Annotated in this window: 47 protein-coding genes, 3 tRNA genes and 1 pseudogene (2 of these 51 running past the window's edge); 22 read left to right on the top strand and 29 right to left on the bottom strand. The window is 67.7% G+C overall.

All coding sequences use genetic code 11. The annotated features are described in order from the left end of the window. The 5 genes from BO996_RS25675 to BO996_RS25655 all read right to left on the bottom strand — a co-directional run. On the bottom strand, nucleotides 1-931 hold the 5' portion of the coding sequence (locus BO996_RS25675) for a ribose-phosphate pyrophosphokinase (RefSeq protein WP_071956708.1). 29 nt of this gene lie to the left of the window's left edge; 931 of the gene's 960 nt are visible here — the first part of the coding sequence; its start codon is at nucleotides 929-931; its stop codon lies beyond the left edge, outside the window. Between the two features lie 44 nt (nucleotides 932-975). Next, nucleotides 976-1,052 (bottom strand) — tRNA-Gln (locus BO996_RS25670). Between the two features lie 29 nt (nucleotides 1,053-1,081). Further along, nucleotides 1,082-1,945: a 4-(cytidine 5'-diphospho)-2-C-methyl-D-erythritol kinase gene (ispE, locus tag BO996_RS25665; protein ID WP_013800860.1), complete on the bottom strand. Its 864-nt coding sequence runs from the start codon at nucleotides 1,943-1,945 to the stop codon at nucleotides 1,082-1,084. Between the two features lie 70 nt (nucleotides 1,946-2,015). Beyond that, nucleotides 2,016-2,564, bottom strand: a complete 549-nt coding sequence (locus BO996_RS25660; RefSeq protein ID WP_232240423.1) for an outer membrane lipoprotein LolB — start codon at nucleotides 2,562-2,564, stop codon at nucleotides 2,016-2,018. After that, a complete protein-coding gene (locus BO996_RS25655) occupies nucleotides 2,561-4,348 on the bottom strand; it encodes a tetratricopeptide repeat protein (protein WP_198041257.1) in 1,788 nt (595 codons plus the stop codon). The genes BO996_RS25660 and BO996_RS25655 overlap by 4 nt, the downstream gene beginning before the upstream one ends. 61 nt (nucleotides 4,349-4,409) lie before the next feature. On the opposite strand from BO996_RS25655, the gene mutM reads away from it, so the two are divergent. The 3 genes from mutM to mutY all read left to right on the top strand — a co-directional run bounded on the left by mutM (nucleotide 4,410) and on the right by mutY (nucleotide 8,649). Continuing rightward, nucleotides 4,410-5,240 carry a bifunctional DNA-formamidopyrimidine glycosylase/DNA-(apurinic or apyrimidinic site) lyase gene (mutM, locus tag BO996_RS25650; protein ID WP_012207227.1) on the top strand — a complete coding sequence of 277 codons (831 nt, stop codon included), beginning with the start codon at nucleotides 4,410-4,412 and terminating at the stop codon, nucleotides 5,238-5,240. Nucleotides 5,241-5,576: 336 nt separating this feature from the next. Beyond that, the gene (locus BO996_RS25645) at nucleotides 5,577-7,574 is read left to right on the top strand and encodes a dynamin family protein (protein WP_013800863.1); all 1,998 of its coding nucleotides are present in this window, start codon (nucleotides 5,577-5,579) and stop codon (nucleotides 7,572-7,574) included. Nucleotides 7,575-7,578: 4 nt separating this feature from the next. Next, nucleotides 7,579-8,649, top strand: coding sequence for an A/G-specific adenine glycosylase (gene mutY / locus BO996_RS25640; protein ID WP_071956705.1), 1,071 nt, complete (start codon nucleotides 7,579-7,581; stop codon nucleotides 8,647-8,649). Between the two features lie 21 nt (nucleotides 8,650-8,670). On the opposite strand, the gene BO996_RS25635 is transcribed toward mutY, so the two are convergent. The 7 genes from BO996_RS25635 to BO996_RS25605 form a co-directional block, all read right to left on the bottom strand. Continuing rightward, nucleotides 8,671-8,913, bottom strand: coding sequence for a hypothetical protein (locus tag BO996_RS25635; protein ID WP_012207224.1), 243 nt, complete (start codon nucleotides 8,911-8,913; stop codon nucleotides 8,671-8,673). Beyond that, nucleotides 8,910-10,343 carry a cell envelope integrity protein CreD gene (gene creD, locus BO996_RS25630; protein ID WP_071956704.1) on the bottom strand — a complete coding sequence of 478 codons (1,434 nt, stop codon included), beginning with the start codon at nucleotides 10,341-10,343 and terminating at the stop codon, nucleotides 8,910-8,912. Before creD ends, BO996_RS25635 begins: the two co-directional genes overlap by 4 nt. 111 nt (nucleotides 10,344-10,454) lie before the next feature. Beyond that, nucleotides 10,455-11,915 (bottom strand): two-component system sensor histidine kinase CreC, encoded by a 1,461-nt coding sequence (gene creC, locus BO996_RS25625; protein ID WP_071956703.1) that lies wholly within the window; start codon nucleotides 11,913-11,915, stop codon nucleotides 10,455-10,457. 16 nt (nucleotides 11,916-11,931) lie between these two features. Next, complete coding sequence (creB, locus tag BO996_RS25620; RefSeq protein ID WP_083571196.1) at nucleotides 11,932-12,651, bottom strand: two-component system response regulator CreB; 720 nt, start codon at nucleotides 12,649-12,651, stop codon at nucleotides 11,932-11,934. A gap of 29 nt (nucleotides 12,652-12,680) precedes the next feature. Then, entirely contained in the window at nucleotides 12,681-13,583 is a 903-nt protein-coding gene (rapZ, locus tag BO996_RS25615) for an RNase adapter RapZ (protein ID WP_012207220.1), read from the bottom strand. Between the two features lie 4 nt (nucleotides 13,584-13,587). Continuing rightward, the gene (gene recN, locus BO996_RS25610; RefSeq protein WP_013800868.1) at nucleotides 13,588-15,363 is read right to left on the bottom strand and encodes a DNA repair protein RecN; all 1,776 of its coding nucleotides are present in this window, start codon (nucleotides 15,361-15,363) and stop codon (nucleotides 13,588-13,590) included. 2 nt (nucleotides 15,364-15,365) lie between these two features. After that, nucleotides 15,366-16,262, bottom strand: a complete 897-nt coding sequence (locus BO996_RS25605; RefSeq protein ID WP_012207218.1) for an NAD kinase — start codon at nucleotides 16,260-16,262, stop codon at nucleotides 15,366-15,368. Between the two features lie 30 nt (nucleotides 16,263-16,292). On the opposite strand from BO996_RS25605, the gene hrcA reads away from it, so the two are divergent. The 3 genes from hrcA (at nucleotide 16,293) to BO996_RS25590 (ending at nucleotide 17,698) form a co-directional block, all read left to right on the top strand. After that, complete coding sequence (gene hrcA, locus BO996_RS25600; RefSeq protein WP_034396851.1) at nucleotides 16,293-17,297, top strand: heat-inducible transcriptional repressor HrcA; 1,005 nt, start codon at nucleotides 16,293-16,295, stop codon at nucleotides 17,295-17,297. 67 nt (nucleotides 17,298-17,364) lie between these two features. After that, nucleotides 17,365-17,443, top strand: a tRNA-Ile gene (locus BO996_RS25595). Between the two features lie 178 nt (nucleotides 17,444-17,621). Then, nucleotides 17,622-17,698: transfer RNA gene (locus BO996_RS25590), tRNA-Arg, on the top strand. Between the two features lie 86 nt (nucleotides 17,699-17,784). Here the strand turns inward: BO996_RS25590 and BO996_RS25585 are convergent. The 5 genes from BO996_RS25585 to BO996_RS25565 form a co-directional block, all read right to left on the bottom strand. Beyond that, nucleotides 17,785-20,154: a CHASE2 domain-containing protein gene (locus BO996_RS25585; RefSeq protein ID WP_071956701.1), complete on the bottom strand. Its 2,370-nt coding sequence runs from the start codon at nucleotides 20,152-20,154 to the stop codon at nucleotides 17,785-17,787. A gap of 27 nt (nucleotides 20,155-20,181) precedes the next feature. After that, complete coding sequence (locus BO996_RS25580) at nucleotides 20,182-21,969, bottom strand: FecR family protein (RefSeq protein ID WP_071956700.1); 1,788 nt, start codon at nucleotides 21,967-21,969, stop codon at nucleotides 20,182-20,184. Further along, complete coding sequence (locus tag BO996_RS25575) at nucleotides 21,966-22,679, bottom strand: response regulator transcription factor (protein WP_012207214.1); 714 nt, start codon at nucleotides 22,677-22,679, stop codon at nucleotides 21,966-21,968. Before BO996_RS25575 ends, BO996_RS25580 begins: the two co-directional genes overlap by 4 nt. A 94-nt stretch (nucleotides 22,680-22,773) precedes the next feature. Next, the gene (locus BO996_RS25570; RefSeq protein WP_071956699.1) at nucleotides 22,774-24,066 is read right to left on the bottom strand and encodes a tryptophan--tRNA ligase; all 1,293 of its coding nucleotides are present in this window, start codon (nucleotides 24,064-24,066) and stop codon (nucleotides 22,774-22,776) included. A gap of 75 nt (nucleotides 24,067-24,141) precedes the next feature. Continuing rightward, nucleotides 24,142-24,819 (bottom strand): site-2 protease family protein, encoded by a 678-nt coding sequence (locus BO996_RS25565; protein WP_013800873.1) that lies wholly within the window; start codon nucleotides 24,817-24,819, stop codon nucleotides 24,142-24,144. Nucleotides 24,820-24,995: 176 nt separating this feature from the next. Between BO996_RS25565 and BO996_RS25560 the strand changes: the two genes are divergently transcribed. Further along, nucleotides 24,996-26,357 carry a methyl-accepting chemotaxis protein gene (locus BO996_RS25560; protein WP_071956698.1) on the top strand — a complete coding sequence of 454 codons (1,362 nt, stop codon included), beginning with the start codon at nucleotides 24,996-24,998 and terminating at the stop codon, nucleotides 26,355-26,357. Between the two features lie 105 nt (nucleotides 26,358-26,462). Here the strand turns inward: BO996_RS25560 and BO996_RS25555 are convergent, their stop codons facing one another. Continuing rightward, nucleotides 26,463-27,107 (bottom strand): L-threonylcarbamoyladenylate synthase, encoded by a 645-nt coding sequence (locus BO996_RS25555; RefSeq protein ID WP_012207210.1) that lies wholly within the window; start codon nucleotides 27,105-27,107, stop codon nucleotides 26,463-26,465. Between the two features lie 25 nt (nucleotides 27,108-27,132). Next, the gene (locus BO996_RS25550) at nucleotides 27,133-27,996 is read right to left on the bottom strand and encodes a 3',5'-nucleoside bisphosphate phosphatase (RefSeq protein WP_013800875.1); all 864 of its coding nucleotides are present in this window, start codon (nucleotides 27,994-27,996) and stop codon (nucleotides 27,133-27,135) included. A 212-nt stretch (nucleotides 27,997-28,208) separates the two neighbouring features. On the opposite strand from BO996_RS25550, the gene BO996_RS25545 reads away from it, so the two are divergent. Further along, entirely contained in the window at nucleotides 28,209-29,996 is a 1,788-nt protein-coding gene (locus BO996_RS25545) for a methyl-accepting chemotaxis protein (RefSeq protein ID WP_071956697.1), read from the top strand. A 58-nt stretch (nucleotides 29,997-30,054) separates the two neighbouring features. Here the strand turns inward: BO996_RS25545 and BO996_RS25540 are convergent, their stop codons facing one another. The 7 genes from BO996_RS25540 to BO996_RS25510 form a co-directional block, all read right to left on the bottom strand. After that, nucleotides 30,055-30,717, bottom strand: coding sequence for a DUF799 domain-containing protein (locus BO996_RS25540; RefSeq protein WP_013800877.1), 663 nt, complete (start codon nucleotides 30,715-30,717; stop codon nucleotides 30,055-30,057). Between the two features lies 1 nt (nucleotide 30,718). Next, nucleotides 30,719-31,093 (bottom strand): DUF4810 domain-containing protein, encoded by a 375-nt coding sequence (locus tag BO996_RS25535; protein WP_013800878.1) that lies wholly within the window; start codon nucleotides 31,091-31,093, stop codon nucleotides 30,719-30,721. Next, the gene (locus tag BO996_RS25530; protein WP_065345781.1) at nucleotides 31,090-31,770 is read right to left on the bottom strand and encodes a CsgG/HfaB family protein; all 681 of its coding nucleotides are present in this window, start codon (nucleotides 31,768-31,770) and stop codon (nucleotides 31,090-31,092) included. Before BO996_RS25530 ends, BO996_RS25535 begins: the two co-directional genes overlap by 4 nt. A gap of 97 nt (nucleotides 31,771-31,867) precedes the next feature. After that, nucleotides 31,868-33,586, bottom strand: coding sequence for a single-stranded-DNA-specific exonuclease RecJ (gene recJ, locus BO996_RS25525; RefSeq protein WP_071956696.1), 1,719 nt, complete (start codon nucleotides 33,584-33,586; stop codon nucleotides 31,868-31,870). Between the two features lie 10 nt (nucleotides 33,587-33,596). Then, on the bottom strand, nucleotides 33,597-34,595 hold the full coding sequence (locus tag BO996_RS25520; RefSeq protein WP_071956695.1) for a phosphoglycerate mutase: 999 nt from the start codon (nucleotides 34,593-34,595) through the stop codon (nucleotides 33,597-33,599). 66 nt (nucleotides 34,596-34,661) lie between these two features. Next, on the bottom strand, nucleotides 34,662-35,987 hold the full coding sequence (locus tag BO996_RS25515; protein ID WP_071957215.1) for a sulfatase family protein: 1,326 nt from the start codon (nucleotides 35,985-35,987) through the stop codon (nucleotides 34,662-34,664). A gap of 44 nt (nucleotides 35,988-36,031) precedes the next feature. Beyond that, nucleotides 36,032-37,054, bottom strand: coding sequence for a tripartite tricarboxylate transporter substrate binding protein (locus BO996_RS25510; protein ID WP_071956694.1), 1,023 nt, complete (start codon nucleotides 37,052-37,054; stop codon nucleotides 36,032-36,034). 179 nt (nucleotides 37,055-37,233) lie between these two features. Between BO996_RS25510 and BO996_RS25505 the strand changes: the two genes are divergently transcribed. The 3 genes from BO996_RS25505 (at nucleotide 37,234) to lolD (ending at nucleotide 39,728) form a co-directional block, all read left to right on the top strand. Then, entirely contained in the window at nucleotides 37,234-37,704 is a 471-nt protein-coding gene (locus BO996_RS25505) for a MarR family winged helix-turn-helix transcriptional regulator (RefSeq protein WP_034396824.1), read from the top strand. Between the two features lie 61 nt (nucleotides 37,705-37,765). Beyond that, nucleotides 37,766-39,019, top strand: a complete 1,254-nt coding sequence (locus tag BO996_RS25500) for a lipoprotein-releasing ABC transporter permease subunit (RefSeq protein WP_063328596.1) — start codon at nucleotides 37,766-37,768, stop codon at nucleotides 39,017-39,019. After that, a complete protein-coding gene (gene lolD / locus BO996_RS25495) occupies nucleotides 39,012-39,728 on the top strand; it encodes a lipoprotein-releasing ABC transporter ATP-binding protein LolD (protein WP_013800885.1) in 717 nt (238 codons plus the stop codon). The genes BO996_RS25500 and lolD overlap by 8 nt, the downstream gene beginning before the upstream one ends. A 21-nt stretch (nucleotides 39,729-39,749) precedes the next feature. On the opposite strand, the gene BO996_RS25490 is transcribed toward lolD, so the two are convergent. Further along, nucleotides 39,750-41,216, bottom strand: coding sequence for a methyl-accepting chemotaxis protein (locus BO996_RS25490; RefSeq protein ID WP_071956693.1), 1,467 nt, complete (start codon nucleotides 41,214-41,216; stop codon nucleotides 39,750-39,752). Between the two features lie 214 nt (nucleotides 41,217-41,430). Here BO996_RS25490 and BO996_RS25485 point away from each other — a divergent pair, with 214 nt between their 5' ends. The 9 genes and pseudogenes from BO996_RS25485 to BO996_RS30090 all read left to right on the top strand — a co-directional run bounded on the left by BO996_RS25485 (nucleotide 41,431) and on the right by BO996_RS30090 (nucleotide 53,172). After that, nucleotides 41,431-42,252, top strand: a complete 822-nt coding sequence (locus tag BO996_RS25485; RefSeq protein ID WP_013800887.1) for a TatD family hydrolase — start codon at nucleotides 41,431-41,433, stop codon at nucleotides 42,250-42,252. A 146-nt stretch (nucleotides 42,253-42,398) separates the two neighbouring features. Then, entirely contained in the window at nucleotides 42,399-42,872 is a 474-nt protein-coding gene (locus BO996_RS25480) for a DNA-deoxyinosine glycosylase (protein WP_442856935.1), read from the top strand. A gap of 19 nt (nucleotides 42,873-42,891) precedes the next feature. Next, nucleotides 42,892-43,701 carry a hypothetical protein gene (locus BO996_RS25475; protein WP_063328195.1) on the top strand — a complete coding sequence of 270 codons (810 nt, stop codon included), beginning with the start codon at nucleotides 42,892-42,894 and terminating at the stop codon, nucleotides 43,699-43,701. 84 nt (nucleotides 43,702-43,785) lie between these two features. Continuing rightward, nucleotides 43,786-45,588 carry a GspE/PulE family protein gene (locus BO996_RS25470; RefSeq protein WP_071956691.1) on the top strand — a complete coding sequence of 601 codons (1,803 nt, stop codon included), beginning with the start codon at nucleotides 43,786-43,788 and terminating at the stop codon, nucleotides 45,586-45,588. A 207-nt stretch (nucleotides 45,589-45,795) separates the two neighbouring features. Further along, a complete protein-coding gene (locus BO996_RS25465) occupies nucleotides 45,796-46,284 on the top strand; it encodes a tripartite tricarboxylate transporter TctB family protein (protein ID WP_013800891.1) in 489 nt (162 codons plus the stop codon). A gap of 15 nt (nucleotides 46,285-46,299) precedes the next feature. Further along, complete coding sequence (locus BO996_RS25460) at nucleotides 46,300-47,811, top strand: tripartite tricarboxylate transporter permease (protein ID WP_012207191.1); 1,512 nt, start codon at nucleotides 46,300-46,302, stop codon at nucleotides 47,809-47,811. A 153-nt stretch (nucleotides 47,812-47,964) separates the two neighbouring features. Beyond that, nucleotides 47,965-49,281, top strand: a complete 1,317-nt coding sequence (locus BO996_RS25455; RefSeq protein WP_071956690.1) for a DUF3422 family protein — start codon at nucleotides 47,965-47,967, stop codon at nucleotides 49,279-49,281. Nucleotides 49,282-49,438: 157 nt separating this feature from the next. Beyond that, on the top strand, nucleotides 49,439-50,236 hold the full coding sequence (locus BO996_RS25450; RefSeq protein WP_013800893.1) for an SDR family oxidoreductase: 798 nt from the start codon (nucleotides 49,439-49,441) through the stop codon (nucleotides 50,234-50,236). A gap of 186 nt (nucleotides 50,237-50,422) precedes the next feature. Beyond that, nucleotides 50,423-53,172: pseudogene (locus BO996_RS30090) on the top strand (bifunctional diguanylate cyclase/phosphodiesterase). Here BO996_RS30090 and BO996_RS25440 read toward each other — a convergent pair. Continuing rightward, entirely contained in the window at nucleotides 53,147-54,049 is a 903-nt protein-coding gene (locus BO996_RS25440) for a DMT family transporter (protein WP_071956689.1), read from the bottom strand. The pseudogene BO996_RS30090 and the gene BO996_RS25440 overlap by 26 nt on opposite strands. Before the next feature lie 136 nt (nucleotides 54,050-54,185). On the opposite strand from BO996_RS25440, the gene BO996_RS25435 reads away from it, so the two are divergent. Together BO996_RS25435 and BO996_RS25430 are read left to right on the top strand one after the other, a co-directional pair. After that, nucleotides 54,186-55,166, top strand: a complete 981-nt coding sequence (locus BO996_RS25435) for a quinone oxidoreductase family protein (RefSeq protein ID WP_034396808.1) — start codon at nucleotides 54,186-54,188, stop codon at nucleotides 55,164-55,166. Continuing rightward, on the top strand, nucleotides 55,163-55,987 hold the full coding sequence (locus BO996_RS25430) for an NUDIX hydrolase (RefSeq protein ID WP_071956688.1): 825 nt from the start codon (nucleotides 55,163-55,165) through the stop codon (nucleotides 55,985-55,987). The genes BO996_RS25435 and BO996_RS25430 overlap by 4 nt, the downstream gene beginning before the upstream one ends. Nucleotides 55,988-55,993: 6 nt before the next feature. Here the strand turns inward: BO996_RS25430 and BO996_RS25425 are convergent, their stop codons facing one another. Continuing rightward, nucleotides 55,994-56,286, bottom strand: partial view of a Na/Pi cotransporter family protein gene (locus tag BO996_RS25425; RefSeq protein ID WP_013800898.1) — the 3' end only. The gene runs 1,372 nt beyond the window's last position; only the last 293 of its 1,665 coding nucleotides appear in the window; the start codon falls outside the window, past its right edge; the stop codon is at nucleotides 55,994-55,996.

Below are 56,286 nucleotides of genomic sequence, written 5' to 3'. Positions count from 1 at the left end.
CACCGGTGGAAATCCGCTGGATCGTCTGGGCAATCAGGGGTGCCACGGACAGTTGGCGGATCTTGCCGCAGGCCTGTGCCTCGGTGCTCAGGGGGATGGTGTTGGTCACCACGACCTCGTCCAGGGCGTTGCCGTTGCCGATGCGCTCGATGGCCGGACCCGAGAAGATCGGGTGCGTGCAGTAGGCATAGACACTCTTGGCGCCGCGCTGCTTGAGCACTTCGGCCGCCTTCACCAGCGTGCCGGCGGTGTCGATCATGTCATCCATGATCACGCAGTTGCGGCCGTCGATGTCGCCGATGACATGCATGACTTCGGAGACATTCGCCTTGGGGCGGCGCTTGTCGATGATGGCCAGATCGCAGCCGAGCTGCTTGGCCAGCGCACGTGCGCGGACCACGCCGCCGACGTCAGGGGAGACGACGATCAGGTCTTCGTAGTTCTTCTGACGCAGATCGCCCAGCAGCACCGGCGTGGCATAGATGTTGTCCACGGGGATGTCGAAGAAGCCCTGGATCTGGTCTGCGTGCAGGTCCATGGTCAGGACGCGCTCGACGCCTACGGCCTGCAGCATGTTGGCCACGACCTTGGCCGTGATCGGCACGCGGGTGGAGCGCGGGCGGCGGTCCTGGCGGGCGTAGCCGAAGTAGGGAATCACCGCGCAGATGCGCTCGGCCGATGCACGCTTGAGCGCGTCCACCATGACCAGCAGTTCCATCAGGTTGTCGTTGGTCGGTGCGCAGGTGGATTGCACGACGAAGACGTCGCGCGTACGCACGTTCTGCTTGATCTCGACGGCGACTTCTCCATCGGAGAAACGACCCACGTCGGCTGCGCCCAGCGTGGTGCCGAGGTGCTGAACGATTTCAGTGGCCATGCCAGGATTGGCATTGCCGGTGAAGACCATGATGTCAGGATGATGTGAATGCATTGAGCGCCCCAGTACGATGGGTTTGCCTTGACGCGAAAGACGTTTGGCAGGGGAGGAAGGACTCGAACCCTCGCATGCCGGAATCAAAATCCGGTGCCTTTACCAACTTGGCGACTCCCCTACACAGGCCTTCTGCCGCAGGCAGACAGCCTATAAACTTTCATCTTTCAGCCAATCCTTGAGAGGATGGGCCTGCAGATTGCTGCAAACTCTGACATTCCAGGCGCCAGGAGCATCCTTTAAGTCAATCGTTTGCGTCAGTGGTGCAAATACTGCACTTCCTGAGCCCGTCATTCTAGCATGCAGTTTTAGTGAGTTTAGCCAATCGATGGCTTTTTTCACTTCAGGCTGCAGCCTTTCGGCGACAGGCTGCAAGTCGTTTTGGCCAAAGCCATAGTGATCTGCAGCAAAGTCTTCGATTGTAGCATGGGCATGATCGCGCTTGAGGGTTGCGTCGCGGAAGATGGACAGGGTCTCCAGCCCCGCCTCGGGCTTGACCACCACGAACCGCTGGGGCGGCAGGGCATTGGCCTGTTCCAGCGGCGTGATGCGCTCGCCTATGCCTTCCACCCAGGCGGAGTTGCCGCACAGAAAGAAGGGCACATCGGCGCCCAGGTCCAGTGCAATGCGCTGCAGCTCGCGCCGCGTCAGGTTCAACTGCCACAGGCGGTTCAGTGCGATCAGGGTCGATGCCGCATCCGACGAGCCCCCGCCCATCCCGGCCTGCGCCGGCAGGCGCTTTTCCACGCCGATGTGCACGCCCGCGCTGCAGCCGGTGGCCTGCTGCAGGGCCCGTGCGGCCCGCACGATGAGATCGTCGGCAGGAAGTGCCATGCCCGACAGGTCCTCGCGGCTGATCTGGCCGTCGCCACGCCTGTCGAAATGCAGCGTGTCATGCCAGTCCAACAGCATGAAGACCGATTGCAGCAGGTGATAGCCATCGGCGCGGCGGCCGGTGATGTGGAGGAACAGGTTGAGCTTGGCCGGAGCCGGCACGTCGTGGAGCGAGCGCATGGGCTGGAGAGGGTGAGGAAAAAGAGGCAGGGGCGGCAGGTGGGGATGGAGCAGGCGCGCCCGGCGGAAATCAGGGCGTGTCGAGCACGATGCGCAGCGCGGCCGGCGGCTGCGGGTCATTGCGCCGGGCGGACAGGCGGCCCTGCTCCATGCGGGAGAGGTCGACCTGCCAGCCTGCGGCTGCGGTGGCCCGGCCCTGCAGCCAGTCGAACAGGGCGGCAATGGGCAGATCGCTGCCGGTCAGCCCCTGCACCAGTGCGGGCAGCGAGTCCGAGGTCTTGCGCTCCTCGCCTTGTTGCAGGCTTGCCTGTCCCGGTTCCCAGAGCAGGCGCGCCAGTGTCGAGCCCAGGGGCGTGAACAGCAGCAGCTCGCCGCGCTGGGGGGTGCCCAGCAGCTCGAAGCCTGCGCTGAAGGATTGGTTTTGCGCATCTTCCACCTGCAGCGCCAGTCGGCCCGCCCAGTGGCCGGCAGCGGTGGGGGCGGTTGCGTCGGCCTGCAGCTGGCGGGGTGGCAGGGCGCAGCCGGCCAGGGCCAGCAGTGCGGCGGCGGCCGCCGTGGCGCACAGCTGCCGGCGTGCAAGGGCGGGATGCGGCAACCCGGGCACGGCGCGGTAGCTCAAAGCGAGACGCCCAGGCGGCGCAGGGTTTCGCGCAGGGTCGTGTTGTCGGGACTGGTGGCCAGGCCCTGGCGCCAGATCTTCTGCGCGCGTTCGCGATCACCCTTGGCCCAGAGCACTTCGCCCAGGTGTGCGGCGATCTCCACGTCGGGGCGTGATGCGTAGGCGCTTTCGAGCAGCCTGAGGGCTTCGTCCAGGTCGCCCCGGCGGAATTTCACCCAGGCAAGGCTGTCGGTGATGAAGGGGTCGCCAGGCGACATTTCCAGCGCCTTGCCGACGAGCTTTTCGGCTTCATCCAGATGGATGCCGCGTTCGGCGAAGGAGTAGCCCAGCGCGTTGTAGGCGTGCTGGAAATCAGGCTGGCGCGCGATGATGCCGCGCAGCAACCGCTCCATTTCGTCATGCTTGCCAATGCGCTCCGCCAGCAGGGCGGTGTCATAGGCGAGCTCGGCGTCTTCAGGGTCCTGCTTTTGCAACTCGGCCTGCAGCGCGTAGGCCTGGGCATTCTGATTGGCATCGCGCAGCAGCTGCACTTCGGCCAGGCGCTTGAGCCGCTGCTGGCTGGGGCCGCTGGCGGGCACGGCCTCGATGAGGGCGCGGGCTTCCTTGAGCTTGCCCTGGCGCGCGAGCAGGGCGGCACGGCGCGCCTGCACGCTCAGCAGGTTGGGCGCGTCGTCGATGCGGCGCAGCAGGGCGTCGGCCTCGGCGAACTTGCCCTGCTTTTCTGCAATCTGGGACTGCAGCAGGTAGTACTGGGACTGGGCCGCACTGCGCGCCACACCGGCGGGAATCTGCGGCACGAGCTTGCCGAAGCGCTCGGTGGACGCCTGGGCTGCATCCACGTCGTTGGACTGCAGCTGCAGCGCGGCCAGGGTGGCCCAGGCTTCGGCGTAGTCGGGGGAATCCACGGTGATGGAGACCAGCTGCTGGCGGGCCTCGTCCAGGCGCTGCTGGCCCAGCAGCACGCGGGCATAGGCCATGCGCATCTGGGCTGAAGGATTCTTGGCCAGGTAGCGTTTGACGATGGGCTCCGCCTCGGGCATGCCGGCTTCCAGCAGTTCCATGGACAGCAGGGCCACAGGGCCGGTATCGGGTGTCAGCGCCTGTGCCTTTTGCACGGCCTGCATGGCGGCAGCCTTCTGCCCGGCGCCCAGGCGCATGTGGCCGATGGTGGCCCAGGCCAGGGGGCCGCTGGCGGGGTTGTCGGTCTCGCCCGCCATGGCCTGCTCGACCACATCGGCCGCCAGGGCCTTGTCGCTGGCGTTGTTGTAGAGCTGGGTGATGCCCAGGTAGGTGGCGGGCTTGGAGGGCGCAGGCGTGGCCTCGATCTCGCGCTTGAGATAGCTGCCGGTATCGGCGATGCGGTTCAGTGCCACCAGGATCTGAAGCACGAAGCGGTTGGCGTCGCGGGACTGGGGAAAGGCGTCAAGCCAGGCGCGGGCATTGGCCAGTGCGCGCTCGCCGGAGCGCGACTGCAGCGCCAGCTCGGTGCCACGCCGGTACAGCTGCTCGCTGCCGCTGGTGCGAGCGGCCTCCATCATCATGGCCTGGGCGTCGCCCAGCGCACCTTGGCTGGCGGCGATCTCGCCGACCAGGATCTCGTAGAACAGCTCGGCGTTGAGGGCGGCGCGATCGTCCTCCGCAGAGGCGGCGGCGGACGAGGGAGGTTCGGGGGATTCCGTCTCGATGGTGGCTGCGGTCTTGCCCGGGAGTGCCCAGGCAGTGGCGGAACCCATGGCCAGGGCTGCTGCCACGGCAAGTCCCTGAAGGCGAAGGCGATGATCCATCGAACCATAATAATCGAAGCCCAGACCACATTTCGCACAACTACAGCACAACCCGGATCGCATGCCTGAATTGCCAGAAGTAGAAGTCACGCGGCGCGCTTTTGCCGCGCAGATCGCCGGAGCGCGCATTGAATCCGTGGCCTTGGGCAAGCCCTTGCGCTGGCCGTTGGGCATTGCCCCCGAGCTGCTGGCCGGGCGCGATGTGCACGGCGTGCGCCGGCGCGGCAAGTATCTGCTGATGGAGCTGAGCGAGGGCCTGCTGATGCTGCACCTGGGCATGTCGGGCAGCCTGCGTTTCGTGGCCCCCCATGAAGCACCGCTGGGACCTGCAGGGACGCATGACCATTTCGACCTGCAGACCAGCAAGGGCCTGCTGCGGCTGCACGATCCGCGGCGCTTTGGTGCGGTGATGTATGTGGCGGCCGAGAGCGATCCCTGGGCGCGCAGGCTGCTGGATCATCTGGGGATGGAGCCGCTGGATGACAGTTTCTCGTTCGAGACCTTCCGGGCCGGCCTGAAGGCCAGCCGCACGCCCATCAAGCAATTGCTGCTGAACGGCAGCGTGGTCGTGGGCGTGGGCAATATCTATGCGTCCGAGGTGCTGTTCATGGCGCGCATCGCGCCCACGCAGCCGGCCTGCGAGGTCGGGCCGCGCAAGGTGCGCCGGTTGTTCGAGGAGATCCGCCGCGTGCTGGCCCTGGCGGTGGAGCAGGGCGGCACGACACTGCGCGATTTCTCCGCGCCCGACGGCATGGCCGGCCACTTCCAGCTGCAGGCCAAGGTCTATGGCCGCGAAGGCCTGCCCTGCACGCACTGCGGCTCGCCCGTGCAAATGCTGCGCCAGGGGCAGCGCAGCACCTACTTCTGCGCGCGGTGCCAGAAGGCGGGATGATCGCTTCAAAAAACGGAGCGAATTCTCAACGTCTCGTAACGCCTGTTGCGGCTGCATTGCGGCAGGTCCCGCGAAGCATTTGCAAAAAGCGCCTGTTTCTTCAAATTTCAGGCACCAGCCGCCGCAGATTGATGGTGAAATATTGTTTCATTTGTAAATAAACGATATTTTTTCCTTAATCCCCCCGCTCCAGGGGCCGGCCTTGGGGCGCCGCAGCAGGCAAAACGGGGCGACGGTGCTATATTTTGAAGAGAACAGGCATCACGCTTGCGGCGCAATGTCGAGGCGATCACTAGGCATCGGCAGACATTGGCGATGCAATGGCGGGGGAAACACGTGGGACCATCATTCAACGAGCAATTCGACCAGCACGGCGCATGGCGCCGCGGCTTTGCGCAGCAATTGCATGCGCTGCGCGAATGGCTGCAGTCCCAGGAGCTGCTGGATGTCGCGGTGCAGGAGCGGCTGCAGCGGCTGGAAGCCCAGGTGCGTGGCGACAAGGTCATGGTGGCCTTCGTGGCCGAGTTCTCGCGCGGCAAGTCCGAATTGATCAATGCGGTCTTCTTCGCCCACTATGGCCGCCGCCTCATGCCGGCCAGCGCAGGGCGCACGACCATGTGCCCCGCCGAGCTGGGCTGGGAAGCCGAGCTGCAGCCCAGCCTGCGCCTGCTGCCCATCGATACGCGCGAATCGCTGGAAAGCCTGGGCCAGTGGCGCGCCCGTCCCGAGGCCTGGCTGCAACTGCCGCTCGACGTGAACAATGCCCAGCAGATCGCCGACACGCTGGCCAAGGTGGCCGAAGTGCGCAAGGTTTCCGTGGAACTGGCGCGGACCTGGGGCTTCTGGCATGACGAGGACCAGGGCGGCAATCCCTTCGTGGATGAGCAGGGCCTGGTCGAGGTGCCCATGTGGCGCCATGCGCTGATCAACATGCCCCATCCCCTGCTCAAGCAGGGGCTGGTGATTCTGGATACGCCCGGCCTGAATGCCGTGGGCGCCGAGCCCGAGCTGACCGTCAACCTGATCCCCCAGGCCCATGCCGTGGTCTTCGTGCTGGCGGCCGATACCGGCGTGACCAAGTCCGATCTGGCCATCTGGCGCGACCATGTGCTGCCGCCCGATGTGGCTTCGGGCCAGCATGCGCTGGCCGACTCCCGCCTCGTGGTGCTCAACAAGATAGACACGCTCTGGGACAGCCTGAGTTCCGCGTCGCAGGTGCAGGCCCAACTGCAGCGCCAGCGCCAGGAGTCGGCACAGATGCTGGGCCTGCCCATGGAGCGGGTGCTGCCCGTGTCGGCGCAAAAGGGCCTGGTGGCCAAGGTCTCCAGCAACGATGCGCTGCTGCAGGCCAGCGGACTGCCCGTTTTCGAGAACATGCTGGCCGAGGGCATCATGGGCCAGCGCCAGAAGGTGCTGCAGACGGCCGTCAGGGCCAATGTGCAGCAGTTGCAGGTCGAGGTGGAGCGCGTGCTCAACATCCGCCGCCGCGACCTGGACGACCAGATGGCCGAGCTGCGCAGCCTGCGCGGCAAGAATGCCAGCGTCATCGCCTCCATGCGCCACCGCATCGAGAGCGAGCAGCAGGATTTCGATGCCAGCGCCGCCAGGATCCAGGCTGTTCGGCTGGTGCACATGCGCATGCTGCGCGACATCTTCCGGCAGCTGGGCTCCAGCGCGCTCAAGCAGGAACTGGTCGATCTCAAGGATGCGCTGGAGCAGCGCGGCCTGAAGCTGGGCGCCCGCAAGGTCTATGCCGAAACCTTCGAGCGCCTGCGTACCGTGGCGACCCGGGCGCAGGCGCAGGCCGGAGAGATCCAGTCCATGCTGGGCGCGACCTTCAAGGAACTCAATGCCGAGTTCGGCTTCTCGCTGCAGGCTCCGGCCCAGCTGGAACTGGCCGAGTTCGGCGGCGACCTGCAGCGCATCGAGGCCAGCTACACCCAGTACCTGGGCCTGGGCCACGCGCTCAGGCGCAGCAATCCTGCGTTTGCGCAGCGCCTGATCAAGGCGCTGGCGATGCGGTTGCGCACGGTGTTCGAGTCTGCGGCCAACGACGTGGACATGTGGAGCAAATCCGCCACAGCCCAGCTCGATGCCCAATTGAAGGAGCGCAAGCGCAGCTTTGCCCGCCGCATCGAGGCGGTGGACCGCATCCAGAATGCGGCCTCGGGCCTGGTGGAACGCATCGCCGAGATCGAGACCGCCGACGAACAGCTCACGGCCTTGCAGCTGCAGCTGGGGCAGGCCACCATGGAACTGCTGCAACCCCTGTCGCCCACGCCCGCCTTCCCCGGCCTGGCAAAGGCTGCACAGGAAACCTCACTGACTGCTTGATATCTTGACCTTTCCCTCGATTGCCACGCCCGTCGTGCAGTGGCAGGCGTCGCATGGACGCAATCACCTGCCCTGGCAGCAGACGCGCGATCCCTACCGCGTCTGGCTCTCCGAAATCATGCTGCAGCAGACCCAGGTGAGTACCGTGCTGGGCTACTACCAGCGCTTTCTCGATGCCTTCCCCGATGTCGCCAGCCTGGCGGCCGCACCGCAGGACGCGGTGCTGGCGCTGTGGAGCGGCCTGGGCTACTACAGCCGCGCGCGCAACCTGCACCGCTGTGCCCAGGCCGTGGTCGAGGACTGGGGTGGTGCCTTTCCCGGCAGGGCCGAGGATCTGGCCACGCTGCCCGGCATAGGCCGGTCCACGGCGGGTGCCATCGCCTCCTTTTGCTTTTCCGAGCGTGTGCCCATCCTCGATGCCAACGTGCGGCGCGTGCTCACGCGCGTGCTGGCTTTCGATGCGGATCTGGCCGTTGCCAGGAACGAGCGCGAACTGTGGGACCTGGCCCAGCAGCTGTGCCCCACCGAGGACCTGCAGCAGGCCATGCCCCGCTATACCCAGGGCCTGATGGACCTGGGTGCCACCATCTGCACGCCGCGCAAGCCCAGCTGCCTGGTCTGTCCGCTGCAGCCGCAGTGCCGGGCAGCCCGCTTTGGCAATCCCGAAAACTATCCCGTGCGAACGCGCAAGCTCAAGCGCAGTTCCGAGGCCTGGTGGCTGCTGATCGCCGTGGACGGGCAGGGCCGCGTCTGGCTGGAGCGCCGTCCGCAGCAGGGCATCTGGGCGGGGCTTTATGCGCCACCTGTGTTCAACGGGCGCGAGGCACTGGAGCAGGCGGTGGCACAGCATTGGCCAGGAACGGCGCCCCTGGACTGGACCGATCTGCCCGCCTTCCTGCATGTGCTCACCCACCGCGATCTGCACCTGCATCCGGTGCGCGTGCGCGTGCAGGGCGGCGGCATCGATGCCGCCACGCCGGACGGCCAGGGCTGCTGGGCCGATGCCGGAGCCTGGGCCGACATGGGCCTGCCAGCCCCCGTGCGCAAGCTGCTGGATGCGCAATTCGCGGGCTGAGGCCACGGTCGGCCCGGCTGGCTAGAACCTGCGGCGCGGCAGCAGCAGGGCGCAGCGCAGCAGCATCCAGGCCAGCCACTGTTCCCGTGCGCCGGGCGTGCGCCTGGCGCGTGCGGTGGCGTCGGCAATGTGCAGGCGCAGGGAGCCAAGGGCATGGCGGTCCCCGCTTTGCACGGCCTGTTGCCAGGCCTGTTCGCAGCGCTGGCGCTCCAGCGCCTGATTGTCCGGGCTGCGGATATCGCTGATGGCGGTGATGGTGCTCATGGCTGCAGCGCTCCCACGGTGGGTGGGGTGCCCGCGTCTTCACTGGAGCGGTCGCCATCCTGCCGGCCGAAGGCATACCAGTCCACATGCCGCGTGCAGACCATGATCAGGGCCAGCACCGCGAACAGCGCGATCGATCCCACGATGAGCGCGCTTTGCTCCAGTTGCAGCAGCACGTACAGCAGGCCGTAGAGTGCGGCGATGCCCGCCGCAAACGGCAGGCCGCGGCGCAGGCTGCCCAGGATGTGGCTGGCGTAGTAGGCCAGCAGCAGCACGCAGGCCGAGGCGGCAATGCCGTAGGCGCTGGCAAATCCCATGTGCTCCGACAGGCTGATCAGCAGCAGGAAGAAGCTGCACAGCGCCGATCCCACCAGCAGGTACTGGATGGGATGCACGCGCAGCTGCTTGAGCACCTCGAACAGGCCGACGGCCACGAAGGTCAGCACTACGAAGAGCAGGCCGTACTTGGTGGCGCGGTCGCTCAACGAGTAGGCGTTGATGGGGTCCACGAAGTCCGTATCCAGCGATTCCAGGCAAGGGCCGCTGTTGGGGGCATGGGCGGTGGCCGCGTATTCCTCCATGTCGCGGCGGCCGGGCTGGCACAGCGGCTGCTGGTCGGTGAAGGCCTGGCGTGCGGACGAGGCCAGGGCCGAGAGGTTCCAGCTGGCTTCGAAGCCCTTGTCGCTGATCTCCCGCCGGTTGGGCAGAAAGCTGCCACCGAACGAGGGATGGGGCCAGTCGGCCGACAACTGGACCTGGCTGTGGCTGCCCAGCGGCACGAAGGCCAGCTTTTCGGTGCCCACCAGTTCCAGGGCAATCTTCAGTTCAAGGGGCCCGTCCTTCTTGAGCAGGGCCGGCGCCAGTTCCGCCTGCAGGCCCTGCGAGTAGCGCTCCAGTGATGTGCCAGGGCCGACGTCCAGGCTCTTGCCATCGGCTTCGATGGTGGCCGAGCGTATGCCGCGCGGATCGGTGAGCGACAGCGCCACCCGAAGTGCGCCGCAGCGCACGGTCTGGTTGGCCGCCGTGTCGATGGAGGGCTTTTCCAGGTACTGGGCGGCGTTCGTGAAGCTGGCGCTGATGCTGTCCTGCATGGCATAGGTGCTGACCTGGTGCAGGCCGCGCGAGCGCTCCTCCATGCGCGCCGTGGCCTGGTGGCGCAGTTGGTCGGGCAGCAGCATGCGCTGGAACTGGCGCGTGGTCCATTCGGTCTTGCTGCCTTTTTCCACGCCCGTGGTCTCGGTGCAGTTTTGCACCAGCACCGGGCCCATCAGCGTCTGGCGGCCAGCCAGGCTGGCGACCACGCCCTGCACGGCGTTGTCGCGGTTGCGTATGCGGTCCCGCACCACGTCGTGTATCAGGCCCAGGCCCAGCATCAAAAGGCCCAGCATGACCAGCAGGGCCACGCCTTTGGCAAGCAGTCGGTTCTTCATTCCACATCCCGTTCGTTGATCGTGGACGCAGTCTGGGCGGGGGCTGTGTGGCCGGAATGAAGTGTGTGAAGCGGGTGTGAAGTCGGATTCGCAGGGCCGATAGGGGGGGCGTCAGTGTGCCCGCAGTGGCCAGTTCAGCGTGACACGCAGCCCGGGCTGGGCGTTGGCGGCCTGCATGCTGCCGCCGTGCAGCAGCATGATGCGCAGCACGATGGACAGGCCCAGTCCCGTGCCGCTGCGCTCCCCGTTGGGGCGGGGGGTGGTGAAAAAGCGTTCGCCCAGCCGGCCGAGTAGCGCCTCGGGCACGCCGGGGCCGTGGTCGCGCACGCTGACGCGGCCGGGCTCCAGGTCCACGTGGATGCTGCTGCCCTCTGGGGCGAAGTCGATGGCGTTGCTCAGCAGGTTGCTCAGGGCCAGCACCACCAGGTCCTGCTCCCAGGGGCCGCTGCTGTCCTGACCTTGCAGTACCAGCTGGATGCGGCGCTGGTGCGCTGCGCTGTTGACTTGCGCCATGGCCTGTTCGGCACAGGCCTGCAGGCTGCAGGCCGTGTGCGGGTGCAGGGCGCGGCGCTGCTCCAGCTGGCTCAGGCGCAGCAACTGGTCCACGAGGTTTTGCAGGCGCTGGCACTGGTCCACCACCTGGCGCGCGAACAGTTCGCGGTCGGCCGGGGGCAGGTCTTCCTGCAGCAGCTCGCCTGCGCCACGGATGGCAGCCACGGGGCTCTTGAGTTCGTGCGTGAGGGCGCGCACATAGCCTTCGATGTAGTCGCGCCCTTCCAGGCGGCTGCGCATGTTCTCCATGGCGCGAGCCAGCTCGCCCAGCTCGCCGGGCATGCGCGGGGCCTCGGGCATGGGAGGGGCGGTGGTGGGGGAGGCGGCCTCGTTGAGCGTGGGCGCCTGTACCTGCTGGGCATAGCTGCGCAGGCGCCGCACATGGATGACCAGCCACCAGGTCACGGCAAAGCCCACGCCGGCCGACAGCAGCAGGAACAGCAGGCCGCCGCGCAGCATCTTGCTTTCCGCGCTGTCCACGATCTTCTGCACCGAGTGGGCGGGCTTGGAGGCGGTGAGCACGCCCGCCACGCGGCCATCGACCATGATGGGTGCCGAGACATACATGACGCTGCTGGCCTCGTCGTTCTGCACCTCGCGCGTGGTGCGTGCGCCGTATTCGCCGCGCAGCGTGCGGTACACGTCGCGCCAGCGCGAGTAGTCGGCGCCCTGGTCCAGGCCAGCCGAGTCGAACAGCACCAGGCCCTTCTGGTCCGTGACGGTGACGCGCATGTCCAGGCTGGTCTTGCGCGTGTCCCAGATCCAGACCTTGACGGTCTGGTTGGCATAGGCCTGCATGTGGTGCGCGAAGCGGCTGTCCGCGGGGCTTTGCTGCAGCACGCCGCTGGCCATGTCGTCGCTGGCCAGCGCGGCCAGGGCGTAGGCGGTCTCGACCAGCGTGTCCTCGGTCACCTTGCGCACGCTGGGCTTGACCTCGACCATGAAGACGCGCAGCACGAAGAATGCGGCCAGGCCGTTGATGACGAAAAAGGCGAAGAACAGCCGCAGTCCGAGGCGCATGGCGTGCTGCGGTGGCTCAGCCCGGCAGCGTCAGGCTGTAGCCCATGCCGCGGTGGGTGGTGATGAAGTCCTGCTGCGGCGCCTGGGCGCGCAGCTTGGCGCGCAGGGTCTTGACGTGCGTATCCACGGTGCGGTCCGTGCTGTCGCTGTCCTGGCCCCAGATGCTGTCGAGGAGGAACTCGCGGCTGAGGATGCGCCCGGGGCGCTCCAGCAGGCAGCGCAGCAACTGGTACTCGCGCCGCGTCAGCTCCAGGGCCACACCCTGCATGCGCACGCGCTGGCCTTGCGTATCGATGCTGAACAGGGCATCGGCCGGCGCTGCGCTGGCCGTTGGCGCGGGCTGCAGGCGCTGCGCACGGCGCAGCAGGGCGCGGGTGCGGGCCACCAGCTCGCGCGGGCTGAAGGGCTTGGTCAGGTAGTCATCGGCGCCCAGCTCCAGGCCCAGCACGCGGTCCATTTCCTCGCCGCGTGCGCTGAGCACCAGCAGCGGCACGGCGGCGCCGGCCTGGCGCAGCTCGCGGCACCAGTCCAGGCCGTTGCCATCGGGCAGGCCCACGTCCAGCAGCAGGGCATCGGGCGGCTGTGCCTGCCATTGCGCGCGTGCATCGGCCAGCTGCAGGCAGTGGCGCACGGCAATGCCGTCACGCTCCAGCGCATAGCAGACGGTGCGCGCGATGGCGGGGTCGTCCTCCACCAGCAACACGCGCGGGGCGTTCGTCATCGGCAAGCCTTGCATCGCAGTGTTCCGGAGGCGGGGCCTGGCGCTCAGACGTCGTGCGCAAGCAGGTCGGCAGGCTTGAGTGTGGGCCGGCTGTCCAGCGATCGGTGCCGGCACAGCGTGGGCCAGCGCGGGGCAAAGTGCCGCGCCAGTTCCTCGACCAGGAAGACCGAGCGGTGCTGGCCCCCCGTGCAGCCGATGGCCACGGTGACATAGCTGCGGTGGTTGCTGGCCATCATGTCCAGCCAGGACTCCAGGAACTGCTGGATGTCTCGGCGCATCTGGTCCACGCCGGGCTGCTGGCGCAGGAACTCGGCCACGGGTGCGTCCATGCCGGTCAGCGGGCGCAGCTGGGGTTCGTAGTGCGGGTTGGGCAGCATGCGCACATCGAACACATAGTCGGAATCCGAGGGCAGGCCGTGCTTGAAGCCGAAGGACTGGAAGACCAGCGTCATCTGGCCCACCGGGGCCGCAATCAGCTCCTTGATATAGCTTTGCAGCTGGGACGAGCGCAGGTGGCTGGTGTCGATGACATGCGACTTCTCGCGCAGGTCGCCCAGCAGTTCGCGCTCGGTTTCTATGTCCTGCACCAGGGCGCGGCGGCCTTCGGCGACCGGCCCCTGCGACAGCGGATGGCGGCGCCGGGTTTCGGAGAAGCGCCGCACCAGGGTGCCCGTGGTGGCGTCCAGAAAGACCAGGTGGGGCACGACGCCCTGGCGCTGCAGCCGTTCCAGCTGGCCGGGCAGGTGGGGCAGTCCGCCGGCGCTGCGCGCATCCATGGCAATGGCCACCTTGTTGCTGTGGCGGCCGTGCTCCAGTTCGACGAAGGCGGACAGCAGCTCGGGGGGCAGGTTGTCCACGCAGTAGTAGCCGGCATCCTCCAGCGCATGCAGGGCGACGGATTTGCCCGATCCGGACATCCCGGTGATCAGCACGATCTCAAGCGACATGGCATCAGCCTCCATTGGTATTGCGCGCGCCGTTGGCCGCGCGTCCCGGCTTGGACCGTGTGCGGTCGGCATCGGCCTGTGGCCGCTGCCGGCCGGCCCGTCGCGGGGGTGGGCGGGGTGCAGGTGCCTGGCGCGCCATGGCCAGCATTTCGCGGGCATGGGCCATCGTGGTTTCGGATTGGCGCTCGCCACCGAGCATACGCGCCAGCTCGGCCTCGCGTGCGGCGCTGTCCAGCGGCTGCACGGTGCTGAGCGTGCCTTGCCTTGCGCGCTGCTTGGCCACCAGGTAGTGCTGGTCGGCGCAGGCGGCAACCTGCGGCAGGTGGGTGACGGACAGCACCTGCCGCGATCGGCCCAGTGCGTGCATGAGGCGGCCCACGGTCTCGGCGACGGCGCCGCCCACGCCCGAGTCCACCTCGTCGAAGATCAGCGTGCCGGCCTCGCCCAGCTCGCTGGTGGTCACGGCAATCGCCAGCGAAATGCGCGACAGCTCGCCGCCCGACGCCACCTTGGCAATCGGCTTGGGACTGGCCCCAGGATGGCCGGCAACCAGAAAGGCCACGCTGTCCACGCCAAAGGCACCGGGGGAGTCGGCCGTGGACAGGGCGGCCTCGAACAGGCCGCCTTCCATGCCCAGGCCCTGCATGGCCTGGGTGATGGCGCGCGACAGGCGCGGCGCAGCCAGTGCGCGCTGCTGCGACAGCACCCGGGCGCTGGCCTGGTAGTGCTGCTGCGCCGATTGCTCGGCCGCATGCAGGGCCTCGATGTCCACGGCGGCGTCCAGCTGCTGCAGCTCCTGGCGCCAGCCGGCCAGCAGTGCCGGCAGTTCATCGGGCGTGCGGCGGTAGCGGCGCGCCAGCTGCATCCACAGCGACAGGCGCTCATCGAGCTCGGCCAGGCGCTCGGGGTCCAAGTCGGCGCGGCGCAGATAGCTTTGCAGCGAATGGCGCGCATCCTGCGCCTGGGCCATGCATGAGGCCAGCACGTCGGCAATGTTCTGGAAGTCGGGCTCCAGGTGCTCCTGGTTCTGGATCAGGTGGCTGGCGCGGCCCAGCGGAGTGATCACGCCGGCCTCGTCGTCCTCCAGCATCTGCAGCGTGGTCTGGGCGGTGTCGATCAGGGTCTGGGCATGGGACAGGCGCGTGTGCTGGGCATTGAGCTCGTCCCACTCGTCGGCCTGCGGGGCCAGCTTGTCGAGTTCGGTGATCTGCCACTGCAGCCGCTCGCGCTCGCGCTGCAGGCTGTCCTGGGCGGATTGCGCATGCTGCAGCGCCTGCCGGGCCTGGGACCAACGGCTCCAGCAGCCCTGGACCTCGCGGCTGTCGATGCCGGCATAGGCATCGAGCAGGGCGCGCGCCGCATCGGGCCGCGTGAGGCTTTGCCAGGCATGCTGGCCGTGGATGTCGATCAATTGCTCACCCAGGGCGCGCAGCTGCGTGGCCGTGGCCGGCGTGCCGTTGATCCAGGCGCGGCTGCGGCCCTGGGTGTCCACCGTGCGCCGCAGCAGCAGGCTGCTGTCCTCGCAGGCCAGGCCTGCGGCCTCCAGCCAGGGGCGCAGCCGCGCGCAGCCGTCGAACTCCACGCAGATGTCGGCCTGGGTGCAGCCTTCGCGCACCACGTCCGCGTCGGCGCGGGCGCCCAGGGCCAGCTGCAATGCGTCGATCAGTATGGATTTGCCGGCGCCGGTCTCCCCAGTCAGCACGGTGAAGCCCGCATGCCAGTCCAGATCCAGGGCCTGCACGATCACGAAGTCGCGCAGAACGATGCGCTTGAGCGCCATGGTCAGGCGCCTCCCTCGTTCCAGCCCAGTTTCTTGCGCAGCGTGGCGAAGTAGTTCCAGCCCTTGGGATGCAGAAAGCGCACGCTGTGGTGGGCGCGGCTTACGAGGATGCGATCGCCGTGCTGCAGCGAGGCCAGGGACTGCATGTCGAAATTGGCGCTGACATCGCGCCCGGCCACGACCTCGATCGTGACCTCGTTGGCATCGGACAGCACGATGGGGCGGTTGGACAGGTTGTGCGGCGCAATGGGTGCCATCACCCAGGCAGGGATGGAAGGGTGCATCATCGGCCCGCCGGCGGACAGCGCATAGGCCGTGGAGCCCGTGGGCGTGGCCACGATCAGGCCGTCGGCGCGCTGGTTGGAGACAAAGCGGCCGCCCACCTCGATGCGCAGCTCCACCATGCCCGATGTGCCGCCGCGGTTGACCACCACGTCGTTCATGGCCAGGGCCTCGAACACGCACTGGCCGTCGCGGATCACGCGGGCGCACATCAGGGGGCGCAGGTCCTCCTCGTATTCGCCCTGCAGCATGGGCGTGAGCGTGGCCTCGAAGTCCTCCAGCGCGATGTCGGTGACAAAGCCCAGGCGGCCCTGGTTCACCCCGATCAGGGGCGTTCCGTATTGCGCCAGGTGCCGGCTCACGCCGAGCATGGTGCCGTCGCCGCCGACGACCAGGCCCAGGTCGCAATGCCTGCCCAGGCCATCGACATCGAGGGTGGGGTAGTCTGTGAGCCCTGCGTGCAGGGCCGATTGGGTATCAAGCACGACTTCGCAGCCCTGGCGCCTGAGGAAGTCCGCAATGCGCTCAAGCGCGTTGCTGGCATTCTCGGACGGGGCGCTTGCGCTGGGAGCGTGGTACTTCCCGATCAAGGCAACGTGGCGAAACGTGGACGTCATTTCTGGAAATTACATCATTAAAATCATCACATGCTCGACGAACGTGCCAAGTTGTTGCTCAAAGCGCTGATCGAGCGTTATATCGCTGACGGCCAGCCTGTGGGCTCGCGAACCCTGTCGCGTGCGTCGGGGCTTGAATTGTCGCCTGCCACGATACGCAATGTGATGGCTGACCTCGAAGACCTGGGGTTGATCATCAGCCCGCACACCTCGGCGGGCCGCATTCCGACCGCCCGGGGCTACCGGCTGTTCGTGGACACCATGCTCACTGCAGACCGTGCCGATATCGTGACGCCCGAGCTCGCGCCCGAGCAGCCGCAGAAAGTCATCGCCAACGCCGCCAACCTGCTGTCCAGCCTTTCCCAGTTCGTGGGCGTGGTGCTGGTGCCGCGCCGCACCTCGGTGTTCAAGCACATCGAATTCGTGCGGCTGTCGGAGCGGCGTTTTCTGGTCATCATCGTATCGCCCGACGGTGACGTGCAAAACCGCGTCATCTTCACCGACGTGGACTACTCGTCCTCGCAGCTGATCGAAGCCTCCAACTTCCTCAACAGCCACTACGCGGGCCTGGCCATGGAAGAGGTGCGCGAGCGCCTCAAGGGCGAGGTGGAGCTGCTGCGCGGCGAGGTGGCCACGCTCATGCAGGCGGCCGTCAACATCGGCACGGAGGCCATGACCAGCGCCCAGGAGGACGTGGTCATCGCGGGCGAGCGCAACCTGCTGTCGGTCAGCGATTTCTCCAGCGACATGGGCAATCTGCGCCGCGCCTTCGACCTGTTCGAGCAAAAGACCCAGATCCTCAGGCTGCTGGATTTTTCCAGCCAGGCGGAAGGCGTGCGCATCTACATCGGCGGTGAAAGCCAGGTCGTGCCTTTCGAGGAGCTGTCCGTGGTCAGCGCGCCCTACGAGCTCGACGGCAAGGTGGTGGGCACGCTGGGCGTGATCGGGCCCACCCGCATGCACTACGACCGCATGATCCAGATCGTGGACATCACCTCCAAGCTCGTCAGCAATGCGCTGAGTCACAAGCGCTGAGTCCTGCGGGTTAGGCTCTACAATAGTTGTTTGCCATGGCCTGCATCCGTGCTGCCTTGGTGAATCAGGGGCCTTAGCTCATGCTTGGTTAGAGCAGCGGACTCATAATCCGTTGGTGCCCAGTTCGACTCTGGGAGGCCCTACCATCCATTGGTATGAAAAGCCTGCCGCCTTTCCGGGCGGCAGGCTTTTTTGCTGGGTGCAAGGCATGCCGCATGGCATGCCATCGCCCGGTTGCCGGGGAATGCGGGCGCCGGGTTTTTTGCAGAAATATGGCGCTTTTGTCCGGGGGCCCCAAAACCCGCTGCTACAATGCGAAGCGTTGCGGCTGTAGCTCAGCTGGATAGAGTACTTGGCTACGAACCAAGGGGTCGTGGGTTCGATTCCTGCCAGCCGCACCAAAAAACGCAAAGCCCTGAAGTTGAAAGACTTCAGGGCTTTTTCGTTTTCTGCATCCGCATCCGCATCCGCGTCCCTGAGATGCCAGTCAGGCCTTTTCCGCTTTCGGCAGCACGATGCTGAAGGCGCTGCCCTGGCCGGGCGTGCTTTCTATCTCAAGCTGCCCGCCATGTCGGGCGGCCACGGTGCGCACGAAGGCCAGGCCCAGGCCCACGCCGTCGAGGTGCTGGTGGTGGTCCAGGCGCTCGAACGGCTGGCTCAGCCGGGCGACGGCCTTCCCATCCATGCCGGGCCCGTGGTCTCGGATGGTGATGCGGCAATGGCCTGCGTCCTGCTGCAGCAGGCATTGCACCGTGGCGGGGTTTGCCTGATCTGCGCGCGCTCCGTACTTGATGGCGTTGCCGATCAGGTTGACGGCCGCGCGGTGGAGCATGCCCGCATCGCCCAGCACGGGGCATTCCTGTTCGGGCAGGAGGAACTCCAGCTGCACGTGGGCCGCAGAGGCCTGGGCCCAGCAGCTTTCCACGGCCTGGTCCAGCACCAGGCCCAGGTCCAGCCGTTCCCGGCGCAGCGCCTGCTGCTGGGCGCGTGCCAGGTGCACGAAATCGTCGGCCAGCTGCAGGGAGGCCTGGGCATAGCCTTCGATGCGCGGCAGCAGGAGGCCCAGGTCGGGGGCCTGTACGGCGCCGCGCTGCATCTCCAGCAAGGTGATGATGGATGCCACGGGCGCACGGATGTCGTGCGAGATGAACTGCATGGCCTGGTCGCGCTGGGCCTGGGCGCTGCGCAGATCGCTGATATCGACCAGGGTGATCAGCCAGCCCGTGGTCGGCGGTGCCTCGAAGGTCTGGGTCAGCAGCATCAGGCTGCGTCCCATGGGGTCGCGCCCCTCGCTGCTGGGGGGCAGGCCGTGGGCGGCAAGTACCTCGGGCGTGAGCAAGGGCTGGCCGGCGGATGCGCCGGCTGCCGTCTCCAGTGCCCGCAGACCATCGAGCAGCCGGGGCAGGGCATCGCCGGCCCTGAGGTCATGCCCCAGGCTGCGTGCATAGGCGTGGGCTGCGGCATTGGCCAGCAGCACATGGCCCTGCCGGTCGCAGACAAAGGTGGGCGAGGGCAGCTGGCGCAGACTTTCGCTGACGAAATGGTGCAGGGCGCGCAGTTGGCGCGAAGCCTGCTCCACGGCCGCGATGCGCTGGTCCAGCAGGTCGCCGCCCAGGCGCAGCGCGGTGGGCAGGCCCTGCCCCTGCAGGTCGCGCAGCTCCAGCGCCAGAAAGCGCGCGGCGGCGCGCAGGCGCAGCCAGCTCCATAGCGGATAGGCCAGGGCCAGGCCCAGCAGGCCGGCTGCAGGCGCCGTCTGCACCTGCCACAGGCGCGGTGCAAGCCCGGCCAGCGAAAGGCAGGCCAGGGCCAGCAGCGCGCAGGCCAGCATGCCGCCCGACGGGCCCAGCCAGGCCAGGGCCAGCAGGGCCAGCAGCACGGCTGCCGCATTGAGCGCGCAGTTGAGCGTGGCCGACGCGGGATGCACATGCGAGCCCTGCAGGCTGCCATTGAGCACATGGCCCAGCATCTCCACGCTGGAGATGGGCCGCGCGCTGGTGCCCAGCGGTGCGGTGAAGCGGCTGCCCAGGCCGGTGGCCGTCGTGCCGATGAGCACGTATTTGCCGCGGAATGCCGCTGCAGGAATGCGGCCACGCAGCACGTCGATGTAGGAATAGGTGGTGAAGGGCGAGCGGTCCCTGGCGCCTTGCTCCGGCCTGGCCTGTGCAAAGGCAATGATCTCCTGCTGGCGGCGTTGCCAGGAGGGTGCGTCGGGGTCCATGGGCGGCACGGGCTCCGGGCGGGCGCATGCGCGGCCGTTCTCGCCCACGCAGTGCAGGGCCAGCGCCATGTGCCACCAGGGCTGCTGCGCACTGCCTTCTATGGCATGGAAGCCGCGTACCGCGCCATCGGCGTCCACGGGCAGCTGGGTATGGCCCAGCGCCGCTGCGGCCTGTGCGAAGGCCGGCAGCGGGCCGCTGCCTGGCGCGACGGGCAAGACGGTGCGGCCGCTGCGCTGCAGAACGCGCGCCAGCAGCAGGTCGTCGCCGGGGTAGTCCAGGTCTTCCTCGCTGAGCATCACGTCCAGGCCTATGGCGCGCGGCGGTGCCTGGCTGATGCGTTCCAGCAGGCCGGCGTGCAGTGCGCGGCGCCAGGGCCAGCGGCCAATGGCGTCGATGCTGGCATCGTCGATGGCGACGATGACGATGTCCTGCGATGCCTTGGGCCGGTGCAGCCAGCTGGCCGTGTCCTGGACGAATCCGTTGATGCGGTCGAGCTGCCCGTCGCCGCTGAGCCAGAACACCAGGGACAGCAGGCCCGCCGCCAGCAGCAGCCAGTCCCGCCGCAGTCCACGGCCACGCGCAGGCGCTGGCTGCGCCGGCGTGGCGGGGCTGTCAGGCGGGGGCGGCTGGGTGGACAAGCGCGGTCAGGGAATGAACGGGCACGGCTACTGGCGCTGCAGGCGCTCTCCGTTGCCCGAATGCATCATCTCGCCGCTGGCATCGACGATCCAGCTGCCGGTGCGGAACTGGCGCGCGGCCGAGAAGTCGCTGCGCAGGCCGTTGGCATCCTCGATCTGCAGGCGCAGGTAGTAGCTGCCTGCGGGCAGCTCCTCGGTGCTCCATTGCGGCTGGTCGGTCCAGAGGTCCACCAGCGGCGCGGTGAACTCCTGGTCGCGAGCCACCATGACGTGGTAGCGCTGGCCGGGCTCGCCGCTCCAGCGGATCTGGCGGCTGCCTTCGGCCGGGCCGTCGCCCATCTGCAGCGCGCTGGCCGAGGGCTGGGGAGGAACGGCAGCCAGTTGCATGGCCTGGGCTGCGGCAAACGGGCCCTGGTCGGGCTGTCCATCGGCCAGCGTGCGAATGCTGGCGGCACGCCAGAGATAGCGTCCGGCCGGCAGGCGGGCCAGCGTGGTGGCGGGCAGTGTGCAGTCGCTCAGGTCGCGTGCATCGATGGCGGGTTCGGCAAAGCCGGCCTGCACATCGGCAGAGACGACCTGGATGCGGTAGCGCGCGGCGCCCACGACCTGAGTGCATTGCAGGCTGGCGCGGCCCAGGCCCACGGTGGCGTCGGCCTGCGGTGATTCATACAGCGGCGGCACGGGATGGGCCTTGACGCGCAGGGCGCGGCGGCTGGCGGCGCCCGGAATGCCCTGGGCATCGATGCCGCGCAGGGACAGCACGTAATCGCCGTCCTCCACGCCCGCCAGGCGAAGCGGCGATGCCGTGGCCTGGAAGCTGGCGCTGCGCAGCACCTGGGTCATGTCGGCATCGCGCGACAGCTGTAGTTGGTAGCGCACGGCGCCCGGCAAGCCGGGCAGGGGCAGGCTGATCCAGTTGGCGTCTTCCGCCAGCGCGGGCCACGCCGTGATGTCGGGCGCGCCCAGCATGGGGCGGGGCTCGCCCACGCGGCCATTGGCGGCCACGGCCACGCCCTGGCCCGGGCGCAGCAGCGCATCGCCAGTGTTCGCGCTTGAGGCGTCGGAGCCCACGGCGACGGTGCCTTCATCGACGGCGGCCGCCGTGCTGCCGGCGGCATCGGCCTGGACCAGGAAGCGGGTGCCGCGCACGCTGGTCGATGCAGCGGGCGTGCGGATCTCGAAGCGGCGCTGTGCGTTGCCGGGTTCGGGCGGCACCGAGGCCTCGACGCCGCCCTCGCGCAGGTCCAGTACGGACTGCAGGCTGCCGGCACGGCCCTTGCGGCGCATCTGGCGCAGCACCACATCGGACTGCGACTGCACGCGCACCAGGGAGCCATCGGCCAGGCGCACGGCGACGAATGCGTCCGGGGCCAGCTGCAGGCGCTCGCCTTCCTGCAGCGTCTGTCCCTTGCGCAGGGGCTGGCCCCCATCGTCTCCAGCGGCGCCCTGCGTATCGGCCAGGTGGTCCAGCGGGCGCGTGCTGCGCGCATCGCCCTGCACGAATTCCACGGAGGCGACAGCTGCCCGCAGCAGGCGCACGGGAATCTCCAGCACGGAGCCGGGCCGCAGGCGGTAGGGATTGGCCACGCCGTTGTGCTGCTGCAGGGCGGTCCACTGGCGGGCATCGCCCAGGTAGCGGGCCGCCAACTGCTCCAGCGTGTCGCCGGCGACGACCCGGTGTGCCATCGTGTCGCCGTTGCGGCCCACGGGTTTGATCTGGGCCTGTGCGCCGCCCAGGCCGAGCAGGCCGAGAGCGGCCAGCATGCAGGCCCGCGATACGGGCCTGCCCAGGGCGGCAGGCATGTGTACGGTCATGATGCCTGCTGCAGCGCCTGCAGCGCTGCGTCGGGCACATCGAGGCGATAGCCATAGCCGTACACGGCACTGATGGCGTAGGGCTGTCCAGCGCGCAGGTTCAGCAGGGCGCGCAGGCGCGAGATATGTGTGTCCAGCGAGCGCGACTGCACTTCGGCGTTGTGTCCCCACACGGCTTCGCGCAGGTGCTCGCGCGACAGCAGCCGGCCCTGGTTCTGGAACAGGGTCAGGGCCAGCGTGTACTCGCGGTGCGTCACCTCGATGGGCTGGCCGTGCATTTCCAGGCTGTTGGTGGTGGTGAGGAAACGGTAGGGGCCGAACTCCAGCACGCTTTGCGTGTTCACCGGATAGGCGCGGCGCAACAGGGCGGCCATGCGCGCGCGCAGCTCGGCATGGCGCACGGGCTTGACCATGAAGTCGTCGGCGCCGCAGGACAGGCCCTCGACGATGTCGGCCTCTTCGCTGCGGTGGGTGATGATGAGGATGGGCAGCTCGCGGCTGACATGGCCACGCGCCCATCGCACCAGGTCCGTTCCTTCCATGTCCGGGAGGTGCCAGTCCACGATCAGCAGGTCGAAGCTCTCGCGGCGAAGCTCCAGTTGCAGGGCCGAGCCCGTCTGGTAGGTGTGGCAGCTGTGGCCCGTCTCCAGCGCGACCTGACGCAGCATCTCCAGTTGCAGCGGATCATCGTCCAGAGCAGCTATACGCATCCAAATGTCCTTTCACGCACGCGCCGCAATCCCGGCGCCGAGCCCGCGGGCAGGACTGCCCGCAAATAGGCGGTTTCTAAAGCGAAGCTTACCCTTACTCTGCGGCATCGCGCAGTTGCTGCAGGGCGGCCAGCACCAACTGGGGGTCTGCGGGCTGCAGCCGGGGCTGCAGTGCGGACAGGGCCGCCTCGCCTTCCCTTTGCAGCTGGCCAATGGCCTGGCCGGCTTCCTTGGGGGCGTCGAAGCCCAGGCTTTGCAGCAGCAGCTGGCCGTCGGCGGCGACGAGTTTGAAGTAGAACTTGCCGTCGGCTTCGCGGTATTGCTTGAACTGGGGCAGGGCTTGCCTGGCGGCCTTGGCCTTGGCGGCCACGGGCGCCTGTGCCAGGCTGCGCAGGCCGACGGCCGAGCGCAGTTCGCGGATCAGGGGCAGGGTCTCGCGGCGGGCCTTGGCGGCGCCGGCCTGCAGGATGTCCTCCAGCTCGGCAGGGTGGGCCACCAGGTGCTCGTAGCGCTCGCGCATGGGCGCCAGCTCGCGGTCGATGCGCTCGAACAGTTGCTGCTTGGCGTCGCCCCAGGCAATGCCTTCGGCGTACTGGCGGCGCAGCGCCTCGGTTTCCTCTTCGCTGGCAAAGCCCTGGTAGATCTGGAACAGGGCAGAGCCCTCGACTTCCTTGGGCTCGCCGGGCGTGCGCGAGTCGGTGGTGATGCTGCCGATGAGCTTGCGCAGCTGCTCGCGCGAGGAGAACAGCGGGATGGTGTTGTTGTAGCTCTTGCTCATCTTGCGGCCATCCAGGCCGGGCAGCGTGGCCACGTTCTCCTCGACCTGCGCCTCAGGCAGCGTGAAGAACTCGCCGCCGTAGATGTGGTTGAAGCTGGAGGCCATGTCGCGAGTCATCTCGATGTGCTGGACCTGGTCGCGGCCCACAGGCACCTTGTGCGCATTGAAGGCCAGGATGTCGGCCGCCATGAGCACGGGGTACATGAACAGGCCGGCGGTCACGCCGTCATCGGTCTCGGTGCCGTCCGCGTGGTTCTTGTCCACGGCCGCCTTGTAGGCGTGGGCACGGTTGAGCAGGCCCTTGCCGGTCACGCAGGTCAGCAGCCAGCACAGCTCGGGGATCTCGGGAATGTCGGACTGGCGGTAGAAGGTCACATGCTCGGGGTCCAGCCCGGCTGCCAGCCAGCTGGCCGCGATCTCGATGGTGGAGCGCTGCACGCGTGCCGGGTCCTGGCATTTGATCAGGGCGTGGTAGTCGGCCAGGAAGTAGAAGTTCTCGACCTCGCGCGAGCGGCTGGCCGCGATGGCCGGGCGCAGCATGCCGGCATAGTTGCCGAGGTGCGGGGTTCCGCTGGGAGTGATGCCGGTGAGGAAACGGATGGTGCTCATGACGGGAGGCTTCGACAGGCAAGAAAGAAAAACAGGGAGCCGCAGAGACAGCCGGTGGACCGTTCTGCAGCGCGTTCAGCGCAGCAGCGCGATCAGCGGGGTCAGCGCGAAGTCGATCACGGCGTAGCCCAGGTCCATCAGCGGACGCAGCCACAGGCTGCCGACCACGCCGGCGATGACCAGGCCCATGACGATGAAAAAGCCCCAGGGCTCGATGCGCGCCACCCACTGCGCCTGACGCCAGGGCAGCAGGCCGACCAGGATGCGGCCACCGTCCAGCGGCGGCAGCGGAAACAGGTTGAAGGCCCACATCACCAGATTGACCAGGATGCCGGCGCGGCACATTTCTATGAAGAAGCGCTCGCCCACGCCCGATCCCACCAGAACCACCAGCAGCACGCCCCACAGCAGGGCCTGCACGAAATTGGAGGCCGGGCCTGCCAGGGCCACCCAGATCATGTCGCGCTTTGGGTTGCGCAACTGGTCGAAGCGCACGGGCACGGGCTTGGCGTAGCCGAACAGAAAGGCGCCCGAGGTGGCGAAGTACAGCAGCAGCGGCATCAGGATGGTGCCGATGGGATCGATGTGCTTGATGGGGTTGAGCGTGATGCGTCCCATCATGGCGGCCGTGTTGTCGCCGAAGTGGCGCGCGGCATAGCCATGGGCTGCCTCGTGCACCGTGATCGCGAAGAGCACGGGCAGGGCATAGATGAGTACGGTCTGGATGAGGTTGGATATGTCCACGGCGGGCATTGTCTCAGACGCTGGCCACCCTTGCCGCTGGCAGCCGCCAGAGCCCGTGCGCTGCGCTCTGGCCGCGTGGATATGGTGGTTTCCCGCAGATTGGCAATGCCCCATTCTGTGTTGCAAAATGAAACACCGATGAGATGATTCCCTCAACAGGTTTTTCACCAAGGCCCTCGGGCCATATGTACAAGAGGTGGCACGTGGGCGTACTGGGCTTGGGCAGGCTGCCGATAGGCTGGCGGCTGGTGATTGCGTTCGGCGGTATCAATCTGCTGGTCTTCACGATGATGGCGGTCACGGTGTTTTCACTGGGGCAGGCCGAACAGGCGCTGGCGGCCGGGGGAGCGACCACGGTGGCCGAGCAGGCGCTGGTGCATACGCGCTGGTGGGTGCTGGGGCTGGGGGCTGCCGTTTGCGTGCTGGCCCTGGTGGCCTGGTTCAGCCTGCGGCGGGGAATCGTGCAGCCGCTGGGCCAGGCCATCCTGATTGCCGAGACCGTGGCGGCCGGTGATTTGAGCCAGGAGTTTTCGACCGAGCTGCAGGGCGACTTCGGCCGCCTGCTGGGCGCGCTGGGCACCATGGAGGACACGCTGACCGAGCTGGTCGGCCGCATCAAGCAGTCCACGGATTCCATCGGCCTGTCGGCCGGCGAGATCGACGCCGGCAACTCCGACCTGTCGCGCCGCACCGAGGCCCAGGTCTCGGCGCTGGCCCAGACGGCGGCCAGCATGGAGCAGCTCACCGCCACCGTGCGCCAGAACGCCGACCGCGCGCATTCGGCCAGCGGGCTGGCCGTCGATGCCTCGTCCACCGCCAAGCGCGGCGGGGCCGTGGTGAGCGAGGTGGTGCAGACCATGGAGGCCATCAGCGGCAGCTCGCGCAAGATCGTGGACATCATCCAGGTCATCGAAGGCATCGCCTTCCAGACCAATATCCTGGCGCTCAATGCGGCCGTGGAGGCGGCGCGTGCGGGCGAGCAGGGCCGGGGCTTTGCCGTCGTGGCCAGCGAGGTGCGCAGCCTGGCCGGGCGCTCGGCCGAGGCCGCCAAGCAGATCAAGGAACTGATCACCACCAGCGTGCGCCAGGTGGAAAGCGGAGCCGGCCTGGTCAACCAGGCGGGCGCCACCATGCAGGAAATCGTGGGCGCCGTGGGCCAGGTCTCGGGCCTGCTGGGCGAAATGTCGCAGGCGCTGCGCGAGCAAAGCGAGGGCATTGCCCAGGTCAACGCCGCCGTGGGCCACATGGACAGCGCGACCCAGGAGAACGCAGCCCTGGTGCAGCAGGCCTCGCGCGCGGCCTCGGCGTTGAGCGAGCGCGCCCAGGATCTGGAGCAGGCGGTGGGCGCCTTCAAGCTCGATGACGAGCCCGAGTCTGCGGCGGGCGCGGGGTTCTCGGCAGCGCAGGCCAGGCCCGCGCTGGCCCCGTCCGTTGCCGTGGCGCCCACAGTAAGTTCGCCAAGGTCGCCAAGTTCGCCAAGGCTGCCGCAGCGTGCGCCGACTCCTGCGGCCCGGTCGCTGCAGTCGCTGGAATTGGCGCAGCACTGATCTGCATCTTTCTCGTCAGCGACCCTTCACAACACAAACGCCGGGCTTGCCCGGCGTTTGTCTTTCATGCGGTGCGGAGCATGGCCCCTGCTCGGGCCATCTTCGTCAGGCCATCTCAAGGCCCAGTGCGTCCAGGCTGCCCCGTCCCTGGCGCACCACGGTCGGCGGATTGCCCAGGGCCATGGGAACCAGGTCGATCACGGTGGTCGGCTCCGAAGGGCAGGCGCCTGCATCGACGATGGCGTCAAGCTCGTGGGGAAAGCGCTCCAGGATGGCGTCCGCGTCGTGCAGGGCCTCGGTCTCGCCCGGCGGGATCAGCGTGGTGGCGATCAGCGGCTCGCCCAGTTGCTCCAGCAGCAGCTGCGTGCCCTTGCGGTCCGGCACGCGCAGGCCGATGGTCTTGCGCGACGGATGGCTCAGGCGCTTGGGCACTTCCTTGGAGGCTTCCAGGATGAAGGTATACGGCCCCGGCGTGGCCAGCTTGAGCAGGCGGTACTGGCGGTTGTCCACGCGCGCATAGCTGGACAGCTCCGACAGGTCGCGGCACAGCAGCGTGAGGTGGTGCTTGTCGTTGATCTGCCGGATGCGGCGAAGCCGCTCCACCGCAGGGCGGTCGTCCAGATGGCAGACCAGCGCGTAGCTGGAATCCGTGGGAATGGCCAGGATGGCGCCCTGGCGCAGCATGTCGGCGGCCTGCTTGATGAGACGGGGCTGGGGATTGTCGGGGTGGGCTTCGAAGCGTAGGACCATGGTGTGCGTTGTTGGCGGGAGGAGCTCAGGCCAGCTGTATGCGCTCGCTCAGCAGTTCCCATACCGGCGTCAGCTGGCCCGGCAGGTAGGGCAGGTCGCCCAGATCGGTGTGCGATTCCTCAGGGCTGTGGAAGTCGCTGCCGCGCGATGCGGCCAGGCCGAATTCGCGCGCCATGTCGGCATAGATGGTGTATTCGCTGGGCCGGTGGCTGCCGGTGACGACCTCGACGCCTTGGCCGCCATGGGCCTTGAACTCGGAAAACAGCGCGTATTCCTCGTTGGCGGTGAGCGCGTAGCGGGCCGGATGGGCGATCACCGCCACACCGCCGGCCTGCGTGATCCAGCGCACGGCATCGGCCAGGCGGGCCCAGGTGTGGGGCACGTAGCCGGGATGGCCTTCGGTCAGGTAATGGCGGAACACCTCGCCCGTGTCGCGGCAGCGGCCGGATTCCACGAGAAAGCGTGCGAAATGGGTGCGTGAGATCAGGCCGGGATTGCCGGCGAAGCGCAGCGCGCCTTCGTAGCTGCCTTCGATGCCGGCCAGCTCCAGCTGGCGGGCCATCTCGCGGGCGCGTGGGCCGCGCCCGTCGCGCGTGGCGTGCAGCCCTTCGAGCAGGGCGGGGTCGTCCGCGTCAAAGCCCAGTCCCACGATGTGCACGGTGGCACCTGCAAAGCTCACCGAGATCTCGGCGCCCGTCAGGTAGTCCATGCCGCAGGCGCGCGCGGCGGCGGCGGCGCGGTGCTGGCCGCCGACTTCGTCATGGTCGGTCAGCGCCCACAGCTGCACGCCCCGGGAGGCGGCGCGTTCGGCCAGTTGCTCCGGCGTCAGCGTTCCATCCGAGACCACGGAGTGGCTATGCAGATCGGCGTTCAGATAGGACTTGGGCACCGGTCCATTGTAGGTGTCGGTGCTTTTCCGAGCCGGGCAGTGCGGCTGGGGGACTTCCCTGAGTGCGGGTTAACAGGGCTCAATAGTGACGGATGCATGACGATGATCAGCCAGGCGCCGTCAAGGGTGGACAAGAATGGTTTCCGGAGCGATGGGCGGCAGGGGCGCCATGGCCTGGCTCCGGCATTGTTATAAAAAAGATCGGTTTTTCCATGAATCTGAATCAAATCACGGTCGCCCAGAAGCTGTGGGCCCTGGTGCTGGGACTGCTGGTGAGCATGCTGGTGGTCAACGGCGGCATCCTGGTCTATCTGCATGGGGTCAACGAGAAGATCAACACCGATGTGATGACCGCACAAAGCGGCGCCACGCTGGCGCGCGAGTGGCGGCATCTGACGCAGATGAGCGTGGAGCGCTCCATCGTCGCGGCCATGTCGCCCGACGAGACGCTGGCAGCGCAGCAGCGCGCGTTGATGAGCAAGGGCATAGAGCGCATCAACGTGCTGCAAAAGCAGGTGGGCGACCTGCAGCTGGGCACGCAGTCCAAGCAGGCGCTGGACGCCGTGGCGGCCGAGCGCCGCGAGACGCTCAAGGCCAACTCGGCGGCACAGGAGGCGCGCAAGGCCAACGATTTCGCCACCACGTTCGACATCGTCGAAAAGCAGCTGCGCCCGGCCGCCGAGCGCTACAACAGCGCGCAGGAAGCCTTCGTGCAGCAACTGGAGCGCCAAAGCGAACTGGGGCGCGAGGAAGGCGTGGCCCATCGGCGCCAGGCGTACTGGATCGGTGCGCTGGCCAGTGCGGTCATCGTGGCCCTGGGCCTGTTCATGGGGGTGGCCATCATGCGGTCGATCACGCGGCCGCTGGACCAGGCCGTGGCCCTGGCCGACGGCATTGCCGCAGGCGACCTCACGGGCTCGGTGCAAAGCAACCGGGGCGATGAGCTGGGCCATCTGCTGGGCGCACTCAACGGCATGGCGCAGCGGCTGCGCGGCGTGGTGGGCGAAGTGCGCTCTGGCGTGGAGTCCGTGTCCACGGCCTCCAACCAGATCGCCAGCGGCAACCAGGATCTGTCCTCGCGCACCGAGCAGACAGCGGCCAACCTGGAGGAGACTGCGGCCAGCATGGAAGAGCTGACGGCCACCGTCACCCAGTCGGCCGACACGGCGCGCCAGGCCAACCAGCTGGCGGCCACGGCCGCGCAGGCGGCCGAGCAGGGCGGTGCCGTGGTGGCCCAGGTGGTCACCAGCATGCAGCAGATCACGGACAGCAGCCGCAAGATCGCCGACATCATCGGCGTGATCGACGGCATTGCCTTCCAGACCAACATTCTTGCGCTGAACGCGGCCGTGGAAGCGGCCCGCGCAGGCGAGCAGGGCCGGGGCTTTGCCGTGGTGGCGGGCGAGGTGCGCTCACTGGCCCAGCGCAGCGCCGAGGCCGCCAAGGAAATCAAGCTGCTGATCACCACCAGCGTGGACAACGTGCAGTCGGGCTCCAAGCAGGTGGAGCAGGCGGGGCGTTCCATGGAGGAAATCGTCTCCAGCGTGCGCCGAGTCAGCGACCTCATCGGCGAGATCACGGCCTCGTCCACCGAGCAGCGCGACGGCATCGGCCAGGTCAACCAGGCCGTGACCCAGCTCGACCAGATGACCCAGCAGAACGCGGCCCTGGTCGAGGAATCCAGCGCGGCTGCGCTGGCCATGCAGGACCAGGCGCGGCGCCTGTCCGAGGTGGTGGCGGTGTTCAAGCTGGGGCAGGAGGGCAGCGCACTGGCGCCGGCCAGGGCACACGTGCCGGCCACCGCAGCGGCACGCCGGCCGGCATCTATCGGTGCAACCGGTGCAACTGCTGCGGCGCGCCCTGCGCCTGCGGCACCCGTCCGTCCAGCGACGGCCGTGCGCAATGCACCGGCGCCCCAGAAGATCCAGCAGCCCGTGGCGAAGGCCCCCGCCAGGACAGCGGCCAAGGCCGGGGCGGACGACGACTGGGAGACCTTCTGAGCGGGAGGAGCGGGGATGCAGGCCGGCGTGCAAGTCAGCGCCGGCCTGCAGGCCTTCGTCAGTTGCGCGGCTTGCCGTAGTCGGGCGAGCGCGGGCCTGGCAGCAGTCCGCGCTGCGCCATGGGCGACAGCAGGCGCTGGTTGGCGATGGAGGCGATCTGCACGCTGCGGTCGTTCATGGTGTCCAGGATCTGGTTGAGCAGTGCCGTCACCAGGATGCCGACCAGTCCGCCGCCTGAGCTTTGTCCTTCGGCGCTGGAGGCCGTGGCACTGCCATCCCACAGCTGGGTGCCGGTGCGCAGGTCCACCAGCCTGGCCTCCAGCGTGACCACCGAGGCGCTGCTGATCACCGCATAGCTGGTGCCGTAGTTGCGGATGTTCAGGTACAGGGCCGCATCGGCGCCAAAGATTTCACGGAGCTTGGCCACGGGCAGTTCCTGGGCGTCGTCGGCGCTGACGATGCCGTTCTGGCGGAACATTTCCTCGGTGACCGCCACGGGCAGAACGTAGTAGCCGGCCTCGGCCAGCGGCAGCGTGATCTGGGACAGCACGCCCGCCGGTGCATTCACTTCCGGGGACTGGTTCAGCGCAGGCATGACCAGGATGGAGGCAGGCTTGGATGCCCGCAGCGCCGAATAGTCATAGGGCGCGGTGGTGGCGCACCCGGTCAGCGCCACGGTCATGGCAAGAGCCAGGGTCTTGATGTGATCGGTCAGGCGCATGTCAATTCTTGCGGGCCGTGAAGGTTTGCAGCAGCGTGTCCATGAAGGTGGCGGACTCGGGGAAATGCTGTTTTTCCTCGGCCAATTGCTCCACCGTCTTTTCGTTGTTGCCGGTCCGGGAATAGAGCATGGCCATATGGGCGCGGTAGCCGGGCGGCAGCGCCTTTCCCTCGGCCTGGACCTTCATGCGGGCTTCTTCCAGCTTGAGCAATTGGTCCTCTGCGCCGGTACTGCCGTCATCCTTGAGGTATTGGTAGACCTGGGGCTGGTAGTCATTCCAGGCATACAGCGGCTGGCGCGGCGCAGCGCAGCCGGCCAAAGTGGCGCAGATGGCCAGCGCGGCCAGGGCCGCTGCCGAATGGATGGGGCGCTTCATTGCGCGGGCTTCCATGCGCCGCTGTCAATGCCGGCCGCCAGCTTGTCCACGGCTTCGCGGATGGCCAGATCCAGTACCTTGCCGTTGAGCGTGGAGTCATAGCCGGCCGTGCTGCCGAATCCCACGATTTCGCGGTTCGACAGGCTGTATTCGCCGGCACCCTGCACCGAATAGACGACTTCGGAGGTCTGCACCCGGACGATGTTCAGGCTGACCTTGGCATAGGCCACCTGCTCCTTGCCACGGCCGAGCACGCCGAAGAACTGGCGGTCCCCGACCACCTTGCGGCCGAACTCGCTCACGTCGCCGGTCACGACATAGGTGGCGCCCTTGATCGCTTGCTCCTGCCTGTTGAAACCTGCCTCCTGGCGGGTCTCGGACATGTTGTCGCGGTCCAGCACGCTGAATCGGCCGCTTTGCTGCAGGTGGGTTACCAAGATGGTTCTGGCCTGGCCACCGAGACGATCGACGCCGTCCGAGAAAATACCGCGCTGAAAGCTGGAGCGGTTGTCGAATTTGCCCACGGAAATGGGGCTGCGCGGGCCTTGATAGGCGCTGGATGCAGAAGCGGGCTTCGCCGTTTCAAGCGTGCGCGATTGCTCGGTGGTGGAGCAGCCGGAAAGGCCGGCGGCCAGGGTAATGGCAATGGCCGTGCAAGGCCACAGGCGAGAGGTCATGAGTATTTCCCCGGTTTTCTTGGAATGAATTTGCAATAATTTGTTGCAAAAACCGGGGATATTAACCGAGGGGCACCGTGAATGGCGCCTCGGGTCTCTAGGACGCGTCCGAATGCACTCCCTCGATCAGGAATTGCACCTTGCGCTCTCCGCGCCATTCATTGATGTCCATGCGAAAGGCAATGCAGGCCGATGGCGGCAGCGGGTCGGTATGGCCGAACCAGATTCCGTCCACGGTTTCGCCCTGATGGCGCAATTGCAGTTTCAGGTGCTTTTCACCGACCAGGCGCTGTGACAGCACTTCCAGCTGTTCGCTGAAGGTGGGCGGGGCAAAGCCCTGGCCCCAGACCGCGAGATTGAGCTGCTCGACCATTTCGGGCTTGCGGAAATCCGGGTCCAGCGGTCCGTCGGTCTCTATGCGGCGCGTCAGCGTGGCCGCGTCCAGCCATTCCTGTGCCACCTGGGCCAGGGCCTTTTCGAACACCGCGAAACCGGCCTCGGCAATGGTGCAGCCGGCCGCCATGGCGTGGCCGCCAAAGCGCAGCAGCAGGCCGGGGTGGCGCTTGGATACGAGGTCCAGCGCGTCGCGCAGGTGAAAGCCGGGAATGGAGCGGCCCGAGCCCTTGAGTTCATGCTCGTGCCCCGGCGCGCCGCTGGCGGCGAAGACGAAGCTGGGCCGGTGCATGCGGTCCTTGATGCGCGAGGCCACGATGCCGACCACGCCCTCGTGGAAGTCCGGGTCGAACACGCTGATGGCGGCCGGCGGCGTCATGCCGTCCTCGCACAGGCCTTCGGCCATGAGCAGGGCCTGTTCGCGCATGCCGCCTTCCAGTTCGCGGCGTTCGCGGTTGATGGCGTCCAGCATCTGCGCCAGGTTGGCGGCGCGGCCCGCATCGTCCGTGGTCAGGCACTCGATGCCGATGGTCATGTCGGACAGCCGGCCTGCGGCATTGATGCGCGGGCCCAGGGCAAAGCCGAAGTCGAACGTGGTGGCCGCAAAGGCCTTGCGGCCAGCGGCTTCGAACAGGGCCAGCAGGCCCGGCTGCATCTGGCCACGGCGGATCTGCTTCAGGCCCAGGGCGACCAGGCGGCGGTTGTTGGCGTCCAGCCGCACCACGTCGGCCACCGTGCCCAGGGCGACCAGGGGCAGCAGGGCCTCCAGCCGGGGCTGGCTGGCCTTGTCGAAGCGGCCGCGCGCGCGCAGCTCGGCGCGCAGGGCCAGCAGCACGTAGAACATCACGCCGACGCCGGCCATGGACTTGCTCTCGAAGCTGCAGCCGGGCTGGTTGGGGTTGACGATGGCATCGGCCAGCGGCAGGTGGTTGCCGGGCAGGTGGTGGTCGGTGACGACCACCTGCAGGCCCAGGGTCTTGGCCTCGGCCACGCCTTCGACGCTGGCAATGCCGTTGTCCACGGTGACCATCACCTCGGCGCCGGTTTCCTTGACGCGGCGTGCGATGGGCGGCGTCAGGCCGTAGCCGTCCACCACGCGGTCGGGCACCAGGTAGCTGACCTCGGTCGCGCCCAGCATGCGCAGGCCGCGCCAGCCCACGGCGCAGGCGGTGGCGCCGTCGCAGTCGTAGTCGGCCACGATGCACAGGCGCAGGCCGCGCTCTATGGCATCGGCCAGGAGCCGCACGGCGGCCTCCATGCCCAGCAGGCCGGAGGGGGCCAGCAGGCGTGCAGGCGTGTCGTCCAGTTCGTCGGCGGAGCACACGCCGCGTGCGGCGTAGAGCTGGGCCAGCAGCGGGTGGACGCCGGCCTGGCGCAGTGCCGAGGCCTGCTGCGCAGGGATCTCGCGGGGGATGATTTTCATGGGCAATGTGTCAGAGCATGCGGCCCAGGTCGGGCAGGGCGCGGGGGCCGAAAAGGCCCGTCAGCCTGTCCAGCCAGCGCGGCGGGCGGCTGCTCCATGCGATGGCATGGCGTTCGCCGCACAGCGTCAGCGTGAGCGGGTGGCCTGCGCGCACGCGCTCCAGCAGGCGGGCGATGAGCCCGGCGTCCAGCGCCTTCCACGCCTCGCGCCACGCAGCGGGGTTGCCCTGCAGGGCTGCGGCGTGAAGGTCGTCCAGGCATTGCACGGCGGCCTTGGCGCCGGTGGCCGTGCCGGGCTGCAGGCGCCCGGCGCCGTGGACCCAGAAGGCGTTGATGGGCACTTGGCCGCGCGCGGCGCGGGCATCGTTGAAGACATGGGTGTAGAGCAGCATCTGCACCTCGCTTTGCAGGCGGTGCAGGGCGCGCGCCTGCTGCGCATCGGGCAGCCAGGGCCGCACGTCGCGGCCGATGACGCGGTCCATGGAGGCCGTGGCCAGGTCATCGAACAGCGCACCGCGCGCCAGCCAGCGCTGCGGCTGCTGGTACTCCAGCACGATGCCGTCGTCAGCGAACCAGGGCGCCAGCAGGGCCAGCAGCTGGCGGGATTCCTCATCGCTGAGAGGTGTGGTGGCGGGATCGCTCTGGTGGACCTGGTCTGCGCCTATGTGCCAGTGGCAGGGCGTGATATAGGCGCAGGCCTGCGCCGTCTCACCGGCCTGCCAGGCGGCCCAGGCAATCCGGCCCGGCGCATCGGGCAGGCCCAGCGAGCGCGCCAGGGCGCGTTCGTGGGGGGGAGAAAAATCCATCTCCGTGCCGGTCTGTGCGGGCGCGGGCTGCGTCAGCGCCAGCAGGGATTGGAGATGGGGCAGCTCCAGTCCGCCCCAGACAGCCGCGACGGCAGCGTCATCCGCTGCATCCGAGGACGGACCGCCGGCATAGGGAATGATCCATTCGGTCATTTCCTCCAGCGGGGCTTGGGTGGAGGACACCAGGGGCGCGGTCAAAAGCATGGCCGCTATTGTCGGGCATGGGGTGCCGCAGTGCCGGCGCCTTCGTTTTTCCCCTTGGAGCGCGGTTCAGCGCTGGGGCATGTCGCGGGCCGAAGAGATCAGGCTGACCGTGGCGTCCTCGGGGATGGGCGGCATGCCCTGGTTCCAGTCTTCCCAGGCGCTGCGCATGGCGGCCAGACGCTCGGGCGCGCGCACTGCCTGGTTGGCGCGCTCGCGCTCGTCGGCGGCAAGGTCGAACAGGTAGTCGATGCCGTCCACGCGCAGGTACTTCCAGTCGCCATCGCGCAGGGCACGTTGGCCGCGGTGCTTCATGCGCCAGTGCAGGGTGCGTGGGAATTCGGCATCTTCGGCCCGCAGCACGGGCAGCAGGGAGACGCCGTCCAGCGCATGGCCGGCCGGCGCCTGCACGCCGGCGGCATCCAGCACCGTGGCCGACCAGTCCATGCTCATGCAGTGCTGGGGGCTGCTGCGGCCCGGCGCTATGACGGCCGGCCAGTGCGCAATCCAGGGCACGCGTATGCCGCCCTCGGTCAGGTCCATCTTGCCGCCGACCAGGGGCCAGTTGTCGGAGAAGCGTTCGCCGCCGTTGTCGCTGGTGAAGACGATGAGGGTGTTGTCCAGCTGCCCGTTGGCGCGCAACGCCTCGACGATCCAGCCTATGCCTTCGTCCATGTGGTGGATCATGCGGCGGTACTGGTGGATGTTGCCGCCGTCCAGGTGGGCAATGCCTGCGCCCAGCGCCTCGGCCGTGCTGCGGTCCTCGCGCGTTTCCCAGGGCCAGTGCGGCGCCGTGTAGTGCAGGCTCAGGAAGAAGGGCGCATCGCCTTGGGCCATGCGGTGGACGAAGTCCACGCTGCGCTGCGACAGCAGGTCGGTCAGGTAGCCCTCGTCATGGTGCTCCTCCTCGCCCACCCACAGGTCGTGCTGGCCCGAGCTGCTCAGGTGGGTGAAGTAGTCCACGCCGCCCGACATGGGGCCGAAGTATTCCTCGTAGCCCGAGCGCAGCGGGCCGAAGTGCGGCGGGTAGCCCAGGTGCCATTTGCCGATCAGCGCCGTGCGGTAGCCCGCATCCCTGAGCATGGAGGCGACGGTGGGCATGTCCGGCGGCAGGCCCAGCTTCTCGCCCAGCGGCGTGCCGCGTGTCTTGCTGTTGATGGGCTCCTCGGCCGCACCGCGCAGGCGGTACTGGTAGCGCGCCGTGGCCAGGGCAAAGCGCGTGGGAGAGCACACGGGCGAGTTGGCATAGCCCTGGGTGAGCCTGAGGCCGCCGGCGGCCAGGCGGTCAAGCACCGGGGACACCGCTCCGAAGTCGGCCGCGCGGCCGCCGTAGCAGCCGAGGTCGGCATAGCCGAGGTCGTCGGCCACGATGAAGAGGATATTGGGACGGGACATGGAAATGCGCTCTGTGCAGGGTCGTGGGCGGGAAGCGGCGGCGCTCATTCCATCTTCATTCCGGTGGACTGGATCACGGTCCGGTAGCGGTCGGCCAGCGCCTGTATGCGTTCGGCGGCGGCCGGGCCGGTCAGGCCTTCGTAGAACAGGTCGTTGGCGCGCATGCGCTCGCGCAGGGCCGGATCCTTCATGGCCTTTTCCAGCGCGGACTGGATTCTTGCGACCAGGGGCTCGGGCGTGGCGGCAGGCACCCACAGGGCGAACAGCACTTCCTGCTCCAGGTCCTTGTGGCCCAGCTTGCCCACGGTGGGCACGCCGGGCACCAGCGGGTTGCGCTGGCGCGTGGTCACGGCCAGCGGCACGACCTTGCCGGCCGCCACCTGGCCCAGCATGGCCGAGGAGCTGATGATGCCGCCGTCCACCTCGCCCGCCAGCACGGCCGTGCTGGCCGGGGCGTTGCCCTTGTAGGGCACGTGACTGACCTTGGCGCCCGTGGCATGGGTGAGGATGGCCGAGGCCAGATGGCCCGGCGTGCCGTAGCCGGCCGAGCCCAGCGTCAGGCCGCTTCTCTTGCCCTGGGCGATGAACTGGTCCAGGGTCCTGAGGCCTGTGCGTGGGTTGACGGCCACCATCATTCCCTGCGAGGCGATCATCATCACGGGACGCAGGTCCGTGCCCTTGAACGGCATGCTCTTGTAGATGAAGGGATTGACGGTGAAGGTCGTGTCGATGCCGACCAGCAGCGTGTAGCCGTCGCCGGGCGCCTTGGCCGCGTTGTCGGTGCCGATGTTGCCGCCCGCGCCGGGCCGGTTGTCCACGACGAAGGGCTGTTTGAGTTCACGCTGCAGTACCTCGCCCAGGCTGCGCGCAAGAATGTCGGCAGCGCCAGCGGGCGCGAAGGCGACGACGATGCGCACGGGTTTGGCGGGCCAGGCCGCGGCATCGGCGGCCGCATCGGCCCGGGCGCCAGCGCCGGAGCCCAGGCCCAGCAGAAGGGCCAGGCCGGCCCGCAGCAGCGGGCTGCGCAAGGCATGGGTGGCATGGGTGGCTTGGAACAGGGAAAACATGGTGGCGAACTTTCTGCGCTGCGGGGGCGCCGGGCTTTGCGAGAATCCCCAGGCCGGCTCCGGACGGTGGCTCCCGTTGTCTCCTTTCCGGACGGGGCCACTGTAGAAGTCCCCGCAGCAATTGATCTAATCAACTGTTCCCCGTGAATACCCGTCCCGCTCCCACCTCCATCCAGCAGATGCTGCTGTTTCGCATCAACCGCTACTTCGGTGCAGCGGGCGGCGTGGCCATGCGCATGTGCGAGGCGCATTTCGGCATCACGCGCCGCGAGTGGGGCGTGATGGCCACGGTGGCTGCCAACGAGGGCCTGCTGTCGTCGGAGCTGGCCGAACGCGCGCAGCTGGACCGCGCACGCACCTCGCGCGCCCTCAGCGGGCTGGAGGAAAAGGGCTGGGTGCAGCGCAGCCCCATGCCCGGCGACCGCCGCCGCGTGGCCGTGTCGCTGACGGCCGAGGGGCGGCGCATGTATGGCCTGATCCTGCCGCGTATGGCCCAGATCCATCTGGACCTGGTGTCCGTGCTCAGCGACGAGGAACTCGCACAATTCGATACCTTGCTGGCCAGGCTGCAGCGCCATGCGCTGACGCTGGAAGCAGAGGGCCGCTACGACGCCCTGCCGCGTGTGGACCGCGGACGGCACCGGCGCTGACACGCCGACGGCAAAGCCTGCCGCCATGCAGGGCCTGTGGGCGATGACACAATGCATGCCCATGCAATTTCCCTACGAACTGGCCGTCGGCTGGCGCTACACCCGGGCGGGGCGCGCCACGCGCCGCAACGGCTTCATCTCGTTCATCTCCGGCGTCTCCATGCTGGGCATCGCCCTCGGTGTGGCGGCGCTGATCATCGTGCTCAGCGTGATGAACGGCTTCCAGAAGGAAGTGCGCGACCGCATGCTCAGCGTGGTCTCGCACATCGAGATCTTCGCGCCCCAGGGCGCGGCGCTGCCCGATCTGGAGCGCACCATGCGCGAGGCGCGCGCCAACCCCGACGTGCTGGGCGCCGCCCCCTTCGTCGCGGCCCAGGCGCTGCTGGCGCGTGGCGAGGACATGAAGGGCACCCTGGTGCGCGGCATCGATCCGGCGCGCGAGGGCGAGGTCACCGACGTGGCCGCCACCAATGCCGAGGTGCTCAAGCGCCTGGTGCCCGGCGAATTCAACGTGGTGCTGGGTGTGGAGCTGGCGCGCTCGCTGGGCGTGCGCCAGGGCGACATGGTCACGCTGATCGCCCCGGGCGGCCAGGTCACGCCGGCCGGCGTGGTGCCGCGCCTCAAGCAGATGCATGTGGTCGGCACCTTCGACTCCGGCCACTACGAATACGACTCGGCCCTGGTGATGATGCATTACGAGGACGCGCAGCGCCTGTTCCGCCTGGAAGGGCCGACTGGCATCCGCCTGAAGCTCAAGGACCTGCACGAGGCGCCGCGCGTGGCCATGGAACTGGCCCACACCATCACCGACCGCCTGCTGATCCGCGACTGGACCCAGCAGAACCGCACCTGGTTCGCGGCCGTGCAGCTGGAAAAACGCATGATGTTCATCATCCTCACGCTCATCGTCGCCGTGGCTGCGTTCAACCTGGTGTCCACGCTGGTGATGACGGTGACCGACAAGCGCGCCGACATCGCCATCCTGCGCACGCTGGGCGCCTCGCCGTCCAGCATCATGGGCATCTTCATGGTGCAGGGCGCCATGGTGGGCGTCATCGGCACCTTCGCGGGCCTGCTGCTGGGCCTGGGCATCGCCTTCAACATCGATGTCATCGTACCGGCCATCGAGCGCCTGCTGCACGCCAACTTCCTGCCCAAGGACATCTACCTGATCAGCAAGATGCCCAGCGATCCGCAGTACAGCGACATCATGCCCATCGCCGTGATCTCCCTGGTCCTGGCCTTTGTCGCCACCATCTATCCCAGCTGGCGCGCCAGCCGCGTGAACCCCGCCGAGGCGCTGCGCTATGAATGAAGTGAATGTGATGCCCGGTTTCGAAGTGTCCCAGCAGGGCGCCGTGGTCCTGGATGCGCGCGGCCTGACCAAGCGCTTTGCCGAAGGACGGCTCAACGTGCAGGTGCTGGCAGGTGTCGATCTGCAGGTGCGTGCGGGCGAGACGCTGGCCATTGTCGGCGCCTCGGGCTCGGGCAAGAGCACGCTGCTGCACCTGCTGGGCGGGCTGGACGCCCCCACCAGCGGCAGTGTCACCCTCAAGGGCGAGCCCCTGCATGAACTCAGCGCCCAGAAGCAGGGCGCGCTGCGCAACCGGCACCTGGGCTTCATCTACCAGTTCCACCATCTGCTGCCCGAATTCAGCGCCCAGGACAACGTGGCCATGCCGCTGCGCATACGCCGCGACGACAGGGCCGAGTGCATGGAGCGCGCCGCACGCATGCTGGCGGCCGTGGGCCTGGGCGAACGCATGCTGCACCGTCCGGCCGAACTGTCGGGGGGCGAGCGCCAGCGCGTGGCCATTGCGCGTGCACTGGTCACCCAGCCGGCCTGCGTGCTGGCCGACGAGCCCACCGGCAACCTGGACCGCAGCACGGCCGACACCGTGTTCCGCCTGATGCTGGAGCTGGCGCGCAGCCATGGCACGGCCTTTGTGATGGTCACGCACGATGAGCAGCTGGCGGCGCGCTGCGACCGCATGGTGCGCCTGGTGCAGGGCCAATTGGCCTGACCGGCAGGCCTGGGTCTGGACTCAGGCCATGCGCAGCAAGGTGCCCGGCAGGCGCTGGGCGCCTGCGGGAAGCACGGCCGCTGCCGGGGCCGACTTGATCTGCGGCGCAGCGGGAATGATGGATGCCGGCAGCGGCTTGCGCTGCACCTGTTCCCTGGATGCATCCGCGACGGCCGCGCTCTGCGCCGTCAGGTCGGCCGTCACCTCGCGCAGGCGTGCCGACTGGGCCATGGACGCCTGCACCACGTCGCCCATGATGGCCGTGACCTGGTGAGAGGAATCCACGATTTCCTGCATGGTGCCGCCGGCCTGGCGCACCTGATTGGCGCCCAGTGCCACCTGCTCCACCGAGGTGTGGATGAGTTGCTTGATTTCCTTGGCGGCGGCGGCGCTGTTCTGTGCCAGTGCCCGTACCTCGCCCGCCACCACGGCAAAGCCCCGGCCCTGCTCGCCTGCGCGGGCCGCCTCCACGGCAGCGTTGAGCGCGAGGATATTGGTCTGGAAGGCGATGCCGTCCATCACGCCGATGATGTCGCTGATCTTGCGCGAGCTGGCGCTGATGGACTCCATGGTGCCCATGACCTCGTGCACCGTGCGTCCGCCCTGCTCGGCCACCAGGCAGGCCTGGCGGGCCAGTTCGTTGGCCTGGCCTGCGTGCTCGGCGCTTTCGCTCAGGCCCTGCATGGCCTCGCCCAGGGTCTGCGCGGCCGTGAAGCGGCGCGTGATATCGCGGGCGTACTTGACCACCTTGAACGGGCGGCCATCGGCATCGAGGATGGGGTTGTAGCTGGCCTCGATCCAGACTTGGCGGCCGTGCTTGCCGATGCGCAGGTACTGGCCCGCATCGTGCTGGCCGCTGGCCAGCTTGCGCCAGAACTGCGCGTATTCTGGGCTGTGGCGTTCATGGGGCTGGACGAACATGCTGTGGTGCCGCCCCGTGACCTCATCCAGCGTGTAGCCCATGGCCTGCAGGAACAGGCGGTTGGCATGCAGGATGTTGCCCTGCAGGTCGAACTCGATGATGGCCTGCACCTTGGAGATGGCGGCCAGCTGGCCTTCGGCGTCGGCGTTGCGGCGCTGCTGCTCGGTGATGTCGGTGGCGTACTTCACCACCTTGAAGGGCCTGCCATGGCGATCGAAGATGGGGTTGTAGCTGGCCTGCAGCCAGACATCGCGCCCGTCCTTGGCAATGCGGCGGTAGCGTCCCGCGTCGTGGATGCCGCTGCTCAGGCGCTGCCAGAACGCGGCGTACTCGGGCGACTCGCTCATCTGGTGGTCCACGAACATGCGGTGGTGCTGGCCGATGACCTCGCCTTCCTCATAGCCCATGGTGTCCAGGAAGTTCTGGTTGGCGGCCAGCACATGGCCTTGCAGATCGAACTCGATCACGGCCTGGGACTTGTGGATGGCTGCCAACTGCCCATCCAGTTCCGCCTGGCGGCGTGCGCCACCCAGGTCCAGGATCCGACTCCATGCTGAGCGCTTCATGGGAAATTCCTCTCTCCAAAGAATGCCTGCCGGTGTTGCGAGAGCTCGACGCGGGGGTGTAAATGTTTCTTTATGTATTTATATGGACCGCCAAGTGTTTCGGGTATTGATTTTGTCAAACGGAGCCAGCTCGCAATAAGCCCAGGGTTTGCCCTTGGTTTTCGCATTGCCTGCCTCTGGCGGGCCGGGTGCAGGCCGGTGGCATGATGCGGCCATGCCCGCCTGGATAGACACCCATTGCCATCTCGATGCCCCTGAATTCGATGCCGACCGCGATGCCGTGCGCGCGCAGGCGGCCGAGACAGGCGTTGCACATCTGGTGATACCGGCCGTGGCGCGCGAGCACTGGGACACGGTGGTGGCGCTGGCGCGGCGCCATGGCGACAGCTATGCGCTGGGCATCCATCCGCTGTACACGCCCAATGCCCGCGAGCAGGACATTGCCGCATTGCGCGAGACGCTGGCGCGGTTGCGCGGCGATGCGCAACTGGTGGCCGTGGGCGAGATCGGCCTGGACTTCTTCGTGCCCGGGCTGGATGCAGACCGGCAGATCTGGTTCTACGAGCAGCAGATCGCGCTGGCGCGCGAGTTCGACCTGCCCGTCATCCTGCATGTGCGCAAATCCAGCGACCGGCTGCTCAAGACCCTGCGCGCGCGGCCTGTGGCGGGCGGCATTGCCCATGCCTTCAACGGCAGCGTGCAGCAGGCCCAGGCCTTCATCGACCTGGGCTTCAAGCTGGGCTTTGGCGGGGCCGTGACCTATGACCGGGCGCTCAAGCTGCGCGAGCTGGCAGCCGCCCTGCCGCTGGATGCGCTGGTGCTGGAAACCGATGCCCCCGACATTCCGCCGCACTGGCTCTACACCACGGCCGGGCAGCGTGCCCAGGGCCAGGCCCAGGGCCGCAACACGCCGGCCGAGCTGGCACGCATTGCGGACGTGATTGCGCAGTTGCGCGGCATCACGCCCCAGGCCCTGGCCGAGGCCACGGGCCGCAACGCGCGTGCCGCGCTGCGAGGCCTGCCCGCCATGGCCTGAACCAGGCTTGAGCGGAACCTGAACCTGAGCGGTCTTGCCGCCCGCTGCCAGCAGCCCGGCGACCGCTGGGCGACAATGCCGGCCATGTCCTTGACCGTTCCCGACCTGCCGCCCCCGGCGCCCCGCGCTGGCAGGGCCTGGCGCCGGTGGCCGATGCGCGGACCCGGGCCCTGGTGCTGGGCAGCTTTCCGGGCCTGCGATCGCTGCAATTGCAGCAGTACTATGCCCATCCGCAAAACCAGTTCTGGCCCTTGCTCCAGGCCCTGTGGCCCGGGCATCCGCAGCCCGGCCGCGACGACTATGCGGGCCGCTGCGAATGGCTGCTGGCCCGCGGCCTGGGCCTGTGGGACGTGTATGCCAGCTGCGAGCGCGAAGGCAGCCTGGACAGCGCCATCCGCGCGGCCGAGGTGAATGATTTCGTGGCGCTGCGCACGCATTGCCCCCGACTGGCGCTGGCCCTGCACAACGGTGGCGAGAGCTACAAGCATGCCGGCCGCACGCAGGCCCTGGGCCTGGCCGCCGTGAAGCTGCCATCGACCAGCCCGGCCAACGCGAGCTGGAGTTTCGCGCGCAAGGTCCAGGCCTGGCGCGAGGCGCTGGCTGCCCATCAATTGCTCTGATTTTTTGACTGTTCCCGACGTGATACGCAAGACCCGCGGCGCCGCCAAGGCAGCCCCATCCTCTTCCTCCAGCGCCACCAACGCCGCAGACATCGAGCTGCCCGAAGTCAGCGTCTCCGACGATGGCGATGTGCGCCACCTGCACCTGGGCACGCCCTGGATCCAGGGCTCCATGCGCATACGCGAGCCGTTCGAGATCGAGCTCGAATACGTGCAGCGCATGATGGGCTGGCTGCTGTTCATGGAGCCTGCCAGCGTGGCCGGCCGCCATGCCATGCAGCTGGGCCTGGGCGCCGCGGCCATCACCAAGTTCTGCCACAAGAAGCTGCGCATGCGCACCACGGCCATCGAGCTGAACCCACAGGTGCTGGCCGTGTGCCGCAGCTGGTTCAAGCTGCCGCCCGACAGCGACACGCTGCGCGTGGTGCTGGCCGATGCGGCCCAGGAAATCCGCAAGAGCCAGTGGCTGGGCACGGTCGATGCGCTGGCCGTTGATCTCTATGACCACGATGCGGCCGCGCCCGTGCTGGACAGCGCCGAGTTCTATGCCGACTGCCGCAATCTGCTGACAGAGGACGGCATCATGACCGTCAACCTGTTCGGCCGCACCTCCAGCTACGAGCGCAGCCTGGCGCGCATGGCCGAAGCCTTTGGCGAAGAGGCCATGTGGGCCTTCCGCCCCACGCGCGAGGGCAACACCGTGGTGCTGGCCCAGCGCACGCCGCGCGCGCTCGATCCCGCCGCGCTGCAGGCTGCCAGCGCCCAGGTGCAGGCCCGCTGGGACCTGCCCACGACGCGCTGGCCCAAGATCTTCGTGCGGCCCTGGTAGAGCGGGGCTGGTAGAGCGGGGCTTGCCGGGCAGGACGGCCGGCAGGCTTACCATAGGGCGCAGTTCAGCTTCCGGCCCAACGCCATGTCCGATCCGACCTCCACCACGCAGCCCAAACCCGCCGTTGTTCCAAGCAATCCTTCGGGGCCCCTGGACTGGCGCAGGCTGGTGCAGTGGCTGCTGGCCGATGGCGTGATCACGGCCGAAGAGGCCCAGCGCACCGTGGCGCGCTGCTCGCAGGCCGAGAGCACCCAGCACCCGCTGGTCCGGCTGGCCAACGTGGGCGTGGCCCGCGCCGGTGACGGGCGCGCGCTGGACATCGAGGAGCTGACCCAGTACCTGGCAGCCCGCAGCGGCATGGCCTACCTGCGCATCGACCCGCTGCGCGTGGATGCGGGCCGCGTCGGCGAAATCATGAGCGCCAGCTATGCCGAGCGCCACAAGGTGCTGCCCGTGCAGGTATCGCCGCAGGAAGTGGTGGTGGCCACGGCCGAGCCCTTCATCGACGACTGGGTGGCCGAGGTCGAGCGCCAGGCGCGCCGCAAGGTGCGCCGCGTGCTGGCCAGTCCGCTGGACCTCAAGCGCTACACGGGCGAATTCTTTGCGCTGGCCAAATCGGTGCGCGCAGCCGAGAAGGCGGGCGGCGCCGCCAGCGCGGCCAGCTTCGAGCAGCTGGTGGAGCTGGGCAACAGCAGCAAGCAGCTCGACGCCAACGACCAGGGCGTGGTGCGCGTGGTGGACTGGCTGTGGCAATACGCCTTCGACCAGCGCGCCAGCGACATCCACATGGAGCCCCGGCGCGAGCAGGGCGTGATCCGTTTTCGCATCGACGGCGTGCTCCACCCGGTCTACCAGGTGCCCATGGGCGTGCTCAATGCCATGGTCTCGCGCGTGAAGCTGCTGGGGCGCATGGACGTGGTGGAAAAGCGCCGCCCGCAGGATGGCCGTATCAAGACCCGCAACCCGCGCGGTGACGAGGTGGAAATGCGCCTGTCCACGCTGCCCACGGCCTTTGGCGAGAAGCTGGTGATGCGGATCTTCGATCCCGACAACACGGTCAAGGACCTGGATGCACTGGGCTTCACCAGCCATGACGCCCAGCGCTGGAGCGAGCTGGTGCGCCGCCCGCACGGCATCATCCTCGTGACCGGGCCCACGGGCTCGGGCAAGACCACCACGCTGTACTCCACGCTCAAGCGCGTGGCCACGGAGGCGGTCAATGTCAGCACCGTGGAAGACCCGATCGAAATGATCGAGCCCAGCTTCAACCAGACCCAGGTGCAGCCTCAGCTGGACTTCGGCTTCACCGAGGGACTGCGCTCGCTGATGCGCCAGGACCCGGACATCATCATGGTGGGCGAAATCCGCGACCTGGCCACCGCCGAAATGGCCGTGCAGGCCGCGCTGACCGGCCACCTGGTGTTCTCCACGCTGCACACCAACGATGCGCCCAGCGCCGTGAGCCGGCTGATGGAGCTGGGCGTGCCGCCCTACCTGATCAATGCCACGCTGCTCGGTGTGCTGGCCCAGCGCCTGGTGCGCACGCTGTGCCCGCAGTGCAAGCAGCGCGACGAGGAGACCTCGGCCGCCACGCTGGCCGAGGCCGTGCGGCCCTGGAAACTGTCAGGCAGCTACCAGCCCTACAAGCCCGTGGGCTGCGTGGAGTGCCGCATGACGGGCTTTCGCGGGCGCATGGGGCTGTATGAGCTGCTGACCGTGAGCGAGGCGCTCAAGCAGCAGGTCCACACCTCGCCTTCCATGGATGCGCTGCGCCGCCAGGCCGTGCAGGATGGCATGCGCCCGCTGCGCCTGGCAGGTGCCCTGCGCGTGGCCGAAGGCGTGACCACGCTGGACGAGGTCATGGCCAGCACGCCCTTGCTGGGATGATGGGCAGGCGATTGGTGGGTTGGAGCGTGAGTGCCTGCTCTGGCGCAGGCCTTTGCCACGGATGGATCGGGTGCCCCCTGCTGGCACCCTTTTTCATTCATGCGGGTAGGACATGAGGGTATGCCCTTTGTAGGTGGAATCCACATCCAGACACAGTTTTTCTGAACGCAAAATCGCCGGGTCGTGATTCCGTAAGGAGACATTCTCGTGAAAATCAAGAGTCAGAAAGACTTTTTTTCGGGCGTGATGTTTTTGGTTATCGGCCTCGCTTTTGCGATCGGCGCTACCAACTACACCGTCGGCACCGGTGCCCGCATGGGCCCGGGCTACTTCCCGCTGATCCTGGGTGTGCTGATGTCCATTCTGGGCACGGCCATCTGCTTCACCGGCCTGACCAAGGGTCCTTCGGGCGGTGACAAGATCGGCAAGTGGGCGTGGAAGCAAGTGTTCTTCGTCCTGGCTGCGAACTTCGCGTTCGGCGTACTGCTGGTCGGCGTTCCCAATCTGGGCATTCCCCAGTTCGGTCTGATCGTCGCCATCTACGCGCTGGTGTTCATCGCCAGCCTGGGCGGTCATAGCTTCAAGTTCAAGGAAGTGGCAATTCTGTCCACCGTCCTTGCTGTGGGCAGCTATGTGGCCTTCGTGTGGGCACTGAATCTTCAGTTCCCCGTCTGGCCCAGCTTCATCACCGGTTAAGCAGGAGCATCGTCCGTGGAACTTTTTCAGAACCTGGCGACCGGCTTCGGCGTCGCCTTCACTTTCCAGAACCTGATCTACTGCTTCGTCGGCTGTCTGCTCGGTACGCTCATCGGCGTGCTTCCAGGCATCGGCCCCGTGGCAACGATCGCCATGCTGCTGCCAGCAACCTACGCCCTGCCTCCGGTGGCGGCGCTGATCATGCTGGCCGGTATCTACTACGGTGCGCAGTACGGTGGCTCGACCACCGCCATTTTGGTGAACCTGCCTGGTGAATCCTCGTCCGTGGTGACCGTGATCGACGGCTACCAGATGGCAAGAAAGGGGCGAGCGGGACCCGCTCTCGCTGCCGCAGGCATAGGCTCGTTCTTCGCAGGTTGCGTGGGCACCGTGATCCTGGCCGCCTTCGCGCCTCCGCTGACGGAAGTCGCCTTCAAGTTCGGCCCTGCCGAGTACTTCTCCCTGATGACCCTGGGCCTGATCGGCGCCGTGGTGCTGGCTTCGGGCTCGCTGCTCAAGGCCATTGCCATGATCGTGCTGGGCCTGCTGCTGGGCATGGTCGGCACCGACGTGAACTCCGGCGTTGCCCGCTACAGCTTCGACATTCCCGAGCTGACCGACGGCATCGACTTCGTCGTGATCGCCATGGGTGTGTTCGGCTACGGCGAAATCATTGCCAACCTGTCCAAGCCTGAAGACGAGCGCGAAGTGTTCGCCGCCAAGGTGACGGGCCTGATGCCCACGAAGGAAGACTTCAAGCACATGATTCCGGCCATGCTGCGCGGCACGGCCCTGGGTTCTGCCCTGGGTATCCTGCCCGGTGGCGGTGCCATGCTGTCGGCCTTTGCTGCCTACACGATCGAGAAGAAGACCAAGCTCAAGCCGGGCGAAGTCCCCTTCGGTCAAGGCAACATCCGTGGCGTGTGCGCTCCCGAGTCGGCCAACAACGCCGGTTCGCAGACCTCCTTCATCCCGCTGCTGACGCTGGGCATTCCGCCCAACGCCGTGATGGCGCTGATGGTGGGCGCGATGACCATCCACAACATCCAGCCGGGCCCGCAGGTGATGACCAGCAACCCCGAGCTGTTCTGGGGCCTGATCGCCTCGATGTGGATCGGCAACCTGATGCTGATCGTGCTGAACCTGCCGCTGATCGGCATCTGGATCAAGCTGCTGACCGTGCCTTACCGCTGGCTGTTCCCGTCCATCGTGCTGTTCTGCGCGATCGGCGTGTACGGTACCAACAACAACACCTGGGACGTGTGGATGGTGGGTATCTTCGGCTTCGTGGGCTATGTGTTCCACAAGCTGGGCACCGAGCCGGCTCCCTTGCTGCTGGGCTTCATCCTGGGCCCGATGATGGAAGAGAACCTGCGCCGGGCGCTGCTGCTGTCGCGTGGCGACTGGAGCGTGTTCGTGACCCGTCCGATCTCGGCCGGCCTGCTGCTCGCCGCCGTGGTGCTGCTGGTGGTGGTGCTGATGCCTGCAGTGAAGAACAAGCGCGAAGAAGCATTCGTAGAGGATTGATCGCCTCAGCGTTGCAACCATGTTGCTTGACGGCCCTTCGGGGCCGTTTTTTTTTGGTCAACAAGCGATGCCGGTGGAAAGCTGTTGATCCCGGATGCCTGGGAGCCGACGCGCCCGTGACTGCACAATAGCGCGCAGTCTTTCGAGGTCACGATGTCCCCACTACTGTCATCCCAGCACCCGCAGCGCGTGCTGCTGCACAACGAGATCCACGCCCGCCCCGCCGAGGAGATGCAGGCGCCGCTGGCCATCACCCATGTGGTGATGCTCACCGATGCGGCCCAGCGCGAGGCCAGCCGCGCCCATGTGGCCACCCTGCTGCGCAACCACCACCTGCCGCCGCCCGATGCTGCGACCACCCATGTGCTGATCGACCTGGGTGCCTTTCACCTGCGCTGGGAACTGCACACGGAGTTCGTCTGCTGGACCTTCAGCAAGCCCATGTCGCAGGCCGGCATGGACGATGTGCGCGAGCCCGAAGCCGCCATCGACTACGTGCCGCGCGACTGGCTGGCGGCCTTGCCCGGCCAGTGCCTGAGCGGCCTGCACCTGTGGGCCTTGCGGGAGCAGGCAATCAATGAGCCGCATCTGGTGCGCCACCTGCTGCAGGAAGACACGCTGGTGGGTGCGCGCGTGGCTGGCGATGCGGGCAAGGTCTACACCGACTTCGCCATCCATGCCGATGGCTTCTCGCGCATGCTGCTGCTGGCCGGCGAGTCATTGTCGCCACGCCGCCTGGGGCGGCTGGTGCAGCGGCTGCTGGAGATCGAGACCTACCGCATGGCGGCCCTGCTGGGCCTGCCGGCAGCCCGCCAGGCCGCTGCCGTACTGGCCACGGCCGAGCGCGATCTTGCGGCCCTGGCCCATTCCATCCGTCTTGCCGACCGCGATGCCGAGCCGGCACTGCTGGACCGGCTGACACGCCTGGCCGGGCAGGTGGAGAGCGAGTACGCCACCACGCATTCGCGCTTTTCCGCCAGCGCGGCCTATTTCGAACTGGTGGACAAGCGCATTCAGGACATCCAGGAATCGCGCATCGACGGCATACAGACCATCCGCGAGTTCATGGACCGGCGCCTGACGCCGGCGCGCAGCACCTGCGAATGGGCAGCGCGGCGGCAGAACGCGCTGTCCGAGCGCGTCTCGCGCGTCAGCAGCCTGCTGCGCACGCGGGTGGAGATCGAGCAGCAGCAAAGCAGCCAGCAGTTGCTGGGCGCCATGAACCAGCGCCAGGACATGCAGTTGAAGTTGCAGTCCACGGTGGAAGGCCTGTCCGTGGCCGCCATCACCTACTACTTCACGGGCCTGATCAGCTATCTGGCCAAGGGCGCCAAGACGCTGGGCTGGCCCTGGTCGCCGGAGAGCACGGCCGCCGTCGCCATTCCCGTGGTGGCACTGGGCGTATGGTGGTCGCTGCGCAGGCTGCACCACAGATTGTTCCGTGGCCAGCACGGGTCCGGCACGCACTGAAGGGAGCTCCCGCAGCCCCGTCCATGCGCCTGTGTTCCCCTGCACCGGCGTTTTCGCGTTTTCACACGTTTGGCGTGAAAGCATCGAAGCCTCGCGCACAATGTGCGCTGCCGTTCTGCAAGGATCGAGCAAGGTTTTTTTTGTTCAGGAGTGAGACATGGATCTGGGAATCGCGGGCAAGTGGGCCCTGGTATGTGGCGCCAGCAAGGGACTGGGCTTTGGCTGTGCCAAGGCGCTGGCACAAGAGGGCGTGAACCTGGTGATCAATGCGCGCAATCCCGAGGCCCTGCAGGAGGCTGCGGCCAGCCTCGCAGCACTGGCGCCGCAGGTGAAGGTGCTGGCCGTGGCGGCCGACATTACCACCGAGGAAGGCCGCGCCGCCGTGCTGTCGGCAGCCGGCGGCCCGGGCGTGGATTTCGACATCGTCGTCACCAATGCCGGCGGCCCGCCGCCCGGTGATTTCCGCGACTGGGACCGCGCGGCCTGGCTCAAGGCCGTGGACGCCAACATGCTCACGCCCATCGAGCTGATCAAGGCCACGGTGGACGGCATGGCGGCGCGCGGATTCGGCCGCATCGTCAACATCACCTCCAGCGCCGTGAAGGCGCCCATCGACATCCTGGGCCTGTCCAATGGCGCGCGCAGCGGCCTCACGGGCTTTGTGGCGGGCCTGGCGCGCAGTGGCATCGCGGCCAAGGGCGTGACCATCAACAACCTGCTGCCCGGCAAGTTCGACACCGATCGCCTGCGCACCACCTTCACGGCCGCCGCCAACAAGAGCGGCAAGAGCCTGGACGATGTGCGCCTGGTGCAGCAATCCCAGGTGCCGGCCCGCCGCTTCGGCACGCCCGATGAATTCGGTGCCATCTGCGCCTTCCTGTGCAGCGCGCACGCGGGCTACATGACGGGTCAGAACATCCTGCCCGACGGCGGCCTGTACGCAGGAACCTTCTGATGCGCCCGTGCACTGCCTCCATGAACGGGTCCAGGGCCGGCAAGGCCCGGGAAATGGTCCCTTGCATGGCTGCGCAGTGCCGAGCGGTCCATGGGCAGGTGCAGCCTTGACAGTCCCGTTCCTGCATCGTGGCCAGCGGCCTTGCCGCAGCCTGCCCATTCCAAACGCCATGCAGGGAGCCCGGAGATGACGGGCCAGCCCCATCAGACGGACTGGGCGGCGGCCGACCCCGTCCGCGCGCCCGACCCGGCAGCGGCCGCAAGCCCTGCGGGCATGCGCCATACCCTGGCGCTGATGCTGGTGCTGCTGACGGTGGCCCTGGCGGCCGCCATGGTCTGGCTGCTCAGCGGCATGCGGACCACGGCGCAGGAAGAGGCTTCGCTGCGCCTGGTGCGCTTTGTGCTGGGCACCGAGGCGGCCATCAGCCGCAGCCTGGAATCCCTGGATGCCCTGGCGCTGGGCGTGGATGAACTGCTGGGTTCGCGCAACCCCGCATCGGCATCGCAGCCGCAACTGCAGGAAATGCTGCACACCATGGTGCGGCAGAACACGCTGGCGCAGCGCGCCTCGGTGCACGATATCCAGGGCCGGGAACTGGCCGCTTCGGGCGATGGCCCGGTCATCGACCTGCCTGCGCAGGCCTGGGAGCGCCTGGCGGGCCAAAGCCGCTCCGAATTGCTGGCAAGTCCACCCTCAGTCGCGCCGCAGGTGCCGGGTGGCGAGCGCATGCTGTACCTTGTGCGGCCCCTGAGCCGGGCGGAGCAGGGCGGCTATGTGCTGATGCAGGTGCCGGCTGCGGCGCTGGGCGCCGTGCTGGCCCAGGGCGGCGTGCTGGACGGCCTGGAGGTCACGCTGGAGCAGGGCAGCGGCGAGCTGCTGCTGTCCATGCCCCAGTATGGCGATGTCGCCGCTGTGCGGCTGCTGCCGACGACGTCGCAGCTGCCGTCCAGCGGCGTCATGCACATGGCCGCACGCCTGAGCCGCGTGCCTGCCCTGGTGGCTGCGCATCCGCTGCCCAAGGGACATCTGTGGGTCACGGCCAGTCTGCCCATGTCCTCCGTGCTGGCCGGCTGGCGCGTGGCTGCCTGGCTGATGGTGCTGGCCGTGATGATCTTCGGCGTGCTGCTGGCCGTGCTGGGCTGGACCGTGCACCGCTACATGGACCGCCTGCATGCCGCGCGGCGCCAGGCCCAGCGGTCCGAGCAGTGGCTGGACCAGGCGCTGGACAGCATGGTCAGCGGCTTTCTGCTGCTGGATTCGCAGCAGCGCGTGCTGCGCTGGAACCGCTGCTACGAGGAAATGTTCCCCTGGCACGCGGACCAGCTGGAGCCTGGGCGGCCCCTGCAATCGCTGCTCGATTCCTGCCCCAGCGCCGTGGGTCTGGCGGCGGCGCCGGCGCAGGCCGACGAGGCCAAGGACCTGCACCGCCAACTGGTGCTGCGGCCTGGCGTGCCCTTTGAGCAGCAACTGCCCAGCGGCCGCTTTGTCCAGATGACGGCACGGCTGGCCGCCGAGGACGGCGTGGTCATCACCTACAACGATGTCACCGATATCCGGCTGGCCACGGCCGAGATCGAGAGCCTGGCCTTCTACGATCCACTGACCAGCCTGCCCAATCGCCGCCTGCTGCTGGACCGCCTGGCCCAGGCCACGGTGCTGGCCGCACGCGAAGGCTGGACCGGGGCGCTGCTGTTCCTGGACCTGGACCAGTTCAAGATGCTCAACGACACGCTGGGCCACGAAGTGGGCGACCAGCTGCTGCAGCAGGTGGCGCACCGCCTGCGCAGCGCCGTGCGATCTTCGGACACGGTGGCGCGCCTTGGGGGGATGAGTTCGTGGTCATGCTCTGCGAGCTGTCGCACGAGCCTGCCGAGGCGGCCACGCTGGCCCAGCGCATCGGCGAGAAGATCCTGGCGCGGCTCAACCAGTCCTATGTGCTGGGCGCCCACCTGCACCGCAGCGCCTGCAGCATTGGCGCCACGCTGTTCGGCCGCCAGCCGCAGTCGGCGGCCGAGCTGCTCAAGCAGGCCGATATCGCCATGTACCAGATCAAGGCGCGCAACGGCAGCGGCCTGTGCTTCTTCGACCCGCAGATGCAGGTGGAAATCCACCAGCGCGTGCGCATGGAAGGCGACCTGCGCCAGGCCCTGGCGCAGTCCCAGTTCGAGCTGCACTACCAGCCCCAGTTCACGCTGGCCGGCGAGGTCATAGGTGCCGAAGCCCTGCTGCGCTGGCGCCACCCCGAACGCGGCCTGGTGCCGCCCGGCATGTTCATTGCCGTGGCCGAGGAAAGCGAGATCATCGTGCCGCTGGGCATGTGGGTGATCCGCACGGCCTGTGAGCAACTGGCGATCTGGCAAAAGGATGCGCGGCTGCGCCATCTGCAGGTGGCCGTGAATGTCAGTGCCCGCCAGTTCCGGCACCAGGACTTTGCCTCCCAGGTCATCGAGCAGGTGCGCAATGCCGGCATTGCGCCCCATCTGCTCAAGCTGGAGCTGACCGAGTCGCTGGTGATCGAGAACGTGCAGGAGTCCATCGACAAGATGAAGCAGCTGCGCAGCCATGGCGTGTGCTTTTCCATGGATGACTTCGGCACCGGTCACTCCTCGCTGACCTATCTCACCCAGCTGCCGCTGAACCAGCTCAAGATCGACCAGTCCTTCGTGCGCCACCTGGGCTTGCGCCATACCGATGACGTGATCGTGCAGACCATCATCGGCATGGCGCGCAACCTGAACCTGGATGTGATCGCCGAAGGCGTGGAGACCCTGGAGCAGCGCGCCCTGCTCGCGCATTACGGCTGCGAGTATTTCCAGGGCTACCTGTTCAGCCCGCCCGTGCCCATACGCGCGTTCGAGCAGCTGCTGGCCAAGGTGCCCGTGCGCACCGTGGCGCATGGCCTGCCCAAGTCTATGCCCGGCGCGAAGACACCATGATGCCGCCCACGATGAGCGCGAAGGCCAGCCCGTGGTACAGCTGCGGCGTCTGGCCCAGCAGCGGAATGGACAGCAGGGCGGTGAACAGGGGCATCAGATTGCCGAAGAAGCCCGCCACCGCAGGGCTGCTGCGCTGCACGCCCAGGCCCCAGAAGCGATAGGCCAGGATGGCCGGTCCGACGGCGATGAACAGCAGGGCGCCCAGCAGCGGCCACCCTGCCTGAAGGTGAAACCGTCCCGATGCAGCCTCCAGTCCCGTGAACAGGCCGGACCACATCAGGCCGAAGACCATCTGTGCCAGCAGAAAGCCCGACCAGTCCGCGCGCAGCTGTCCTGACACGCTGGTCCTGGACAGCAGCCACGTATAGAAGGCCCACAGGATCGTGGCCAGCACCATGAACAGGTCGCCCGGCACCAGCTGCAGCTGGCGCAGCACCTGCGGATCGCCGCGCGACAGCACTACGGCGACGCCCAGCACCGACAGCGCAGCCCCCAGCAACTGGCGGCGGCTCACGGCAATGCCCCAGCAGATGCGGCCCACGGCCAGCATCCACACCGGCATGCTGGAGCCGACCAGGGTGGCGTTCAGCGGCGTCGATGTTTTCAGCGCCAGGTACAGCAGGGCGTTGTAGCAGCCGATGCCCAGCAATCCCAGCAGCGCGAACTGGCGCCACTGCGGCCAGACGGAGCTGTCCCGGCGCAGCACCCATCCCGCCAGCGGCAGCAGCAGCATGAAGGCAATGGCCCAGCGCAGGAAATTCAACGCGAAGGGCGAGATCAGGTCATGGACCATGCGGCCCACGATGGCATTGCCGGCCCACAGCAGCGGCGGCAGCGTCAGGATGGCGGCGGTGGAAGGCTTCAGCGGCTGGCTCATCGGGATCATCCGGCTTTCGGGCTCGCCACTATAGGCGTTGCGCGCTCTTTGCGCCGGCCATGCGTTGCCGTCTTCCGCGAGGCGGGCCGAAACATGGCACGATGCCGCTCTTGTCGCTTTTTGCAGGAGTGCTCCCATGGGTATTGCAGTGCAGATCCGCCACAACGGCGGCCCCGAAGTCCTGGAGCTGGTGCAGGTCGCCGTGGGCGAGCCCGGGCCAGGCGAGGTACGCATACGCCACCATGCGGTGGGCCTGAACTTCATCGATGTGTACCAGCGCTCCGGCCTGTACTCGCTGCCCATGCCCCTGAGCCTGGGCATGGAAGGCGCAGGCGTGGTCGAGGCCGTGGGTGCCGGCGTGGAGCACCTGGGCGTGGGCGACCGCGTGGCATATGCCAGCAATCCGCCGGGCAGCTACAGCGAAGTGCGCGTCATGCCCGCCATGTGCGTGTGCCGCCTGCCCGATGCCATTGCGTTCGAGACGGCCGCCGCCATGATGCTCAAGGGCCTGACCGCGCAGTACCTGCTCAAGAAATGCATTCCAGTCGAGGGCCTGGCACCGGGTGATGCCGTGCTGTTCCATGCGGCGGCCGGTGGCGTGGGCTTGATCGCCTGCCAATGGGCCAGGGCACTGGGCCTGCAGCTCATCGCCACTGCGGGCTCGGACGAGAAGTGCGCGCTGGCCCTGGCCAACGGTGCAGCCCATGCCATCAACTACCGCAGCGAGAACTTCGCCGAGCGCGTGCAGGAGATCACGGGCGGCCAGGGTGTGAAGGTGGTCTACGACAGCGTGGGCAAGGACACCTGGGAAGGCTCGCTGGCCTGCCTGCGGCGCTTCGGCCTGTTGGTGAGCTTCGGCAACGCCTCAGGCCCCGTGGCGCCTTTCGCTCCTGCCGTGCTCGCGGCCAAGTCGCTGTATGTGACGCGCCAGACCCTGTTCTCCCACATCACCAGCCGCGAGGCGACCCAGGCGATGGCCGACGATCTGTTCGCCGTGGTGGAAAGCGGTGCCGTGAAGATCCATATCGACCAGCGCTATCCGCTGGCCGAGGTGCGCCAGGCACACCTGGACCTGGAGGCGCGCAAGACCACGGGCTCGACCATCCTGCTGCCATGAGTGTGTCAAAGCACCTTGCCGACCCGGCCGTGAAGGCCTGGCTGGACCGCCTGCGCGCCGACACGCGCCAGCCCGCGCTGCAGCCGCGCCGGCCGTTGCTGGTGGAGGGGCAGGAGACAGGTTCGCTGGAAGACGGCCTGGCCGCGCTGCTGCCGGACGATGTGATGCATGCCCACGGCGTGGCACTGCGCCTGCAGGCCGGCCAATGGCATCTGCAAGGCCAGGGCGATGCCACGGTCCTGCTCAACGCCCTGGCCCGGGTGCTGCGTGCCACGGGCCACAGCGGCCCCTGGCGCGATGAGCAACTGGCCGTGTGCAACGTCCAGGGCCAGCGCATTGCCACCGTGGAGCGCGGCGCCGTGCGCCCGCTGGGCATTGCCACCCAGGCCGTGCATCTGGTGGGCGAGACGGCCGATGGCCGCATCTGGGTGCAGCAGCGCGCCGACAACAAGCCCACCAACCCTGGCATGTGGGACACGCTGATGGGCGGCATGGTGGCCGCGTGCGATACCGTGGCCGAGGCGGTGGAGCGTGAAACCTGGGAAGAGGCCGGCCTGCGCGTGGCCGAGCTGCAGGGCCTGCGCCATGGCGGCCATGTGCTGTTCGAGCGCCCCAGCGACGAGGCCGAGGGCCGGGGCTTCATGCGCGAGCGCATCGACTGGTTCAGCGCCACCGTGCCGCCGGCGCTGGAGCCCGGCAACCAGGATGGCGAGGTCCAGGCTTTTGCGCTGATCGAGCGCGACCAGCTTGTCGAATGGCTTCTGCAGGGCCGCTTCACGCCCGAGGCCGCCCAGGTGCTGGCGGCCTGGCTGGGCTGGTGAAACGCTTCAGCGCGCCGTCTTGTTCAGTGCCGATTCCTTGAGCCGGCTGGGCGCCAGGGCGCCTGCCGATTCGAGGATGGGGTAGGCCACCGAGCACAGCAGCGAGTTGATGCGCTTGAGGTCACTGATCAGGTCGATGTGCAGCGAACTGGTCTCTATGCTGGAGACGGTGTTGTCGGACAGGCGCGCCAGGTGGGTGGCCGAGTAGGCCAGCTCCAGGTCGCGGAAACGCGCCTTTTCCTCCAGCAGCTTCTGCGCCTCGCGCACATTGCCGTTGAGGAACACGCTCATTGCCAGGC

Origin of the sequence: Delftia sp. HK171 (assembly GCF_001886655.1) — a bacterium.
Classification (GTDB): Bacteria; Pseudomonadota; Gammaproteobacteria; order Burkholderiales; family Burkholderiaceae_C; genus Comamonas; species Comamonas acidovorans.
Note: the sequence above shows the minus strand (reverse complement) of the source record. Positions and strands in the feature narration are given on the sequence as shown.

Excerpts from the sequence above, each read along its gene's own strand:
- ispE (WP_013800860.1), bottom strand. The coding sequence starts at position 1,945 with ATGCGCTCGCTCCACGACGTGCCGGCTCCGGCCAAGCTCAACCTGTTC.
- BO996_RS25655 (WP_198041257.1), bottom strand. The coding sequence starts at position 4,348 with ATGGATCATCGCCTTCGCCTTCAGGGACTTGCCGTGGCAGCAGCCCTG.
- mutM (WP_012207227.1), top strand. The coding sequence starts at position 4,410 with ATGCCTGAATTGCCAGAAGTAGAAGTCACGCGGCGCGCTTTTGCCGCG.
- BO996_RS25635 (WP_012207224.1), bottom strand. The coding sequence starts at position 8,913 with ATGAGCACCATCACCGCCATCAGCGATATCCGCAGCCCGGACAATCAG.
- creD (WP_071956704.1), bottom strand. The coding sequence starts at position 10,343 with ATGAAGAACCGACTGCTTGCCAAAGGCGTGGCCCTGCTGGTCATGCTG.
- creC (WP_071956703.1), bottom strand. The coding sequence starts at position 11,915 with ATGCGCCTCGGACTGCGGCTGTTCTTCGCCTTTTTCGTCATCAACGGC.
- creB (WP_083571196.1), bottom strand. The coding sequence starts at position 12,651 with ATGCAAGGCTTGCCGATGACGAACGCCCCGCGCGTGTTGCTGGTGGAG.
- rapZ (WP_012207220.1), bottom strand. The coding sequence starts at position 13,583 with ATGTCGCTTGAGATCGTGCTGATCACCGGGATGTCCGGATCGGGCAAA.
- recN (WP_013800868.1), bottom strand. The coding sequence starts at position 15,363 with ATGGCGCTCAAGCGCATCGTTCTGCGCGACTTCGTGATCGTGCAGGCC.
- BO996_RS25605 (WP_012207218.1), bottom strand. The coding sequence starts at position 16,262 with ATGACGTCCACGTTTCGCCACGTTGCCTTGATCGGGAAGTACCACGCT.
- hrcA (WP_034396851.1), top strand. The coding sequence starts at position 16,293 with ATGCTCGACGAACGTGCCAAGTTGTTGCTCAAAGCGCTGATCGAGCGT.
- BO996_RS25580 (WP_071956700.1), bottom strand. The coding sequence starts at position 21,969 with ATGACCGTACACATGCCTGCCGCCCTGGGCAGGCCCGTATCGCGGGCC.
- BO996_RS25575 (WP_012207214.1), bottom strand. The coding sequence starts at position 22,679 with ATGCGTATAGCTGCTCTGGACGATGATCCGCTGCAACTGGAGATGCTG.
- BO996_RS25570 (WP_071956699.1), bottom strand. The coding sequence starts at position 24,066 with ATGAGCACCATCCGTTTCCTCACCGGCATCACTCCCAGCGGAACCCCG.
- BO996_RS25565 (WP_013800873.1), bottom strand. The coding sequence starts at position 24,819 with ATGCCCGCCGTGGACATATCCAACCTCATCCAGACCGTACTCATCTAT.
- BO996_RS25560 (WP_071956698.1), top strand. The coding sequence starts at position 24,996 with ATGTACAAGAGGTGGCACGTGGGCGTACTGGGCTTGGGCAGGCTGCCG.
- BO996_RS25555 (WP_012207210.1), bottom strand. The coding sequence starts at position 27,107 with ATGGTCCTACGCTTCGAAGCCCACCCCGACAATCCCCAGCCCCGTCTC.
- BO996_RS25545 (WP_071956697.1), top strand. The coding sequence starts at position 28,209 with ATGAATCTGAATCAAATCACGGTCGCCCAGAAGCTGTGGGCCCTGGTG.
- BO996_RS25540 (WP_013800877.1), bottom strand. The coding sequence starts at position 30,717 with ATGCGCCTGACCGATCACATCAAGACCCTGGCTCTTGCCATGACCGTG.
- BO996_RS25535 (WP_013800878.1), bottom strand. The coding sequence starts at position 31,093 with ATGAAGCGCCCCATCCATTCGGCAGCGGCCCTGGCCGCGCTGGCCATC.
- BO996_RS25530 (WP_065345781.1), bottom strand. The coding sequence starts at position 31,770 with ATGACCTCTCGCCTGTGGCCTTGCACGGCCATTGCCATTACCCTGGCC.
- recJ (WP_071956696.1), bottom strand. The coding sequence starts at position 33,586 with ATGAAAATCATCCCCCGCGAGATCCCTGCGCAGCAGGCCTCGGCACTG.
- BO996_RS25520 (WP_071956695.1), bottom strand. The coding sequence starts at position 34,595 with ATGCTTTTGACCGCGCCCCTGGTGTCCTCCACCCAAGCCCCGCTGGAG.
- BO996_RS25515 (WP_071957215.1), bottom strand. The coding sequence starts at position 35,987 with ATGTCCCGTCCCAATATCCTCTTCATCGTGGCCGACGACCTCGGCTAT.
- BO996_RS25510 (WP_071956694.1), bottom strand. The coding sequence starts at position 37,054 with ATGTTTTCCCTGTTCCAAGCCACCCATGCCACCCATGCCTTGCGCAGC.
- BO996_RS25505 (WP_034396824.1), top strand. The coding sequence starts at position 37,234 with ATGCTGCTGTTTCGCATCAACCGCTACTTCGGTGCAGCGGGCGGCGTG.
- BO996_RS25500 (WP_063328596.1), top strand. The coding sequence starts at position 37,766 with ATGCAATTTCCCTACGAACTGGCCGTCGGCTGGCGCTACACCCGGGCG.
- lolD (WP_013800885.1), top strand. The coding sequence starts at position 39,012 with ATGAATGAAGTGAATGTGATGCCCGGTTTCGAAGTGTCCCAGCAGGGC.
- BO996_RS25490 (WP_071956693.1), bottom strand. The coding sequence starts at position 41,216 with ATGAAGCGCTCAGCATGGAGTCGGATCCTGGACCTGGGTGGCGCACGC.
- BO996_RS25485 (WP_013800887.1), top strand. The coding sequence starts at position 41,431 with ATGCCCGCCTGGATAGACACCCATTGCCATCTCGATGCCCCTGAATTC.
- BO996_RS25470 (WP_071956691.1), top strand. The coding sequence starts at position 43,786 with ATGTCCGATCCGACCTCCACCACGCAGCCCAAACCCGCCGTTGTTCCA.
- BO996_RS25455 (WP_071956690.1), top strand. The coding sequence starts at position 47,965 with ATGTCCCCACTACTGTCATCCCAGCACCCGCAGCGCGTGCTGCTGCAC.
- BO996_RS25450 (WP_013800893.1), top strand. The coding sequence starts at position 49,439 with ATGGATCTGGGAATCGCGGGCAAGTGGGCCCTGGTATGTGGCGCCAGC.
- BO996_RS25440 (WP_071956689.1), bottom strand. The coding sequence starts at position 54,049 with ATGAGCCAGCCGCTGAAGCCTTCCACCGCCGCCATCCTGACGCTGCCG.
- BO996_RS25435 (WP_034396808.1), top strand. The coding sequence starts at position 54,186 with ATGGGTATTGCAGTGCAGATCCGCCACAACGGCGGCCCCGAAGTCCTG.
- BO996_RS25430 (WP_071956688.1), top strand. The coding sequence starts at position 55,163 with ATGAGTGTGTCAAAGCACCTTGCCGACCCGGCCGTGAAGGCCTGGCTG.